The following is a 55,604-nucleotide window of genomic DNA, read 5'->3' as shown; positions in this document are numbered from 1 at the left end:
GCCGATCGTCGCCTCGCTCGCTCCCGCGCCGGCGGGCGACTCCAGCGTCTGCACCGACTCCTGGGCCAGCACAGGCATGGTGAGAAATGAAAGCGCCAGTGCGGCTAGGAGGCGGGCAAGCATCTTCGTTCGGTACCGTGCTGGCGGGAACATCAATCTAGCGGTCGGCGGAACGGCAACATAGTGCCGCTCCAAGCTTTTACCACCTGATCAAAAGCGGATGACTCGCCTTTGCAATTTATGCAATATCGCCGCCAGCGGGGCACGGGTTGTGCCCCCAATCATTGTTGTTTCGGCGACAGATGCCTTCGCCAAAAGAGGGTCGCGCAGGAACGACAACTACAGAGGGACATCATGAACAAATTCAGCATCCTTGGCCTCGCCGCAGCTGCGACCGTGCTCGGTCTCGCCGTTCCGGCGCTCGCCCAAGACGTGAAGGTCGGCATCCTCGGCGACCTGACCGGCCCGATCGAAAGCCTGGCTCCGCCGATCGTTGCCGGCGCCCAGCTCGCCTTCGACCAGGTCAACGCCCAGGGCGGTATCCTCGGCGGCAAGCTCGTCTCGGTTACCGGTGACTCGGCCTGTGACCCGTCGGTTGCCGGCCCGGCCGCCGACAAGCTGGTCAACACCGACCAGGTGACCGCGATCGTCGGCGCCTTCTGCACCGGCGCCACCATCGGCGCCGCGACCGCTGCCGGCATCCCGGGCGGCGTCGTCCAGATCTCGCCGTCGGCTTCGGCCCCGGCGCTGACCACGCTCGAAGACAACGACCTCGTCTTCCGCACCACCCCCTCGGATGCGTTCCAGGGCGTGAAGCTGGCAGACCTCCTGATCCAGAAGGGCATCAAGGACGTTGCCGTCACCTACGTGAACAATGACTACGGCAAGGGCCTCGCCGACGTGTTCGTCGCGACCTTCACCGCAGCCGGCGGCACGGTCTCGGCCAATGTCGCGCACGAAGACGGCAAGGCGGACTATCGCGCCGAGCTCGGCCAGCTCTCCTCGGGCGGCTCGCAGAACCTTGTGATCCTCGCCTACGCTTCGGGTTCGGGTAAGACCATCCTGCAGCAGGCCATCGAAGGCGGCGAGTTCACCGCGTTCGTCGGCGGCGACGGCATGATCGGCGACGACCTCGTCACCGGCCTCCCGCCGGAAGCCGTCAACGGCAAGATCATTGCCACACGCGCCGGCGCCTATGCCGGTGCGTCGGCCGACGCCTACATAAAGCTCGCGACCGAAGCCGGCCAAGACCCGGCGGCGACCTATGCGCCGCAGGCTTATGACGCTGCCTTCCTCCTCGCTCTCGCGATCGAGAAGAACGGCACGGCCGACCGCGCTGGCCTCTCGAAGGCCCTCCGTGACATCGCCACGGCCCCGGGCGAGAAGATCCTCCCGGGCGAGTGGAGCAAGGGTGTCGAACTGATCAAGGCCGGCACCGACATCGACTATGATGGCGCCGGTGGCGCGAACGACTTTGACGCCGCTGGCGACGTCGATGGCGTCATCGTCGAAGTTGGCGTCGTAGACGGCAAGTTCGTCGAAGTCGGCCCGGTGAAGTAAGCATCGGCCGCAGCCGAATTGAACGAGGCCCGGGAGCGATCCCGGGCCTTTTCGTTTGTGCCGAAAGTGCTGCATCTCCCCTCAGGGCGCGAGATTACCAATCCCTTATGCCCGGCGGCCCAAGTATAGATTTGATTAACCATTCCGAATCTAGGGTTAACGCATGGGCCTGGGGAGGCCCTACGGGGCTCGGTGATTCGTGCGGCGCTTCAGCATGGCGCTCATCGTCAATCTTTGCTGGCTTGCCGCCATGATGGTCGCGGCTGGCAGCTTTGCCCTATTCGGGCCCGGCTTGCCGACGCTGGTGATTGGCTGCACGGCGATCGTGGCGGCCGCAACCACGGGCCTTGTCCTCGCCCAGCGCGCCGACCGGCGCCATGAGGCGCGTCTGGCGGCCATCGGCGAGGCGGTCGGCGTGCGCGAGGCGGAAGCGCTCAGCACCGAAGCGATCGTCGCAAATCTCTGCACCCGCCTCGACCGCGCCTACAACTTCAAGTCTGCCTTCGCCGGGCTGCGCCAGCCGGCAGCACTGGTCGGCAGCGACGGCGAAATCCTCGGCGTCAGCAACGGACTCGTGCTCGTCGAGCCCGCCGCCGAAGAGGGCGGCATCATCTCCGATATCCTCGGCGGCAGCGTCCTGCTGGCCGACATGGCTGCCGAGAGCATCGTCACCATCGGCGACCGGCGTTTCGTCGCCGAGCGCCGCATCCTCGGCGGCGGCCGCGAGATGCTCGAATTCACCCCGGCCGGCCATCACATTGCCGACGACGATTTCGATGCCTTCGTCACCGCGCTCGCTGCCGGCCGCACCGGCTTCCGCTTCGACGACTGGGGCATGCAGCACTCGCCGGCGCTGAAGGCTCTGGGCGGGGCGCTCGAAAACTTCGACCGCTCGGTGAAAGCCATCGGCCAGCTGCTGCGTGGCGAACAGGTCGACGCCATGCTGCTGATGGGCGCCGCGGGGCTGGCGCCGGAGTTGCGCGAGTTCGAACAGCAACTGGCTGCGCTGCTCGCCGAGCGCGACGAAGCGCTCAACATGCGTCAGCATCTCGAAGCCAAGATGGAGGCGATCCTGCGCGCTATCGACCGCTATCGCGCCAGCGTCTCGAGCCTTGCCGAACTCGCCGACCAGAGCCGGACGGGCCTCAACGCCGCTTCGTCCTCGATCGAGAAAGGGCGCTCGAAGACCAAGGTGGTCCGCGACCTCGAGCGGCAGGCGGTAGCACTGGCGACCGACGCCGCGCTCGCCGTCCAGCGCACCAGCACCTCGGTTGGCGGTGTCGAGCACTCGGCCAAGGAAATCGACCGCATGGTCAGCTCCATCGAGGATGTGAGCTTCCGCACCAACCTCCTTGCCCTCAACGCCGCGGTCGAGGCGGCGCGGGCCGGCGAGCGTGGCGCCGGCTTTGCCGTGGTCGCCGCCGAGGTGCGGACACTGGCCCAGGCGACACAGAAAGCAGCGCGCGAGATCAAGACGCTGGTGGGTACGTCGCGCCAGCAGGCGAGCGCCTCCGTCGCCGAAACGGCAGGGCTGAAGAAAATACTCTCCGGCCTAGGTGTTCATTTAGAGAATTTAAGCACTGAGACCGACATGATCGCCGGCGCACTGGATGAAGGCAGCGGCGCCATCGCCCGGCTCGACGGCAACGTGACCGCCGTCGGCTCGGAAGCAGCGAAGGCACTCCTCCTCCCCGCGCGCAGACGTACGGCCTAGAACGGGCCTACAGGGGGCGATATGGAACAGGGCGAATTTGCCCTAAGCGACCGCGAGTTCAATCGGGTCAAGGCACGCGTCTACAAGGAAGCCGGTATCGCATTGTCCGAAGCCAAGCGCACGCTGGTCGTGTCGCGGCTGGGCAAGCTCATCCGGACCCTCCGGCTCAATTCCTTCGATGATTATCTCGATCATCTCGAGCGGCAGGGCACGCCCGCCGATGCGCAGGATTTCATCAACGCGCTGACCACGAACCTCACCCGGTTCTGGCGCGAGGATCATCACTTCACGCATCTCGAAACCTATGTCGGCCAGCTGATGCAGCGCCGGCCGCGGGGGGAAAATGGCCGGCCCAAGCTCCGCATCTGGTCGGCCGGCTGCTCGACCGGGCAGGAGCCCTACACCATCGCGCTCCACCTGCTCGCGGCCTTCCCCGAATTGAAGCGCTGGGATTTCCGCATCCTCGCCACCGATATCGACACCAATGTCGTCGCCAAGGCGGCGAGCGGCACCTATCCCGAGACCGAACTGAGCGGGCTCTCCCCGCAGCAGATGGCGCTGTTCGAGCGCGCCGGTGGGGGGCAGGTCCGGATTCCGGCGGCGGCGCGAGAGCTGATCGCCTTCAAGCCGCTAAACCTGATGAACAATCCCTGGCCGATGCGCGGCCCGTTCGACGCCGTGTTCTGTCGCAACGTCGCGATCTATTTCGACAAGCCGACGCAGGGCGAGCTCTTTGCCCGGCTCGGCGCGCTCATCGTGCCCGACGGCTTCCTCTATATCGGACACTCGGAGAATCTCGGGGCCGGCGGAGGCAATTTCAAACTGGTCGGCAAGACCATCTACCAGGCGCGCGCGCAGCAGAAGGCGAGGGACGCGGCATGAACAGGATCAAGGTACTGGTGGTCGACGACTCGGCCCTCATCCGCGAAGTGCTGAGCCGGACGCTCGGCAAGGACGGCGATATCGTCGTGGTCGGCACGGCGGAAGACCCGCTGGACGCACGCACCAAGGTCAAGGACCTCAATCCGGATGTGGTGACGCTCGATATCGAGATGCCCAACATGAACGGGCTGCAGTTCCTCGACAAGCTGATGCGGCTCCATCCGCTGCCGGTGGTCATGGTCTCGACCCTGACGACCAAGGGTGCGAGCGAAACGCTGCTGGCGCTGGAACTGGGCGCTGTGGATTTTGTGGCGAAGCCCAATGCCACGCTCTCCGGCGGGCTCGAGGCCTTCGGCGAGAACCTGCGCCAGAAAGTGAGGGCCGCTGCCAACTCGGACGTGAAGGGCCGCGCCATGCGGGCCCCCGCCGCCAACGTGCCGGTGCGCACCGCCGCCGCTCCCTCGGGCGCGCTCATTGCCATCGGTGCATCGACCGGCGGCGTCGAGGCGATCCGTGTGGTGCTGAGCCAGATGCCGCCAGATTGCCCGCCCATCGTCATCGCCCAGCACATGCCGGCCGGTTTCACCTCGCGCTTCGCCGGACGGCTCGACGAGTTGACCGAACTCAAAGTGGTCGAGGCCGAAGATCGCCTGCCGCTGCTGCCGGGCCATGCCTATGTGGCGCGCGGCGATTTCCACCTGCGGGTCGAGCGCAGCTCGGGCCAGCTAAAGTGCCGGATCACTCAGGACGACCTGACCTCGGGCCACCGGCCCAGCGTCGATGTGCTGTTCGAATCGGTGGCCAAGACCGTCGGCCCCATGGCCGTGGGGGCGATCCTCACCGGCATGGGCCGCGACGGCGCGCGCGGGCTGAAGCTGATGCGCGATGCCGGCGCTTACACTGTCGGCCAGAGCCAGGGCTCGGCGCTGGTCTATGGTATGCCGCGTGTCGCCTTCGAGGAAGGCGCGGTGATCGAGCAGGCGCCGGTCGAAGCCATTGCGGCGCGGCTCGCTTCGGCTTTGACACGGCTCAAATCCGCAGCATAACGCGGGTTTGGATTGATGGTTTGGTAACGGAAAGTGCCTAGGGTTTTTCGATACGCGACCCGTGCGTTTTTCGGGCGGCTAGAAGGCAAAGCGTAACATGCCGAAGGCAAGTGCAATCAGCGTGATGATCGTGGATGACCAGCAGTCGATGCGGGGCATCTGCAAATACATCCTCAATCAGCTGGGTTTCACCAACATCATCGAGGCCAAGTCCGGGCGCGACGCGCTGGGCAAGCTTGAGAAGAGCCCGGTCGATCTGATCATCTCCGACTGGAACATGGACGATATCGACGGGCTGACGCTGCTGCGCGTCATCCGCAAGCACCCCAAGACCCAGGGCATGCCGTTCATCATGGCCACCGGCCGCTCCGACAAGGAGCAGGTGAAGGAAGCCATCTCTTCGGGCGTCAACAATTACATCATCAAGCCATTCGACGCCTCGACGATGAAGAAGCGCATCGAAGCGGTTATTGGCGTTCTGTCCTGATCGAAACCGCAACTGCTGGAAGCTATTGGCCGCCGTCTGTGCGGCCTTTGCTTTTCATCGCAGTTTAGTTTGCATCACAGACAGAATTTGCCCGCTACGCATCGTCGCGTAATCAGAAATTAAGCCCGACTGCCTAATGTCCGGGCAGTTGCTACACAGGGCCCTGGGGGATGGTCGCCGTGTGCGGTGTGCCGATATTGCCGGCCCACCCACGTTGCAGCGCTCCCGCCAAGGCCTCTACTCGTGGGGAGAGTCAGGGCATGGGTTGGCTTCCGAAGTTCAAGATTGCGCAGAAACTGCCGCTGGCACTGGTCGCCTCAGCCCTGCTGGTCAGCGCCGGCGTCGGCATCGGGAGTTATCTGATCGGCTCCTCGATCGTTGCCGACATGAGCGCGAGACAGATGCAGACGGTGGCCTCGGGCCATGCCGATAAGCTCTCGACCTATCTCCAGACGATTCAGGCCGACCTCGTAAAGAGCGCCACTACGGAGAGCGCGATCTCGGCAGTGCGCGATTTTGGTATCGGCTGGAAGAGCTTCGCCAAGGCGACGCCGCCGGCCGACCCGGTCGCCACGCTGCGCCAGGGCTTCATCACGGACAATCCCTACCCCGCCGGCGAGCGTCAGTTGCTCGACGTCAAGCAGACCGGCCGCACCAATTACGACTTCACCCACGACAAAGTGCAGATCGTCTACCGCCAGCAGCTCGAGCTGCTTGGCTATCTCGACCTTTACATGTTCGATATCACCGGCAACCTCGTCTACTCGGTGATGAAGAACGACGACTTCGCGCTGAATTTCGCCGAGGGTGGCGACATGGCCGACACCGGCCTCGGCCGGGCGTTCCGCGCCGCGATGACGCTGACCGAACGCGGGCAGGTCGCCTACGAGCCGACCTCGATCTATCCGGTGAGCGGCATGCCGGCGAGCTTCCTCGCGACGCCCATGCTCGACCAGCGCGGCAAGCTGATGGGCGTGATGGCCGTGCAGATGCCGGTCGCCCCGATCAACCAGATGCTGCAGGACAACACCAACCTCGGCCAGACCGGCGAGAGCTTCATCGTCGGCGCCGACAAGCTGCTGCGCTCGGATTCGCTGTTCTCGGAAGCTGACGACACGCTCGTCACCGCCTATGCCAACCCGCTGGTCGACGCGGCCCTCGCCGGAACGCCGAGCACCGGCGTCACCACGGACTACCGCGGCATGCCGATGATCGCGACGGCGAGCCCGGTCTCCTTCAACGGCACCAACTGGGCGGTGGTGACCACCATCTCCCAGGATGAAGCCTTCGCCCCGGTGGCGCATCTGCGCAATATGATGCTCGGTGTCGGAGCCGTGCTTCTCGCAGTCGCAGCAGCCGTAGGGTTCCTCTTCTCGCGCACCATCACCAAGCCGATCAGCCGGCTGACTGATACGATGAATGCCCTCGCCCAGGGTCAGCTCGAGACGGAAGTGAAGGGCGCCGAGCGCGCCGACGAGATCGGCGCCATGGCGCGCGCCGTGCAGGTCTTCAAGGAGAATGCGCTCAAGGTCAACGAGATGACCGAAGGCGAGCGCCACGCCTCGATCCAGCGCCGCACCGAGCGCACCCAGATGATGCGCGAGCTGCAGCAGGCCTTCGGCGAAGTGGTCGGAGCCGCAACGAGCGGCGATTTCACCAAGCGCGTGGAAGCAGAGTTCCCCGATGAGGAGCTGAATGCCCTCGCCCATGGCGTCAACGACCTCGTGGCGACGGTCGATCGCGGTCTCGGCGAAACCGGCCAGGTGCTGGCGGCGCTTGCCAATACCGACCTGACCCACCGCGTCCACGGCGACTACCAAGGTGCGTTCCTGCAGCTCAAGACCGACACCAATGCGGTGGCCGAGAAGCTGACCGACATCGTCAGCGGCCTGAAGCAGACCTCGCGCGGGCTGAAGACGGCGACCTCGGAGATCCTCTCGGGCGCCAACGACCTCAGCGAGCGCACCACCAAGCAGGCGGCGACGATCGAGGAGACCTCGGCGGCGATGGAGCAGCTTTCGGGCACCGTGCTCGCCAATGCCGAGCGTGCCAAGGATGCATCCAGTGTCGCGGCCACCGTGACCCGCACCGCCGAAGAGGGCGGGCAGGTCATGCATTCCGCCACCAACGCCATGGAGCGGATCACCCAGTCGTCGGGCAAGATCTCCAACATCATCGGCATGATCGACGACATCGCCTTCCAGACCAACCTGCTCGCCTTGAACGCCTCGGTCGAAGCGGCGCGGGCCGGTGACGCGGGCAAGGGCTTTGCCGTCGTCGCCGTCGAAGTCCGCCGGCTGGCCCAGTCGGCAGCTGGCGCTTCGGCCGAAGTGAAGACGCTGATCGAGCAGTCAGGCACCGAAGTGAGGGGCGGCTCGAAGCTCGTCGCCGAAGCGGCCAGCAAGCTCGAAGCCATGCTCGTTGCCGCCCGCTCCTCGAGCGAGCTGATGGACTCGATCGCCCGGGCCAGCCAGGAACAGGCCTCCGCCATCGAGGAGGTCAACGCGGCTGTGCGCCAGATGGACGAGATGACCCAGCACAATGCCGCGCTGGTCGAGGAGACCAACGCCGCGATCGAACAGACCGAAGCCCAGGCGGTCGAACTCGACCGCATCGTCGATGTGTTCACCACCGCCGGCGGCGCACCCTCCCCGGCTCAGGCGCCCGGCGCCGAGCCCGCCCGCGGCATCAGGGCGCTGCAGGAAAAGGTCCGCTCCGCCGCCAAATCCTATCTCACCCAGGGCAACGCCGCCGTCGACAAGGACTGGTCGGAGTTCTGATCCTCGCCAATCCCTGGCCGCAGCTCTTCAAGGCCGGCGCCCCTCGCGCCGGCCTTTTCATCTGCACCGAATGTCGCATCCATAACCGCCGCTTAGTCACCCGATGTTAACGATGGCATGGTGAATTTGGATTCGAACGCAGAAGCATCATCGACTGTCGATACTCCAGAAGGACCCGACACCCCATGCCCGGCAAGCTTAAGCTCAACTTTCCCGCGCTCAAGCTGCGCGGCTCCATCATTCTGGCCGCCGCCGCGATCTTCACGATCGCCATTGGTACTTCGCTTTACTATGTGGTCTCAAGCAACCGCGCGCAGGACCTGGCCGGGGCCGATGAAGTCGTCGGCGGGCTGGCGGAGACCGAAGCCGAGACCGTCAAGACCTTCCTGACCGGGTTCGCCGTCGCCGCCGATTCCACGGCGCGCACCGCCGAGGCGCTGCTCGCCGGCAAGGATACCTCGCCCACGACCTACGGCGCGATCGTTACCAAGCAGCTTACCAGCCTGCCCGGCGCACTTGGCGTCTACATGATGTTCGCGCCCGAATCGGCGCTCTATGCCCGCCCCACCTTTGCCGGATCGCACTTCGTCATCTCGGGCAACCATGTCGGCATCCTCGCCGAGAACAAGGCCGACGGTACCGTCGGCTACGGCTCGCTGGACAGCCCGGCCGGCTTTGACAGCTGGTTCACCCAGCCGCTGAAGGCGGGCGTTCCGGCAATTACCGGCCCGGACAATATCGAAGGCAAGCTCTACACCAGCTTCACCAACATCATCAAAGGCCCGACCGGGCAGCCCGTCGGCATGAGCGGCGTAGCCTTCGACTCCGCCGTGTTGGCAAGCAAGCTCGGCTCCGAGGCTCCGATGGGCACCGGCTTCAAGGGCATCATCAACCAGAACAACGTCTGGGTGCTGAACCCGGACCCGGCCCTGATCGGTACTGAAGTCTCCGAGCCCTGGGCGCTCGAGGCGACTGCCGCCATGGCATCGGCCGAGAGCTTCTCCTCGACCGGCGAGGCCGCCGGCCAGACCTGGAAGATGAACGCCCGCAAGATCGACCTGCCCGGCTCCGAGGCGGCCTGGACCATGATCGTTGCCGTGCCGCAGTCGACCCTGCTTGCCGCCTCCGAAGCGCAGCTCCTCAACCTCCTCATCGGCGGCGTGGTGATCTTCGCCCTCGGCCTGATCGCCTTCGCCTGGCTCGGCAGCGCCATTGCCAAGCCGATCGCGAAAATGACCGGCGTCATGCGCAAGGTCGCCGACGGCGACTACGCGGTCGAAGTTCCGTACGCCAAGATGAAGAACGAGATCGGCGACATGTCGAAGGCGGTGGAAGTGTTCCGCGCCAACGGCCTCAAGGTTGCCGAGATGACCGAGGCGGACGCCGCCCGCATCATCCGAGACCAGGAAGCCCGCACCGCCATGATGGCCGAGCTGCAGAAGGCCTTCGGCCAGGTGGTCGATGCGGCAGTCGCCGGCGACTTCACCCGCCGGGTCGAGACCGAGTTCCCCGATGCCGAGCTCAACGCCATCGCCTCGAGCATCAACAATCTCGTCGCCACCGTCGACCGTGGCCTCGGCGAAACCGGCGAGGTGCTGGCGGCGCTCGCCGATACCGACCTCACCAAGCGCATGCAGGGCCATTACGAGGGCGCCTTTGCCAGCCTGCGCGACAACACCAATGCGGTCGGCGACAAGCTCAGCGACATCGTCGGCAAGCTCAAGGAAACCTCGCGCTCGCTGAAAACCGCGACCGGCGAGATCCTTTCCGGCGCCAATGACCTCTCGGAACGCACCACCAAGCAGGCGGCGACAATCGAGGAGACGTCAGCCGCGATGGAACAGCTGGCGACCACCGTTCTCCAGAACTCCGAGCGGGCCCGCGAGGCTAGCAGCGTCGCCGGCACCGTCACTCGCACCGCCGAAGAAGGTGGCCAGGTGATGGGCGCAGCGACCGAGGCGATGGAGCGGATCACCCAGTCCTCGGCCAAGATCTCCAACATCATCGGGCTCATCGACGATATCGCCTTCCAGACCAACCTTCTCGCGTTGAACGCCTCGGTCGAAGCGGCGCGAGCCGGCGATGCCGGCAAGGGCTTCGCCGTGGTCGCGGTGGAAGTGCGCCGGCTGGCGCAGTCGGCGGCCAGCGCCTCGTCCGAGGTCAAGGCGCTGATCGAGCAGTCGGGTTCGGAAGTGAAGAGCGGCTCCAAGCTCGTCGCCGACGCGGCGGCCCGCCTCGTCACCATGCTGGACGCCGCCCGTTCGAGCAACCTCCTGATGGACGGCATCGCCAAGGACAGCAAGGAACAGGCCTCGGCGATCGAAGAGGTCAACACCGCCGTGCGCCAGCTCGACGAGATGACCCAGCACAACGCCGCGCTGGTCGAGGAGACCAATGCCGCGATCGAGCAGACCGACAATCAGGTGAACGAGCTCGACCGCATCGTCGACATCTTCACCATCTCGGGCGCGCCGGTGCAGCACACGACTGCTCCGTCGATCCAGCCAGCTCGTGGGATCAAGGGCCTGCAGGAGCGGGTCAAGCGCGCCGCGAGCTCCTATCTCAGCCACGGCAACGCCGCCATCGACAAGGATTGGGCCGAGTTCTGAACTCGACCCCTACTTAAACCCTGACAGCCACTGTCAGGGGGACTGTGCGAAACCCTCTCTTCTGCGTCCACAGGAGAGGGTTTCGTTCTTTATGCAGCAGGCACTTGAACTTGTGACCTTCCGGTTGGTCCGCGGGGCCGGGCAACAGTTCGTCGACGCCAATGTGGCCATCAATGGCTGGCTGAAGCGCCAGCCCGGCTTCGTGTCGCGGCACCTCGCCGAGCGGGACGACGGCAGCTTCCTCGACATCGTCTTCTGGCAGAGCCATGAGGCGGCTCTGGCGGCAAGCGGCAAAATGATGGAAGAGATGGCCCAGGACGAGGCCATGACCATGATCGATCCCATGGGCCTCGAGATGAACCATGCAACCATCCGACTCTCGGTCGACTGAGTTGGTCGCCGACCTGCTCCAGATCGTCCGGCCCTTCCCCGAGCCCATCGGCAAGCTGGCCAGCACGCTGGCACTGACCTTGCTCCACCTTCGCCCCGACCTCGAAGCCAAGGCGCGGCTCGGCTGGGGCTCGGTCAACTACCGCCACCCCGACGCCGGCTTCGTCTGCGCCATCTTCCCGATGGAAGATCACGTCTCGCTCGTCTTCGAGCACGGCCGGCAGCTGAGCTCGCCTCTGCTCGAGGGTGACGGCAAGCAGGTGCGCTTCATCCGCTTTGCGCCCGATGCCGCCATTCCCGAGGACGACCTCGCCATCCTCCTCGCCGAGGCCATTGCGCTCCGGGCCTGACTTGGGCAGAACCGATCCATCCCGAATGGAGGTTACCCCATGGCGCGCATCGGCCTCGTGGCGCACGACGACAAGAAGGACGAGCTGGTCGCCTGGTCGCTGAAGAACCGCGACAAGCTCTCCTTGCACGAGTTGTGGGGCACCGGCACCACCGGTGGCCGCATCAACGACGGCACCGGACTTAACGTCACCCGCCTGCTCTCGGGACCGCTCGGCGGCGACGCGCAGCTCGGTGCGATGATCGCCGAGGGCCGGCTCGACGCCCTGATTTTCTTCCAGGATCCGTTGACCGCCATGCCGCACGACGTCGACATCAAGTCGCTGACGCGCCTCGCAACGCTCTACAACATTCTGTTCGCGCCCAATCACAAGACGGCCGACGCGGTACTCGCCGTGCTTTGACCGTCTGGTCAAACGCTCCACAACCCTTTATGAGCCGCCCCCAATCGTAACGCGGTGCTTGGTTGACCGGCATTTGTGCATATGCGCAGATGCCCTGAACCGGGCTTCAAGTCCCGCGGCATAAGAACATTCATCAGGACGGGGGCGGGGTGTCCTTCGACGCAGTCATCGACGTTCAGAACGTCAGTAAGCGCTTTGGCGGTTTGCGCGCAGTCAACGACTGCTCGCTGCGGGTCGAGCGCGGCTCGATCACCGGATTGATCGGGCCGAACGGCGCGGGCAAGTCCACGCTGTTCAACCTCGTCGCCGGCAATATCGTGCCCGACAGCGGCAAGATCATCTTCGACGGCCAGGACGTGACCGGGCTTAAACCGCACCAGCTGTTCCATCGCGGCATGCTGCGCACCTTCCAGATCGCGCACGAATTCTCCAACATGACGGCGCTCGAGAACCTGATGATGGTGCCCTCGGGCCAGCCGGGCGAGAGCCTAATCCGAACCTGGATCATGCCCGGCACGGTCAGGGATGCCGACCGGCACGTTCGCCAGAAGGCGCTCGACGTCATCGACTTCCTGAAGCTCGGACACGTGAAGTACGAGCTCGCCGGCAATCTGTCCGGCGGCCAGAAGAAGCTGCTCGAACTCGGCCGCACCATGATGGTCGACGCCAAGGTCGTGCTGCTCGACGAGGTCGCGGCCGGCGTCAATCGTACCCTGCTGCAGGACCTTGCGGCCAATATCGAACGGATGAACCGGGAACTGGGCTACACCTTCTTCGTCATCGAACACGACATGGATCTCATCGGGCGCCTCTGCGACCCGGTCATCGTCATGGCTCAGGGCGAGAAGATCGCCGAAGGGCCGATGAGCGAGATCCGCGCCAATCCCGAGATCATCGAAGCCTATTTCGGCTCGCCGGTGGAGGCCGTTTGATGCCTCTACTGGAGATCAAGGATGTAGTCGGCGGCTATGGCGGCGCGCCGATCCTCAACGGGGTCAATATCGCCATCGAGCAATCCGATATCGGCGTCATCGTCGGGCCGAATGGCGCCGGCAAGTCGACGACGCTCAAGGCGATCTTCGGCCTGCTCCGCGTCACCGATGGCTCGATCACGTTCCACGGCGAGGAAATCCAGAACTCCCTGCCCGACCGGCTCGTCCCCAAGGGCCTGAGTTTCGTGCCGCAGGAAAAGAACGTCTTCGTCTCGATGAGCGTCGAAGAGAACCTCGAGATGGGCGCCTTCACCCGCACCGACGATTTCAAGCCGACCATGGAATGGGTCTACGGCATGTTTCCGGTGCTGAAAGAGAAGCGCCGCCAGCCGGCGGGTGAGCTATCGGGCGGCCAGCGCCAGATGGTCGCCATGGGCCGGGCACTGATGAGCCAGCCGAAACTCCTGCTCCTCGACGAGCCCTCGGCCGGGCTTTCGCCGCGCTACGTGCTCGAGATCTTCGAGCAGATCGTCAAGGTCAACAAGGCCGGCGTCGCCATCCTGATGGTCGAGCAGAACGCGAGGCAAGCGTTGGCTTTCGCCTCGCGCGGCTTCGTCCTCGCCACCGGCAAGAACCGCTTCACCGGCACGGGCGCCGAGCTCATCGCCGATCCCGAAGTCGCCAAGAGCTTCCTCGGAGGCTGAGGGCAATGAACGAACTCATCTTCTTTTTCAACAACGTGGTCGTGGCGGGCGTCGTGCTCGGCTCGATTTACGCCGTCGGTGCCATCGGCGTCACGCTCATCTTCGGCATCCTGCGCTTCGCGCATTTCGCCCATGGCGACATGATGACGATGGGCGGCTTCATCGCCTTCCTGCTGATGCTGGGCTTCCAGGCCATGGGCATCACGGTACCGTTCCTGCCCACCGGCTTCGTCGTGCTGCCCATTGCCATTGTGCTGACGGCAATCATCGCCCTCGGCCTAGACAAGGGCTTTTACGCCCCGCTTCGGGCGCGTGGCGCGCGGCCGGTGACCCTGCTCATCGCCTCGATCGGCGTGACGCTGATCATCCAGGGCTTGATCCGCCTGTTCTTCGGCTCGGGCACTTGGTCGTTCTTCGAGATCGAGCAGAAGTCGCTGATCCGCATTCCGGTGCCGCTCGAGGGCGTCACCCGCACCATCAACTTCACGCAGCCGCAGGTGCTGATGGTCCTCTCGACCATCGTCGCGGTGATCGCGCTGCAGCTCTTCCTCAGCCGCTCGCGCCTCGGCAAAGCCATGCGCGCCATGGCCGACAATGCCGATCTGGCGCAGGTATCGGGCATCAACACCAAGCTCGTCGTGCGGGTGACCTGGATCATCGCCGGCGGCCTCGCCGCCATGGCCGGGACCATGCTGGCGCTCGACGTGAACCTGAAGCCCGACCTCGCGTTCAACATCGTGCTGCCGATCTTCGCCGCCGCCATCGTCGGCGGCCTCGGTAAGCCCTTCGGCGCCATTGCCGGCGGCTATCTCATTGGCTTCGCCGAGACGGCGGCTATCTTCAACTGGTCGGTGCTGCTGAAGCCGATGGCCGGCGTCCTGCCCTTCGAGGTGCCGGCGACGATGGCGATCGTTCCGACCGAGTACAAGCTGACGGTGGCCTTCGTGATCCTCGTGGTGGTGCTGCTCTGGCGCCCGACCGGTATCTTCAAGGGAGCATCGACATGATCGCGCGGCGCTCCCTCCTTCTGTTCCTGGGGCTGTTCGTCCTCTTCGCAGCCATCGGCTGGGTACTGGGCGCGGCCAATATTTCGCTGCTCCTGGTGCAGAGCTTCGCCTATGCGCTGATCGCGCTCGGGCTCAACATCCAGTGGGGCTATGGCGGCCTGTTCAACTTCGGCATCATGGGCATGCTGATGCTGGGCGGCGCGGCCGTGACCTTCATCTCCTATCCGATGAACGACCAGTTCTGGGGCTCGGACGGTCCGCTGATGCTGGGCAAGGCGCTGATGGCCTTCCTCGCCGGCTTCCTCCTCGTCTGGGGCGTACGACACGCCGACCGCATCGGCATCAAGGGGCGCTGGAAGACCGCCGCGACAGTGGTCGCCTGGATCGTCGCCTACATCGTCTATCGCAGCCAGATCGATCCGGCCGCGGCCTATATCGAAAGCGCCGGCGGCGGCTGGGTCGGCGGGCTCGGCCTCCACCCTGTCCTTGGCTGGGCCTTTGGCGGTGTGCTCGCGGCCGGCGCGGCCTATGTCGTGGGCAAGATCTGCCTCGGGCTCCGCACCGACTACCTCGCCATCGCCACCATCGGCATCTCGGAAATCATCCGGGCGCTGCTCAAGAACATGGACTGGCTAACCCGCGGCACGCTCACCGTGTCGCCGATTCCATGGCCAACTCCGATCCCGCAAGACCTGCAGGCGGAGGGTGTCTCCATCGCGGATTCGTTCATCTTCGCCCGCCTCGGGTTTCTCGCGCTCGTGCTCATCACCCTCGTGGGGGCGTTCTTCCTCGTGCAGCGCGCCTATGGCGGGCCGTGGGGCCGGATGATGCGGGCCATCCGCGACAACCACATCGCCGCCGCTTCGATGGGCAAGAACGTCACCCGCCGCCAGCTCGAGATCTTCGTGCTCGGCTCGGTGCTGATGGGCATCGGCGGCGCCATGCTGGTGAGCTTTCAGCAGATCTACGATCCGGGCTCGTACCAGCCGATCAACCACACCTTCCTGATCTGGGTGATGGTGATCGTCGGCGGCGCCGGCAACAACTGGGGCGCCGTATTTGGGGCCCTGCTCATCTACATCACGTGGATGGTCTCCGACCCTGTCGCGCAGTGGCTGTTCAACGGCATTTCAAGCTGGTCCACCGACATGGGCTGGGGCGCCATTCCCGAAATCCAGTCGCGCGCCAGCCAGATGCGCGTATTCGTCCTCGGCGTGGTGATCACCATCGCGCTGCGCTACGCGCCGCGCGGCCTGATCCCCGAAGTCGTGCGGCGGGAGACCTAGCAAGCCCTCGTCCAGATTTGGACGGCAGCTCTTGTAAGTTGTCCGGATTTAGACTATGTCTTGATCCGGACAAGGAGCGAAAGATGCAGTTCGGTTTCCGTGAGCGGCCCCCGACGGCCTTCGAGCCTGCCGGCACCGGCGCTGAGATCATCGATCTCGGCCGTTTCGCGGCGCCCAACCGGCGGCGGCTGAGCGGGCCGGCGCTGCGCACTTTCCTTGCCATCGCCGATCGCTGGAACCTCACCGAGGAACAGCGCCGGCTGGTGCTCGGTTATCCGTCGCGCTCGACTTACCACAACTGGGCCAAGCTCGCCCGCGAGGGGCAGCCGTTCACGCTCGATGTCGATGCACTGCTGCGCATTTCGGCGGTGTTCGGCATCCATCAGGCGCTCGGCGTCCTGTTCGCCAATGAAGGCGACGGCGTCCGCTGGCTCAGGGGGCCGCATATGGCGCCGGTGTTTGGCGGCCAGCCGCCGCTGGCGCTCGTCACCTCGGGCACGCAGGATGGGCTGATGGCGGTACGGCGTTTCCTCGATGCGGCACGCGGCGGCCTCTACATGGCGCCCAATGCGCTCGATGCCGCCTTCACCCCCTACGAAGACAGCGACATCGTCATCCGCTGATGCGTTCTCCGGCTCCGCAGCCGAGCTATCGGCTGATCCCGTCGCGCTTCCCGCCGGTCGGGCTGTTCGACACAGTCGCCACCGCCGCCGACCTCGAGCAGGTGATGGATCTGGCAGGCTGGACCAATGACCGGCTGGTGAAGGAACGGGTCACTCGGCTGCCGCAGGCGGAGTGGGTATTCGGGCGTCCCAACGCGTCCATCGTCATGGCGGCATTCCTTCATGCCGCGCCGAGTGGCGGTCGCTTCAACGGGCCCGAGCTCGGCGCCTGGTATGCCTCAGCCGCCGTCCCCACCGCCATCGCCGAGGTCGGGCACCACCTGCGGCGCGAGGCTTTGGCGCGCGGGCTTGAAGGCACGACGCGCATCTTTCGCGCCTATGCCGCCCGGCTCGACGGCAGCTATGTCGACATCCGCGGCAGCGAGGCGGCTCTGCACGCGCCCGACGACTACGCACCGGGCCAGGCCTATGGCGAAAAGGTGCGCACCGATGGCGAGGATGGCCTCGTCTACGACAGCGTTCGCCATCGCGGCGGCATCAACGCCTGCGCCTATCGGCCGAGCAAGGTGCTCGACGTGGTGCAGGCCGACCATTTCGAGATTGCCGTGACGGTTGCCGACAGGCGCATCGAGGCGACGCGGCTGTCGAGCTAGAACAATTCGATGTCGTCGACGACCGGCTTGGCGATGATGCTGCGGCGGCTGGCGGCCACGGCCAGTTCTTCCTTGGCGATCGAAGCGTTGACCGCATTGTCGAGCCGCTTGATGAAGGCCCGGCCGGAATGCGGCTTGAACATCACCCGGCGGGCATAGGTGCCCCCGAGATCTTCCTTGACCATGTCGTAGCCTTCGGCAGCGAGGAACTCGCGCACGAAGGCGATATTCTTGAGCCCGATATCGTCGAGCGCGCCGTTGATCTTGCCGCCGCCGAACACCTTGATCTCGAGATTGGCCTTCTTGCCGGTGCCGCGGCTCAGCACCTTGTTGATCAGCTGCTCCATAGCGAATGCACCGTAGCGCGCCGAGGCCCCGTAGCGATCCTGGGCCGAGGCGGACTGCTCGGCGAGGAGGAAGTGATTCATCCCGCCGACATTGGCGACGCGGTCGCGGATGCAGGCCGAGACGCAGCTGCCAAGGACGGTGGAGTAGGTGAGATCGGTTTCATTGGACACCAGGCAATCACCCTGATGTACGGTCGTCACCACGCCGCGATCGAACTCGGGAGGCAGTGAACTCGACATGACCATAGTTGGACGTAACCCGAAATGACTAGCGTTGTCATGGTTACGGCCAATTCGTTAGGGAAGCGCTAACCAAGAACTCGGGGGGCGCCCCAACGAGCAACATGCCGCAAGGAGCAATTTAGGAATGCCGCGCTAAGGTGCAGGCGTACTGTCGGGGGTTAGGTCCTAGATGTCTCTGCAAAGGCTCGCTCGCGAGCTCGATGAAACCGCACGCCAGACCGCCGGCATGGTTGAAGGCGTAACTCAGGCCCTCGAGATCCTCGCCGACACTGCGCTCGATCCCGAGGACGCGCGCCGGCAGGCCACTCGCATGATCGTCAGCGCCCTGCAGGGCCAGGATCGCATCGAGCAGCGCTGCCAGAACATGGCGCTGGCCGTCCGCCAGTTCGCGCTGCTGCCACCGACGACACCGGACTCGGTCTATGACGAGATCTGGTCGAGCCTCGTGCTCGAGGAATTGAGCGTCCCGGCTCTCTCCGGCAGCGCCGCCCGCGGTGTGCACGGCGAAGCCGAGCTGTTCTAAACCACCTTCGCCCGCGCCTTGAACTCCGGCCGATCCCAGGCCCGCTCGCGCATTACCTCGCCCACGATGGTCGCCGCACGCTCGACATCGGCATGGCCTAGATAGAGCGGCGTCAGGCCGAAGCGCAGGATATCCGGCTCTCGGAAATCGCCGATCACGCCACGCGCAATCAGGGCCTGCATGACGGCATAGGCTTCCGGATGGCGCAGGGAAGCCTGCGTTCCGCGCTGCGCCGGATCGGTGGGTGTCAGCAGTTCGAGTTCGGGCGCGATGGACGCCAACGTGCCGGTGAAGATATCGAACAACCGGTCAGCCTTCGCCCGCAGCGCCACGAGATCGACGCCATCGAACACATCGAGCGCCGCATCGAGTGCCGCCATCGAAAGGATCGGCGGCGTGCCGACCCGCATCGCCGCGATGCCTTCGGCCGGGACATAGCTCTCGGCGAAGGTGAACGGCACCGCATGTCCGAGCCACCCGGTTAGCGGCTGCCGGAGCCCGTCGAGGTGCGGCGCGGCGTAGACGAAAGCCGGGGCACCGGGGCCACCGTTGAGATACTTGTAGCCACAGCCCACGGCGAAATCGGCATCCGCGCCGGTCAGGTCAACGGGGAAGGCGCCGGCCGAGTGGCAGAGATCCCAGATCGTCAGCGCACCGGCCGCGTGCGCGGCATGGGTCAACGCGGCCATGTCGAGCCTGGCACCGGTTCGGTAATTCGTCTCGGTGAGCATCAGTACGGCGACATCGGGACCTAGCGCAGCGACCAGTTCGTTCGCTTCGACCTCGCGCAACTCGTGCCCCTGCCCCAGCAGCTCCGCCACACCCGCCGCGATATAGGCATCGGTTGGGAAGTTGCGCTTCTCGGTGAGGATCACCTTGCGCCCAGGCCTGAGGCGCAGCGCCGTGACCAGCACCTTGAACAGATTGATCGAGGTCGAATCCGCTACCGTCACCGTTCCGGCCGGCGCACCGATCAACCTTGCGATCCGATCGCCGACCCGTCCCGGCAGGTCGATCCAGTCATGCGTGTTCCAGCTCCGGATGAGGCCCTCGCCCCATTGCGTTGCGACGACGTCGGCCATCCGGGTCTACACCGCGCTGGGCAACGCACCGAGCGAATTGCCGTCCATGTAGATAACACCCTCGGGCAGCTCGAACAGCGCACGCGTGCGAGCAAAGGGATCGGTGCGGTCGAGGATGGCGATATCGGTCATGGCGGCATCAATAGCGCTGGCTTTGTCGAGCGCAAGCCATCGGCCGAGACGCCTCAGCAGCACACCGCCCCTACTCCGCAGCCGCCACCTCGTCGCCGTGCCGGTGGATCGCCCCCATCACCTTGCGGCTCATCGTCTCGTAGTTGCGGTCGTTGGCGAAGCCGTCGACCAGCGCGAAATCGTGCATCACCAAGATCCGGTCGGCCAGCGCCACCATCTCGGGGAGCTCGGACGAGATAAGGAGGATGGCGAGCCCGTCGTCCGCCAGCTTGCCGATCAGCTCGTGAATATAGGCCTTGGTCTTGATGTCGATGCCGACCGTCGGCTCGTCGATGATCAGCAGATCCACCTCGGCGGCGAGCCACTTGGCCAGCGATACCTTCTGCTGGTTGCCGCCCGAGAGATTGCCCACCGCCTGTTCGAGGCTGGGCGTGCGGATTTCGAGCTGCCTCGCGAATGGTTCGGCTGCCTTGCGCTCGCCGGCCGCGGTCTGGAAGCCGAGCCACCCGGCCAGTCGGTCCCAGATCGTCATCGCCACATTGAAGCGGATCGGGTGCAGCAGTACCACGCCCTCGTATTTCCGGTCCTCGCTGAGATAGCCGATGCGGTGCTTTTTCAGCGCCTGCTCCACCGAGCGGATACTGGTTGGCACGCCATCCACCGCCAGCGAGCCGCCGGTCACCTTGTCCTTGCCGACCAGCGCCCTCGCCAGCTCCGTACGGCCCGCGCCGACAAGGCCATAAAGCCCGAGGATCTCCCCGCGCCGTAGCGTGAACGAGATGTCGCGATGCCCGGCGGCGGTGGCGAGGTTCTTCGCCTCGAGCTTGATCGCCCCCGTCGCCTCGCGCGGCGGTCGCACGACCGCGATCCGCTCGGCGCGCCCGATCATCGCCTCGATCAGCCGACCGCGCGTCATACCGGCCATGGGCTCGCCGACCATCGTGGTCTCGCCGTCGCGCAACACGGTGACGCGGTCCGAAAGGGTCAGCACTTCCTCGAGCTTGTGCGAGACGAAGAGGATCGCCGCACCCTGGGCCTTCAGCCGTTTGACCAGCGCGAACAGCGCCTCGGCCTCCTCGCCGGTGAGCGACGCGGTCGGCTCGTCGAGCAGCAGCACCTTGGCCTCGTGGCTGAGCGCCTTGGCGATCTCGACCATCTGCATCTGCGCGACGCTGAGGTGTCGAACCTCGGTGCGCGTATCGACGTTGAGGCCGATCATATCTAGGTATTTTTTCGCCTCGACATTGGCCCTGGCATAGTCAACCAACCCGGCGCGCCGCGGCAGGTTTTCGAGCAGGATATTCTCGGCCACCGAGAAGCGCGGGATCAGGTTGCGCTCCTGGTGCACGGCGGAAATGCCGAGCCGGATCGCATCGCGGGGCGAGTGCAGTTCGATCGGCTGCCCGTCGAGCAGCAGCCGCCCGCTGTCCGGGCGATGGACGCCGGTGATGATCTTGATGAGCGTCGATTTGCCGGCCCCGTTCTCGCCCATCAGCGCATGCACTTCGCCGGTCCGGAGTTCGAGTGCGGCGTCCTTCAGCGCCCGCACGCCAGGGAAGGATTTGCTGGCGCCTTCGACCACGAGCCCCATCAGCTCTCTCCCATCCGCACGGCGCGGTAGCGGTTGAACCACACCGCGGTGAGGATCAGCGCCCCGAGAAGGAACTGCACCCAGTAGGGGTCGACCTTGACCAATACCATGGCGTTCTGGATCAGGCCGATCAGCACCACCGCGAGCAGCGTGCCGACAATCGAGATCGCGCCACCCGCGAGGCTGGCGCCCCCGATGATCGGCGCGGCGAACGAGATCACCAGCCAGTCCGAGCCGATGCTCGGCTGGGCCGAACCGAGCTGCGCCACCGCAAGAACGCCCGCCGCTGCGGCGAGCAGGCCCGACAGGACATGCGCGGAGATGATGGCACGCGGCACCGACACCCCGCTCAGTTGAGCAGCCGGCGCGTTACCACCCACCGCCAGCATGTGCCGCCCCGGTATGGTGCGGGCAAAGAACACGGCGATCAGCACCGTGACGATCAGCGGCACGATCAGCAGCAGCGGGAAAAGCCCGATGCGGCCGGCACCGAAAGCGACGAAATCAGGCGGCAGGTTGTAGAACGGCACCGCCTTGGTGATCCCCAGGTTGATGCCGGCAAAGGCCGAGGCCGTCGCCAGCGTGACGATGAAGCCGTTGATGCCGGTGCGCACTGTGAGCCAGCCATTGACGAAGCCGGCAAGGCCACCGGCCGCAACGCCGATCAGGATGGCCGGAATGGTCGGCACCCCCAGCGCGTCCATCAGCCCGCCGGTGATCACGGCGACGAGCCCGCCCAGCGCGCCGACCGAAAGGTTCATCTGCCCGACGCCGAGCATCACCATCTGCGAATAGGCGACGAGCAGCGAGACGCAGATTGAGCGCAGCAGCACGAACAGGTTGAACTCGGTGAGAAAGGCGGGCGCCGAGAGCGCCAGCGCGATACTGCCGGCGATGATGCCGACGAGGATGCCCGACCACTGCAGGCGGAAGAAAGCGCCCATCATGCCCTCCGCGCCTGTTCGCGGGCGACATAGGCAGCCCGCCCGCGCTCGATCAGGATAGCGAGCAGCAGGAAAGCGCCGAGGAAGAGCTGCAGCCAGAAATTGCCGATCTCGAGCACGAGGAGACCCGAGCGGATGGTGGAAACCAGCAGCGCGCCGAGCATGGTGCCGATCACCGAGACGATGCCGCCCGCGAGCGCCGTACCGCCGATGACCGGAGCAAGAAAGCTCGGCAGCAGCCAGTCGTCGCCGGCGACGGCCGGCATGGCGGCGGCGAGGCGAGAGGTCAGCATCAGTGCCGCAGCGGCGGCAAGCGCGCCCGACAGCGCATGGACGAAGACGGTGGTGCGATCGACCGGGATGCCGCTCATCTCCGCGGCCCGGGCGTTGGCGCCAACGGCGAGGATCTGGCGGCCCAGCGTCGAGTGCTTGAACAGCCAGTAGAGCAGCCCGCCTATGCCGATGGCGACGAGAGCGAGGCTCGGCACGCCGAACAACGCGCTCTTGCCGAAGGCGCCGAACGCAGGCGGCAAACCGTTGAGCGGCACCGCCTTGGTGAGGATCAGCATGCCGCCTGAAAACAGCGACGCGCTGGCGAGGGTGACGACGAAGCTGTTCACCCCGGTTTTCACGATGGCGATGCCGTTCATCCAGCCGAGCAGTGCGCCCAGCAGCAGCGTGCCCACGATGGCGACCGGGATCGGCAGGCCGAGCACCTGCATCAGATAGCCCGAGAACATCACGGCGCAGACGCCGATGGCGCCGACCGCGAGGTTCATGCCGCCCGTCGCCAGCACCACCATCTGCGAGAAACCGACGACGATGTCGACGGCGACCGAACGGAACAGCGAGTTGAGATTGAATTTCGAGAGAAACCCCGGCGCGAGCGAGGAGAAGGTGATCCACAGCACGACGAGAATCAGCGCCAGCCCGATCTGGGTCGAGCCGCGCAGCAGGAACGAACTGAGCGTCAGGCGGGGAGCCTTGTCCATGCCGGATGCTGATGTTGCGCGGGGCGGAGCGTCAAGCGCGGTCATGGAGATACTCGTATTGCCGAGAGAGACGGCCCCCTCCCGGCCTCCCCCATGAAGGGGGAGGTGAAGAACAGAGCGCTTGGCACGGTCGCAACCCCAAGCACCGGCGGAGCACCTCCCCCTTCATGGGGGAGGATGGGGGGGCCGTCTGCCTCAGTAAGGCACCACTCACGGGCAGCTCAAGAACTTGTCCTTGAAGCTTGCCTGCAACTCGCCCGTCAACTTCTTCAGGTCGTCCTTGTAGCTGTCGATATTGGCCGAGCTGATCAGCAGCGTGCCGGAGTCGATGAACTTGGCCGTCTGCGGCGTGGTGATGAAGGGCGCGTCGGCTTTCACCGTGCAGCCCTCGGCCAGAAGGTCCACGGCGTAGGCGCCGATGTAGCCCTGGCCATAGGGGTTCTGCGCCATGGTGCCAGCGACAAACCCGTCCTTGATGCCATCGAGGACGATCTTGTCGTCATCGATGCCGATCAGCTTGATCTTCTTGTCGCCCAGGTTCTTGAGCGCCGTCGCCGCGACCACCGTCGAGATGTACCCGGTGGCGATCATGCCGCCGATCTGATCCTTCTGGGCGGCGAGCAGCGCGTTGATCTTCTGGTCGCCCTGCTCCTGGTTGTCGGTATCGCCCAGCGTCTGCAGCAACGTCACCGCACCATTGGTCTCGGCCACCGCCTTCTCGACCGCCTGGACGCGCAGCGTCGTGTTGGGGTCGACCAGGAGTCCCGCGAGATGCACCACTGCACCCTTGCCGCCCATGGCTTCGATCAGCGCCTTGGTGCCGAGATAAGCCGAGGCATAGACGTCGGTCGCCATGCAGAAGGCGGTGTCGGTCGGATCCTGCGCGCAGCCACCCAGCGCCACGGCAGGGATGTCGTTGGCCTTAAGTTCGGCAATGGTCGAGTTGACGCCCACTGCGTCGCCCGGGAAATAGCCGAAGCCCGCATAGCCCTGCGCTGCGAGGCTCTCGAACAGCTCGGTCTGCAACTCGAGCTTCCACTCGGCCGGCACTTTGTACTCCACCGAGGCGATGCCGAAATCCTTCTGCGCATCGGCCGCCGCCTGCTCCCACGGCGCGAAATACGGGTGCGGGCCACCCGGCACCAGCGCGATCTTGTTGTCCGAAGCAAGCGCGGCGAGCGGCGACAGGGCCACGGCCGAAGCCAAACCGACGGCGAGCATGCCGCGCATACGGGTTATCTGCATGATCTTCTCCCTCATGGTGGATGCCCCGATCCTCCTCGGGCAGCATGCACTCTGGCGCAAGCGGTAACACCTAATGCATATCGCATGCAATATTCTTTTGTAGCAAAAACGCGTGCGGCCTCACTGTCGAAGGACGATGCTGCCGGCGGACGGGATGTCATCTCGAACGCGATCATTATACTTTCGTACTATCCTTTAGTGCTACTTTAGTCGCATATTGCTGATCTCGCCTTGACCACCCCTTCTCCCTCCCCGATGCTCCCGGCCGACAGTGGGAGACAACTCCCGCGCCAAGGGTGAGGAACTTCATGGCAACCGTGAACATCAACAAGGCCGGTAAGCACTACGGCAATTTCGAAGCGCTGAAGGGCGTTTCGGTCGATATCACCGATGGCGAGTTCGTCGTGCTGGTCGGCCCCTCGGGCTGCGGGAAGTCGACGCTGCTGCGCATGATCGCCGGCCTCGAGGAAATCTCCTCGGGCGAGATCTCGATCGGGCCGCGCGTCGTCAACGACCTGCCGCCGAAAGAGCGCGACATCGCCATGGTGTTCCAGAACTATGCGCTCTACCCGCACATGACGGTGGCGCAGAACATGGGCTTCTCGCTGAAGCTCAAGGGTGTGCCCAAGGCCGAGATCAAGTCCAAGGTCGATCGTGCCGCGCAGATCCTCGGCCTCGAGAAACTGCTCGACCGCCAGCCGCGCCAGCTCTCCGGCGGCCAGCGCCAGCGCGTCGCCATGGGCCGCGCCATCGTGCGCGATCCGCAGGTCTTCCTGTTCGACGAGCCGCTGTCGAACCTCGACGCCAAGCTCCGCGTGCAGATGCGCTCCGAGATCAAGGAGCTGCACCAGCGGCTGAAGACCACCACCATCTACGTGACCCACGACCAGGTCGAAGCCATGACCATGGCCGACAAGATCGTCGTCATGCGCGATGGCGTCATCGAGCAGATGGGTTCGCCCCTCGATCTCTACGATCGTCCGCTCAACACGTTCGTCGCCGGCTTCATCGGCTCGCCGTCGATGAACTTCATCAACGGCGAGACGACCGCCGAAGGCTTCAAGACCACTGACGGCATCCTGCTGCCCACCATTCCGGGCGCCACGGCCGCCGCGATCTATGGCATCCGCCCCGAGCACTTCCAGCTCTCCGACGACGGCGTCGAAATCGAAGTCGTGGTGCTCGAGCCGACCGGCTCGGAGACCCAGGTCATCGGCCGTCTCGGCACCCAGCCGATCACCGGCATCTTCCGCGAGCGCGTCAACGTGGCGCCGGGTTCCAAGATCAAGGTGAAGCCGGACCTGTCGCTGGTCCACCTGTTCGACAAGGACGGTAAGCGCGTCAACTGATCGCGCGATGCACTGAATGACAAAGGCCGCCGTGGGAAACCACGGCGGCCTTTGTGTTTTGAACCAACGCCGGTGCGTGACCCACCCCGCGCCGCTGGGCCGCCATGCGGCCAGCTGCGCTCCCTTCCCCATCGCGGGGGAGGATCAAGGGGCAAGTGCTCGTGTTGCCCCCTCTAGTGCGCCGGCTGGCCGATCAGCCGTGACCGGAGTGCATTCGAGATGTTGTCGAAGACGAACACGACGATAAGGATCAGGATCACCATATAGGCGACGTTCTCCCAGTCCTGGTTGGTCCGCATCGCTTCGATCAGCTTGAGGCCGATGCCGCCGGCGCCGACAGCACCGATGATGGTGGCCGAGCGCGTGTTGCTCTCCCAGAAGTACAGCGCCTGGCTGATGAACACCGGCAGCACCTGCGGCACGACGCCGTAGCGCTGCACATTGGCCGCCGAGGCACCGACCGAGCGGACGCCCTCGCGCTGCTTGTCGTCGATGTTCTCCAGCGCCTCGGTGTTGGTCTTGCCCAGCGTCCCGGTGTCGGTGAAGAAGATCGCCGCGATGCCGGGGATCGGGCCCGGGCCGAAGCCGCGCACGAAGAACAGCGCCCAGATCAGCATGTCGACCGAGCGCAACAGGTCGAAGAAGCGCTTCATGAACCAGTTGCCGATCGGGTTCGGCGTGATGTTGCGGGCGGCGAGGAACGACAGCGGGAACGCGACCATCGCCGCGAACAGCGTGCCGACGAAGGCCATGACGATAGTCTGCAACAGCTTGTTGAACGTATCGAGATGCTGCCACTCGGAGTTGTAGAGGAACTCCACCAGCATCAGCTGCCAGTTCGGCATGCGGGCGTCGATCTGCTCGGCGCTGCTCGCCGACGTCCAGAGCTGCTCCATATCCATGCCGAAGAACGGCGAGTTGGTATCGAAGAAGAAGTTCGGCCAGCCGAGGAAGCGGTGCCGTACGAACACCTGGCTGTTGCGGATCTCGGCGAGGCCGACAAAGCCGTAATCCACTGTGACTCGGCCGTTCTTCAGCGACATGTTTGACGGCGCGTCTGCAGGCAGTTCTGCCCCGGCTTCCGTGATTGGCACGTCGTACGGCCGGCCGTTGACGACCGCGACCACGTGCGTTGCTGTGATCTCGACGCGGTTGCCGGGGTTGCCCAGCGTCACCGTGTAGGAACCATCATCCGCCCGCGCGATCCAGTCGGGATCGGGATTGTCGCCGAGCAGCGAGCGGGTCCACTCGATTTCAACCTGGTCGTCCTTGAAGCGGAAGCGCGGGTTTGCCTCCCAGGAGTACCAGTCGGCAATGTAGGTGCCCGCACGTTCCCAGTTGGCGTCGCTGATGACGCCGGCGATGTTGAAGAAGAAGAAGCAGAACACGAGATACGCCGCGACCGCGACGGCCGCGATCGGCGCCAGCAATTTCTGATGCAACGGTCGATGGAAGACCTGTGGGTACCGGGACTTCAGCGAAACGGCTTCTTCGGCTGTGATGACTGCCATGGCTCAATCCCCGAACTGGAACGCGGCGTTGCCGACCAGCTTCCTGCGCAGGTAACCGGAGATCCAGTCGATGAGGATCACGGTGAGAAACAGCAGGATGATGATTGCGTAGGTCTTGGCGGCATGGTCCTGCCCGATGGATAGCCGGAAGAGCTCGCCGATGCCGCCCCCGCCCACCGCACCGATGATGGTCGAGGCCCGCACGTTTATCTCGGTGCGCAGCAGGGCATAGGAGACAAAGTTCGGCATGACCTGTGGGACAATGGCGTAGCGCACACGCTCGAGCCAGTTTGCGCCGGCAGCTCTCAACCCCTCGTCGGGCTTCATGTCGGCGTTCTCGACCACTTCGAAGAACATCTTGCCGAGAGCGCCAACGGTATGGACTCCCACCGCGACAACAGCGGCCAGCGGACCCAGGGAGAAGATGGCGACGAGGAAGCCGGCAATCACGATTTCCGGAAAGGCCCGCAGCAACTCAAGCATGCGGCGGACACCGAAGCGAACCGCACTGGAGCCCACCAGATTGCTCGCCGCGAAAAAGCAGAGCGCGAAGGCGAGCGCTGCACCGGTCATCGTCGCTAGCACCGCAATGTTGATGGTGACCAGCAGTTGGTAGAAATACTCCGGCAGGTAGAAGTCGCCAAACAGCGGCACCCTCCCTTCCGGATAGTTGTACTTCAGCGAACCATCGTCATAGGGCGACGGCAGATCGAACATGGCCCGGAAAATCTCCATCGGATCTTTGGGCTGGAAATGGATGAAGTAGTCGAAGAAGAACGGCAGCCGCTCGAAGAACCGGCCGGCGTTCGAGGCATCGGCGAACCACAGTGCCGCTGCGAGAAAGACAACGAGCGTGCCGACCGCAATGATCGTGTAAAGGCGCCGTGTCCGCACCAGACTGCGATAGTGCCGGTGGACGACGCTTGCGTCGTTGGGCAGTGGGGCGTGATGCCCGGCCGTGGTGCTGTTCATCCCGCCCCCGTCCTCTCATGAAAAAACGGCGGCGCTTGGGGCGCCGCCGGTTGGAATGGACCTGGTATCAGTCGCCGATGGTGGCTTTGCGAGCGTCGATGATCGGCTGGTAGAACTCGACGGTCGCCGGCGCGTAGCCCTTGAAGTCGCCGTTCTCGACCGAGCGGAAGCACTCGTAGTCGGTGGTCGGAAGCTCGGAATAGAACTTCACGATCTTGTCCTTCATGTCCTGCGGGAGGTCCTTGCGATAGACCAGCGGACCGTTCGGGATCAGCGGCGAACGCCACACCTCGACGACGTCTTCCATGTCGAGCATGCCCTTGTCGACCATCGAGCGGATGTTGCCCGAGGTATAGCCCTCGGAGAACTCGCCGACGCCCGAACCCCAGGTCGTGGCAACGTCGAACTTGCCGTCAAGCAGGGCGAGAACGAGGTTCTCATGGCCGCCGCCGAAGTCCACCGAGCCGAAGAACTCATCGGGCTTGGCGCCGAGCGTGGCGGGCAGCGCGGTCAGCGGCACGAGGTAGCCCGAGGTCGAGTCCGGATCGGCATAGCCGAGGCGCTTGCCCTTGGCCTGGGTGATGTCGGTGATGCCCGAGTCCTTGCGGGCCAGTGCGATCGAGTAGTACCCGGTCGAGCCATCGGTCTGGACGTTGGTCAGGAACGGTTCGACTGCTTCCGGGTCCTGCAGGTAGATGCCGGCATAGGCCGAGGCGCCGAGGCCGGCGATGTCGAGCGTGCCGCCGAGCAGGCCCTGCATCACGCCGTTGTAGTCGGCGGCCGGGAACAGCTTCACTTCCTTGACGCCGAGGGCGGCCGGCAGCTTGTCGATGAGGCACTGGTTATCGGCGAGGCGATCAGCCTCGTTCTCACCGCCGAGCAGGCCGATGCGAATGACATCGAGTTCCTGGGCGAAGGCCGGGGTAGCGAGGGCGGCGACGGCGATGCTTGCCATCAGGACGTTACGGATCGCGGACATGGATGTCTCCTTTGGTGACGCGATTGGCTTTCCGCCACCTGTCGCGCCGCGCAAGCAGGCGGCTGACCGGCAGGAGCGGAAACTCTGGATCTCAGTTGGGGAGGCCAGCCGTTGCGAGCGGAGCCTCGAGGGCGCCCGCCGGCAGCTCGGCATGCTTCTTCTTCTTCCTCTTCGGCACGATGGCCTCGAGACTGGTCGAGGTCATTTCCTCGGAGAACGCTTCCTCGAGGCCGTCGGCCCCGTAAAGTTCGCGTGCCACCTCGGTGGTGAGCTGCTCGGGCGTACCGTCGAACACCACCCGGCCCGCCGCCATGCCGATGATGCGCTCGCAATAGGCGCGGGCGGTATCGAGTGTGTGGAGGTTGGTGATGACGGTGATGCCCTGCTCCTCATTGATGGACGCAAGCGAGTCCATCACGATCTTGGCGTTGCGCGGATCGAGCGAGGCGATCGGCTCGTCGGCAAGGATGACCCTGGGTTCCTGCATCAGCGCCCGGGCAATGGCGACGCGCTGCTGCTGGCCGCCGGAGAGTGTCTGGGCCCACTGGCTGGCGACCGCGGCGATATCGAGCCGCTCGAGCGCCTTCAGCGCCATCAGTTGCTCTTCTTCCGAGAAAATCTGGAGGAGGCTCATGATGGTGTTGCGGCGGTTGAGCCGGCCGAGCATCACGTTGGTGATGACATCGAGGCGCGGCACCAGGTTGAACTGCTGGAAGATCATGGCGCAGTCGCGCTGCCAGTCGCGTAGGGCCTGGCCGCGCAGGGCCGAAACCGGCGCGCCGTGAAACTCGATCCGGCCGTCCGAAACGTCGATCAGCCTGTTGATCATGCGGAGAAGGGTGGATTTGCCGGCGCCCGACCGGCCGATGACGCCGACCATCTGGCCGGCGGGGATTTCCAGGTTGACGCCTTCGACGGCGACTTTCGCCCCGAAGCGCCGCGACACATTGGAAATCTTCAGCATGCAGGCCACCCCGTTCGCACGGGACCGAGACCTAAGCTGGTGAGACGAAATGCAGATGAAGGTTGGGTGACGAACCTGTGACAGTGGAAAAGCCACCGTCAAAAAACGATAAACCGCTGCGTTGACAACGGTTTATCGGCCGGAACCAGGGATGTGCAGACAGCCCGGCTATTCGTATTTCTCGAGGAACGCTTCGATTTCGAGGGTGCGAAAGTCGGAAAGCGCCGCGTGGAGCTTCTCGTGCGGCCAGTCCCACCATTGGAGCGCCAGCAGCCGATCGGCGATCGGGGTGAGGAAGCGCTGGCGGATCGGCTTGGCTGGAACGCCCACGGCAATGGCAAAATCGGCGACGTCCTTGGTCACCACGGCGTTCGAGCCGATGATGGCGCCGTGCCCGACCTTGACGCCCGGCATGATCACCGCGCCATGGCCGATCCAGGTGTCATGGCCGATGGAAATACCGTTCGACGCGCGCCAGTCGAAAAACTCCTGGTCATCGGTCTCGCCCTCGAAAAACCAGCTCGAGCGGTAGGTGAAGTGATGCAGCGACGCCCGCTGCATCGGATGCTTGGATGCATAGATGCGCACATTGGCAGCGATATTGGCGAACTTGCCGATCTCCGCATAGGCGATCTGGGTGCCGTCGACGGCATAGGAATAGTCCCCCAGGCTCGAGCGATAGACGTGACAATTGGCGCCGATCTCGGTGTAGCGGCCAAGGACGGAATCCTTCACCTGCGCCGTGGGATCGATGAGCGGCGTCTCCGAGAGCTTCATGCGGCTTTCCTCACGGCGAAGGCGGTGACGTCGACGATCCGGTCGGCGACCTCAGCCCGCACTTCCTCGTCGTGGAAAATACCGAGCAGGGCGATGCCGGCCAACTTCTTCTCGGCGATCATCTCGACCACCACGGCGCGGTTGACCGCATCGAGCGAGGCGGTCGGCTCATCGAGCAGCAGCACCGGATGATCGGTGATGAAACCGCGCGCGATGTTGACGCGCTGCTGCTCGCCGCCCGAGAAAGTCGCAGGCGGCAGCGACCACAGCCGCTCCGGCAGATTGACGCGCGCGAGGAGATTGCGCGCCTTCGCGGCCGCCTCATCGCGAGAAACACCACGGCTGACCAGCGGTTCGGCGACGACGTCCACCGTGCTGACGCGCGGCACCGTGCGGAGGAACTGGCTGACATAGCCGATGGTATCGCGGCGGAGTTCGAGCACGGTGCGCGGGGAGGCAGTGGCGAGATCGACGGGCGCGCCGTGGTGGATCAGCGAGATCGAACCGGCGTCGACGCCGTAGTTGCCGTAGACCATCTTGAGCAGCGACGACTTGCCGGCGCCCGAGGGGCCCCCGAGGACGACGCACTCGCCGGCATTCACGGTGAAGCCGACACCCGCGACGACGGGCAGGACGATGCCGTCGCGGAGGTGCATCGTGAAGGATTTCGCGACATCGCGGACGGATAGGAGGGCGGTCATTTCGAACCTCGCGTGAGCCTGCCCCCACCCCTCCCGGCCTCCCCCATCAAGGGGGAGGTGAAGAGTGGTCGTGGCAGCATCGTGCCAAATGCACAGAACGGCACCTCCCCCCTTGTGGGGGAGGCTGGGAGGGGGGCGACCAGGTGCACTGCGCTCACCGTCACACCTGCAGAATCGAGCTAACGAGCAGCTGCGTGTACGGCTCACGCGGATCGTCCAGCACGCGATCGGTCAGCCCCTGCTCGATCACATAGCCGTCCTTCATCACCATCATCCGGTGCGAAAGGAGGCGCGCCACGGCAAGATCGTGCGTCACGATGATGGCCGACAGTCCGAGGTCCGACACCAGCCCACGGATCAGATCGAGAAGGCGGGCCTGCACGGAAACGTCGAGGCCGCCGGTCGGCTCGTCCATGAACACCAGCCGCGGATGCGTCACGAGGTTGCGCGCGATCTGCAACCGCTGCCGCATGCCGCCCGAGAAGGCGCGCGGCTCGTCGTCGACGCGATCCTCGGCGATCTCGACGCGGCCGAGCCACTCGATCGCCGTCGAGCGGATCCTGCCGTAGTGCCGGTCGCCGACCGCCATCATGCGCTCGCCGACATTGGCGCCGGCCGAAACCGTCATGCGCAACCCATCGGCTGGGTTCTGGTGGACGAACCCCCAGTCGGTGCGCATCAGGAAACGGCGTTCCGCTTCGCTGAGATCGTAGAGATTGCGCCAGATTTCGTCGCGCATCCGGTATTCGGCGACACCCGATGTGGGCTCCAGCCGGGTCGAGAGGATGTTGAGCAGCGTCGTCTTGCCCGAACCCGACTCGCCGACGATGGCCAGCACTTCGCCGGGCCAGAGCTCGAACGAGACATCGGCGCAGCCGAGGCGGCTGCCATAGTACTTGGTGAGGTTGGAGACCCTGAGGAGTGGTTCGCTCATTCTGCCGCGTCCAACGCGTGTCCGGCGAGCTTGCCGCGATGACCTTCGGCGCGGCGCTCCTCGCAATTGTCGGTGTCGGAACAGACGAACATGTGTCCGCCCCGATCATCGAGGATGACTTCGTCGAGGTAGACGCCAGTCGCGCCGCAGAGCGCGCAGGGCTCCTCGAAATGCTGGATCTCGAACGGATGATCCTCGAAATCGAGGCTCACCACTTCGGTGTAGGGCGGCACGGCGTAGATGCGCTTTTCGCGGCCGGCGCCGAAGAGCTGCAGCGCCTCCGACATGTGCATCTTGGGGTTGTCGAACTTGGGCGTCGGAGAGGGATCCATCACGTAGCGGCCCTCGACCTTGACCGGATAGGCATAGGTCGTGGCGATGCGGCCGTGCTTGGCGATGTCCTCGTAGAGCTTCACATGCATCAGCCCGTATTCCTCGAGCGCATGCATCTTGCGCGTCTCGGTTTCGCGCGGCTCAAGATAGCGCAGCGGCTCGGGGATCGGCACCTGATAGACCAGCACCTGACCCTCGCCGAGGGTCTTTTCCGGGATGCGGTGGCGGGTCTGGATGATCGTTGCGTCGGCCGTGTGCGTGGTCACCGCGACGTTGGCCACCTTGGCGAAGAACGCCCGGATCGACACCGCATTGGTGGTGTCGTCGGCGCCCTGGTCGATGACCTTGAGCACGTCATCCGGCCCGATGATCGAGGCCGTGACCTGCACGCCGCCGGTCCCCCAGCCATAGGGCATGGGCATCTCGCGCGAGGCGAACGGCACCTGGTAACCGGGGATGGCAATGGCCTTGAGGATGGCCCGCCGGATCATCCGCTTGGTCTGCTCGTCGAGATAAGCGAAGTTGTAGCTCGCGATCATGTTCATGCGCGCATATCCTTCAGTTCGTACATCACCGTCGCGGGGGAGTGACGCCGATGCCCATGGAAGACGTCTTGCTTGCCATCGGCGTTATCGTCACCGGTGTGGTCGTGCTTCTCGTTGTGATCTGGCGATCCCGGCGCAAGAGCCCCTATCGTGGGGGTGGCGGCAGTGGTGATGGCAGCGGTGACAGTTGGAGTGCTTCCGATAGCGACGGCGGTGGCGGAGACGGTGGTGGCGGCGGCGACTGAGATCATTCCGCTGCCTCCGGGTAGGCCTCGGCTTCGGCCGTCGCGTGCTCGCCGCGCATCTCGCGGATCAGCCCGAGTTCGCCCTGGAAATCGACATAGTGCGGCAGCTTCAGGTGCTCGACGAAGCCGGTGGATTGCACGTTGTCCGAGTGCGAGATGACGAATTCCTCGTCCTGCGCCGGGTGCTCGACATCCTCGCCGAGCTCGCGAGCGCGCAGCGAGCGGTCGCACAGCGACATCGCCATGGCCTTGCGCTCGGCCTGGCCGAAGACGAGGCCGTAGCCGCGGGTGAACTGCGGCGGCACCTGCGCATTGCCCTTGAACTTGTTGACCATCTGGCACTCGGTGACGCGGATGCGGCCGAGGTTCACGGCAAAGCCGAGTTCGGGGATATCGAGTTCCACCTCGACCTCGCCGATACGGATTTCGCCGACGAACGGGTGCGAGCGGCCATAGCCGCGCTGGGTGGAATAACCGAGGGCGAGGAGGAAACCCTCGTCGCCGCGGGCCAGCGCCTGCAGGCGCCGATCGCGGCTCAGCGGGAACTCCATCGGCTCGCGGGTGAGATCGCCGATCTCGTCCTGGGGTTCGGAAACGTCGTCCTCGATCAGGCCCTCGTAACCGAGAAGATCGGTAACGCGCGGCGCCTGTTCATCGACGCTCGGACGCGTCGTGGCTTGATCGACTTCGGCGCCGGAGGCGATCGTTGGATCGAGCAGGCGGTGCGTGTAGTCGAATGTGGGACCAAGCAGCTGGCCGCCCGGCAGGTCCTTGTAGGTCGCCGAGACGCGCCGCTCGATCTTCATCTCCGCGGTGTCGATGGGCCGCGAATAGCCGAAACGGGGGAGCGTGGTGCGATAGGCGCGGACGAGGAAGATCGCCTCGATCAGATCCCCGCGTGCCTGGATCAGCGCCAGCGCCGCCAGTTCCTTGTCGTAGAGCGAACCCTCGCCCATCGCGCGATCGACCGCGAGACCGAGCTGCTCGATGATCTGGTCGAGACGCAGCGCCGGCACCGAGCGATCGCCGCGACGGCGGTCGGCGAGCAGGCGGTGGGCATTGGCAATGGCGGCCTCGCCGCCCTTTACGGCAACATACATGGCTCAGGCCTCCGAAATGCGGGTGGTGCGCGGCAGGGCCACAAGGGTGCCGTCGCGGACGAGCAACAGATCGATGCCGCGCGGAAAGCGCTCGCGATTGTCCGCCCACTGCGCGAGGAATTCACCGCTGGGGAGAGGGAGCACGCTATCAAGGCGATCCTTGATGCCGGGGCCCTTGAGCGTGACGGCACGCGTCGCATGGCCGGTGGCGAGAACGACGGTCGTCGAGCGATCCGGATACTCGTCCGTCCCCTGCCCGAAGCTCTGAAGCTGCGGCAGCAGGCTTGCATCGGTAACCAGCGCGAACTGCGCCTCGGCGGCTTTCTCCGTGATCGGCGCGCCGCAGTGGAAGGCGAGCCAGGCGCGGACCGCCTCGCTCGCGGCGAGGGCCGGATCGAGCCAGACCGGTGTGTCGTGATCGCAGAGCGTCAGCGCGACAGCGCCGAGTTCCGACGTCAGCGGCGCCGGCGGCGCGGCATCCGAGACGATCGACTGCACCGTGCCCGGCCGGGCGAGCCCATCCATGATGGCCCGAAACACCGACTGGGCCCCGAACACGACATCGGCGAAGCCACCTTCGATCGAAGTGTCCATCAATCGTCTCCCCGCACCATGGTGAAGAAGTCGACGCGGGTCGCGGCGGTCTCGTCGCGCAGCTTGGCATCAGCAGCGACCTGCTCGTTCCGGAGTGGCGTCAGCACCTGAGTTTCGATGGCAGCCGGGTCGCGCTGGAACAGCGCATCGAACAGCGCCGAGGTCACAGCCTTGTCGCCATCGCGGCCGAGGCAATAGGCATGGCCGATCTCGCCGGTTTCGAGCCGCACCGTGGCGCGCGTGACCGTCGCTTCGCCGAGGTTGAACGGATTGCCGCCGCCACCGGCGCGGGCCCGCACCATGACCAGCCCCGTCTCGGGTCCGCGCACCTTGTGATAGGCGGGCTTGCTCGCCCAGGCGGCCCAGAGTTCGGCGATGCGGGTGGGCGTCGCGTGGCTCAGCACCGCCATCGCCGCCTGCCGGGGATTTGCCGCTGCATCTTGCATCAGGCTTGCTCCAACTTGTATAGGCGAATAGACAAGTAAGTCCGTTTCGTCTCCTCATATTCGTCCCGTGTGAAAGTGCAATGACAATCTTGAGCCGCACCGAAGTCGAGCCCGCCGGCGGCGTCGCGCTATGGCGCCAGATCGCCGACGCCATCCGCCTCGACATCGTCGGCGGCAAGCTCGAGACCGGCGACAAGCTCGCTGGCGAGCTGCCGCTGGCCGAGCGCTTCGGGGTCAACCGGCACACCGTGCGGCGGGCCATCGCCGTGCTGATCGAGGAAGGCGTGCTCCGCGCCGAGCACGGCCGCGGCACCTTCGTCGCCGAAGCGCGACGGCTGAGCTATCCGATCGGGCGGCGGACGCGGTTCAGCGAGGGCCTCGCGGGACAGGTGCGCGAGCGGCGCAGCCAGTTGCTGGCGAGCCGGATCGAGCGCGCCACGTCGCGACTGGCGCAGTTGCTGGAGGTGAAGCCGGGCACTCGCCTTATCCGGCAGGAGACGGCATCGTTTGCGGACGGTCGCCCCATGGCGCGTGCCACCGGCTGGCTGCCCGAGGCGCGCTTTGCCGGTTTCGATGCGGCCTATCTCGAGGCCGGGTCCGTCACCGCCGCACTCAGGCGTTACGGCATCGACGACTATTCACGCGGCTCGACCCGCATCTCGGCCCGCCACGCCACCGCCGACGAGGCGCAGGTGCTGAAGCTGGCGCCGGGGTCGGTAGTGCTGGTGTCGGACGCGGTGGATCTCGATGCCGACGGGGTGCCGATCCATGCCATGCTGACGCGGTTTCCAGCGGATCGGATGGAGTTGGTGGTTTAGGGGTGCGTCGCTGAAGCACCTACCGACCCAGCGTAATCCCCGCCTCCGCCAGCATCCGGTCCACATCCACGGTCTGCCCGCTCGCGATCGAGGCGTTCGCGGCGATCCCGGTGAGGATCGACCACGCGCCCTCCTTGTGCGTCGAGGCGCGGTTGTATTTGTCCGGTGTCATGCTGTCGGGCTCGAACAGATAGCCCAGCATCACTGGATCGGCGCCGCCATGGTCGCCGTGCCCGGCCCAGACATCGAGCTGTTCCGGCCGCTGGCCATGGAGATGGAGGGTCGTGGTCATCGCGTCTTCCTCCGACTTGTCGCGCTCGCCGCCGAACACGCCGTGCACCTCGACATGCCGGTGCGTCAGCTCCCCCTTGGTGCCGTGGAACTTGATCTCGAGCCCCTCCCAGGGGGAGTATGCGCAGAGCGTATAGTTGAGGAATACGTCGTTGGCGTATTTCACCTGCACCTGCATCGTGTCCTCGATGGTGATGTCGTCGGCGAACACGCACCTGTCGCGGAAATAGCCGTCATCCCCCTCGGCATCGAGATAGAGCTCGCGCAGCGCCGGATCGTTCGCGAGATCGAGCCGGTACTCGCATTTGTCGAACACCGGGCAGGTGTGGCAGCGCTCGCCGTGGTCGCCGAGGCCAAGCTCCACCGCCATCTCCGGCGTGTAGAACACGCGCTTGCCCAGCGCGTTGACGGTCTTGGGGGTGGACGCCACCCACCAGTTCATCAGGTCGAAATGGTGCGTGGATTTGTGCACCAGCAGCCCGCCCGATTTCTCCTTGTAGCGATGCCAGCGGCGGAAATAGTCGGCGCCGTGGACGCGATCGAGATACCAGCGGAAATCCACCGCCGTGATCTCGCCGATGGCGCCCGACATCAACAGGTCCTTGAGCTGCGTGCGTGCCGGCGTGTAGCGATAGTTGAAGGTGACGGTGACCTGCTTGCCGCTCTCCGCCTGCGCCTCGAGGATCTCGCGGAGCTTCTTGAGATCGACCGTCATCGGCTTCTCGGTCATCACGTTGCGCCCGGCCTTGAGCGCCGAGACGATGTACTCGTGATGCAGGTAGTCCGGCGTCGTGACGATGACCGTGTCCGGCTCCTGCTCGGCGATCATCCTGCCGAACTCGGCCGCGTCGTAGGTGGCGACGCCATTGCCCTTCTTCGGCACCTTGCCGGCAGATAGCGCCAGCCGGCTTTCGTTCACGTCGCAGAGTGCGACCAGATCGTTCCCCTCCGCATGCGTCTCGGTGATCGCCTTGCGGAACATGGCATGGCGCCCGCCGACGCCGACTATCGCGAATTTCAACTGGGGGTTCCTCGTCCGGTCTGCGCCGCCCGGCATCTTCGATCCGGGCGCAGCCAAACTAATTCACCACCTGGTTACTTAGTCAACCCGACCTTGGGACGAAGGCAAGGCGTTGCTGTGGTGAAGCCACGGCTCCCGATCCACGCTCGGTGTCATCCCAGCGTAGGCTGGGATCCAACGCGCAGCTGGAGCCAGCGGAGAAATGGATCCCTGCCTCCGCAGGGATGACAAGCTGCGGAGGTTCGGACAAACCGTGAAGAACTGCAGCTAGTAAGTCGCCCGACCGCCCGACAAATCGAACACCGAAGCGGTGGTGAAGGAGTTTTCCTTGCTGACCAGCCAGCTGACCATGTTGGCGGCTTCCTCGACTTCGAGGAAACGGCCGCGCGGGATGCGGCTCAGCATGTACTCGATGAATTCGGGCTTCAGCTCATCGAGGATGCGCGTCTTGGCCGTCGCCGGGGTGATGACGTTGATGGCAATGTCGTATTTCGCGCATTCCTTGCCGACGGCCTTGCTCATGCCGATGACGCCGGCCTTGGCTGCAGCATAGGCCGAGGCGTTCGGGTTGCCTTCCTTGCCGGCGATCGAGGCGATGTTGACGATGCGGCCGTAGTTGCGGGCCTTCATGCCCGGCAGCACGGCACGGTTGACGTAAAAGGCGCCGTTGAGATCGATGTCGATGACCCGCCGCCATTCGTCGAGATCGTACTCGTCGAGCGGCGCGTTCTTGCCGGCGATGCCGGCCGAGTGAACGAGAATGTCGAGCTTGCCGAGTTTGCCTTCGACTTCGGCGACCGCCGCGGCCACCGCGTCATAGTTGGTGATGTTGACCGTGACGGTCGACGCGGCATCGCCGAGTTCGGCCTTGGCCGAGGCCAAGAGGTCCGCGTTCATGTCCCACAGGCTGACCTTGGCGCCGGAGGCCACGAGCCGGCGGGCGATGGCAAAGCCGATGCCCTGCGCGCCACCGGTGATAACGGCGACCTGGCCGTTCAAGTCGATCTGGTTCATCTCGCTCCCCGCGGGAATATTCTTATACGATGGGCTTTAGCAGCGCCCTGTCCGCTAATTCCATACCGAAGCCGGCGCCGCCAGTGACCTTTAGTCGGCCCTGTTGCGGAAGTACCTCGCCATGGAACAGCTTGCCGAAGATCGGCCGGATCGAGCGCCCGTCCGGGCTCGCCGCCACATACTCGCAGAGCGGCGCGCCGGGCTGGCTGACAACGAAGTGATATGAATACGGCCCCGAGCCATGCGGGATCACCGGGATATCGTAGGCCGCGGCCTGGCTGGCGATCTGCAGCAGCGCGGTGAGGCCGCCCACCCACATCACGTCCGGCTGCAGCACGTCGATGGTGCGTTCCTCGATGAGGCGGCGGAAGCCGTAGCGGGTGTATTCGTGCTCGCCGGTAGTCCACTTGAGCGTCGGATGCGCCTGCTTCAGCAGCCTAAAACCCTCGACATCGTCGGGGTGGAGCACCTCTTCCCACCAGTAGATGTCGAGCCCCTTGGCCTTATCGGCCAGCCGGATGGCATAGGGCACGGTCAGCGACATGTAGCAGTCGACCATCAGCGGATAGCCCGGCCCGACGGCCTCGCGATGCGCGGCGAGAAATTGCAGGTTCTTCTCGAGCCCCTCCTCGCCGTCGAAAGGACTGTGCGGCAGCGGTACCTTGGCGCCCCAGAAGCCGTGCTCCTTCACCGCGTCCGGTGCCGGGCCGGTGCAATAGAAGCCGATCTCGTCGTGGCATTTGCCGCCGATGAGGTTGTAGACCGGCTCGTCGCGCAGCTTGCCCACGAGATCCCACAGCGCCAGGTCGATCACCGAGATCACCGCGATCGGCATGCCCTTGCGGCCATAGGGCATCGAGGCGCGGAACATCTGGTCCCAGATCTTCGAAATGTTGCGCGCGTCCTCGCCGACGAGGAAGCGGGCAAAGTGGTTGACCACCAGCCAGGCCCCCGGTGGACCGCCGAAGCCGGTGGCAACGCCGGTCGCCCCGCTTTCGGTTTCGATCTCGACCACGATCGAGCCCATGACGCCGATGCCCCAAGATTGGCGCGAGGCCTTCCAGCGCTCATAGCCCGACATCGGGTTGGAGATCAGCGTGTCGATCAGCCAGTGGCCGCGGTTCTGCTGGAAATAATCGCCGCCGTCGCCCTCGCTTTCGACGAGATAGGCATGCACGGCCTTGATCGTAAACCTCACGAACTCCCCTCCCAGGAAATCACTCAGCCCGCCAGATCTCCGATCCGGCTTGCCCGCATGCCGACGCCGATCACCACCTTCATTGTCTCCCGAGCGCTTTCCGGGTCGCGCGCCGCGATGGCATCGGCGATGCGGCGATGGTCCTCGACCGACGAGCCGAGCCGGCCGGCATCCTCGGCCGGCGAGCTGATCTTCAGGAGCCCCATCAGTGCCACCTCGATAAGCGCCGCGGCCGAACGCAGGAATGGATTGTGCGCACCAATGACGATGGCGAGGTGGAAATCGAGATCGGCCTTGGCGAACTCCTCGCGGCTGATTTCGGGCGCCGCCATGCGATCGAAGCAGTGAAAGATCGACTCGAGATCGTGGTTGGTCCGCCGCAGCGCGGCGAGCGCCGCCGCTTCCGGCTCAAGGGCCAGACGCATCTCGGACAAGTGGGTGACGAACTGCGAGTCGAACCCCTCGCGGGCCTGCCAGGCGAGGAGATCGCGATCAAAGAGGTTCCAGGTCGAGCGCGGCAGGACGCGCGTGCCGACCCGAGCCTTGGCCTCGATCAGCCCCTTACCCGCCAGCGTCCGCAGCGCCTCGCGCAGCACCGTGCGCGACACGCCGAATTGCTGCATCAGCTCGGCATCGCCCGGCAACAGGCTGCGTTCCGGGTAAGCGCCGGAGACGATGGCGCGCCCGATCTCGGCCGCTACTCTCGCGGTTCGGGAACGCCCGGGCAGTGCCGGGTCGCGATCTGGCTGGCCTTTGCTGATGGCGACCCTCGTCTATGCTTGAGCATCCATGGACTGGCTAGCCCGATTGAGGCGCGCCCTCAAGCGCGCCTCTAGTCGCATGACCACCCTAGTCACGGGCCCGCATCTGGCGGACGCGCTCGAACGCAACCGCGATGATGATGAAGCTGCCGATGAAGGTACCCTGCCAGAAGGCGTTGATGCCGAGCAGGCCCAGGCTGTTGCGGATCACTTCGATCAGCGCCGCACCGACCAGCGCCCCGAGCGCCGTGCCAACGCCGCCCACGAGGCTCGCCCCGCCGATGACCGCCGCCGCGATCACCTGCAGCTCGAGGCCGGAGCCGAGGTTGGTGGTCACCGCTCCGAGCCAGCCGGTCATGATGATGCCGCAGATGCCGGCCGAAAGCGACGAGATGATGTAGACGGCAACCTTGATCGGCTTCACCGGCACGCCGCTGAGTTCGGCCGCGTGCTCATTGCCGCCGATGGCAAAGATGTGCCGCCCGAAGCGGGTCCAGCGCAGCATGAAGCCAGTGATCGCCGCGAGGATGAGCGTATAGACCACCGGGTTGGAGATGCCGAACACCCAGGCTCCACCGCCGAGCGCCAGGAGCTTGTCGTGGTCGGGCCCGAACTGGAACACCACCGTATTGTTCGAGGCGACCATGGCGAGGCTGCGCGCGATCGACATCATGCCCAGCGTCACGACGAAGGGCGGAAAGCCCAGATAGGCGACCAGCACTCCGTTGATGCTGCCGACGGCAATGGCGACAATGAGCGTGACGAGGATGCCGACCTCGATCGAGAATCCGGCATGCATGGTGACGGCGAGCACCATGCTGCAAAGGCAGAGCACCGAGCCGACGCTGAGATCGATGCCGCCGGTGATGATCACAATGGTCATCCCGAGCGCGATGATGGCGGTGAAGGTGAAGTTGCGGGTGATGTTGTAGAGGTTCGACGGCGTCATGAACGCCTGAGTGGCAAAACTCAGGAACACGCAGGCGATGAGGATGGCGACCAGCACCCAGAAGGCCTGGCTGTTGATCAGCGTTGTGAACCAGTTGTCCTGGCGTTTCGCGATGGTCTGTTCGAGCGTGATGGACATCATGACACCTGTTCGATCGCGCCGGTGATGAGCCCGGTCACTTCCTCGGGCGAGCTCGAGGCAATGCGTTTGTCGGCGACCTTGCGGCCACGCCGCATGACGATGACGCGGTCGGCGACGGTGAAGACGTCGGGCATGCGGTGGCTGATCAGCACCACCGCAATGCCCTGGTCGCGCAGCTGCCGGATATGGTTCAGCACCTCGGCCACCTGCCGCACCGAAATGGCGGCGGTCGGCTCATCCATCAGCACGACCTTGGCGTCGGCCAGCATGGTGCGGGCAATGGCGACGGCCTGGCGCTGCCCGCCCGACATCTGCCGGATCAGGTCGCGCGAGCGCGTCTCGGACTTGAGTTCGGCAAACAGCTCGCCCGCCCGCCTGTACATCGCGCCGTAGTCGAGAATCTTGATCGGCCCGAAGCCGCGCCTGAGTTCCCGGCCGAGATAGACATTGGCGGCGGCGGTGAGGTTGTTGCAGAGCGCCAGATCCTGGTGGACGATCTCGATGCCGTGCTGGCGCGCATCCATCGGCGACGAGAGATGCACCTCCTTGCCGTCGAGGCGGATGGCGCCGCCGGTCGGCGGAAAGTTGCCGGCGATCATCTTGACCACCGTCGACTTGCCCGCCCCGTTATCCCCCATCAATCCGACGACTTCGCCCGGCTCGAGCTTGAACGAAACGTCGTTGACGGCGTGGATGGCGCCAAAGTGCTTGGTTATGTTCTCTAGTTCCAGAACGGCCACGGCCGGCGATCCTCCTTCGCGCAAAACCGGACGGCGCCCACGTCGTGGGCGTCGCCAGATCGCTGTTGCTATCGGCTTCCCCTCCCAGGCGATGCCAAGCCCTGAGCTTATCGACTTGGCTGGAACGACGTCAACGGACGAGTGCTCGAATAGTACGACTTTTTAGCATAACCACGTTGACGAACGACGCTTCAACAGACTAGCTTTGCGTCTTGGGAGGATGAGGCACGCTACCGCCACGGTGAGGGACCGTAGGTGTTAGTAATTCATTCTCCCAGCTCAATGGGAGGACTTAATGAAAGCATGGACTCTACTCGCGGTCGCGGGGCTCGTTGCCCTGTCCGCCAGCCCGGCCTTTGCGCAGAAGAAGCAGCTCGTGATCGTGGTCAAGGGCCTCGACAACGCCTTCTTCGAATCGATCAACCAAGGCTGCCAGAAGTGGAACAGCGAGAACGCCAGTTCCGAATACGAATGCTTCTACACCGGCCCCGCCTCCACCTCTGACGAGGCGGGCGAGGCTCAGATCGTGCAGGATATGCTGAGCAAGCCGACGACGGCCGCGATCGCGATCTCGCCGTCCAATGCCCCGCTCATCGCCAATGCCATCAAGAGCGCCAACCCGACCATTCCGGTGATGACGCTCGACGCCGACCTCGCCAAGGAAGACGCCGGGCTGCGCAAGACCTATCTCGGTACCGACAACTACCTGATGGGCAAGCGTATCGGTGACTACGTGAAGGCCGCGGCGCCGGAAGGCGGCAAGGTCTGCACCATCCAAGGCAACCCGGCGGCGGACAATATCCTGCGTCGTGCCCAGGGCTTCCGTGACTCCTTGTCCGGTCAGGAAGGTCTTGCGACTCTCGCCGGCGAAGGCGGCTGGACCGAAGTGGCCGGCTGCCCGGTGTTCACCAACGACGACGGCGTTAAGGGCGTCCAGGCGATGAGCGATATCCTCGCCGCCAACCCCGACCTTCGCGCCTTCGGCATCATGGGCGGCTGGCCGCTGTTCATGGCACCGCAGCCCTACCGTGACCTGTTCCGTCCGCTGGCCGACAAGATCGCCAGCAACGCTCTGGTCATCGGCGCCGCCGACACCATCGGCGACGAAGTCGCGATCGCCAAGGAAGGCCTCGTCACCGCACTCGTCGGCCAGCGGCCGTTCGAGATGGGCTATCTCGCCCCCAAGACGATGATCAGCCTGATCAACGGCGAAGCCGTCCCCGATCCGGTCTTCACCGGCCTGGACGAATGCACCAAGGACACCGTCGACACCTGCATCCAGAAGTAGGCGGACCTCAGTTGAGGGCAGAGGGGGCGTCCGGCAACGGGCGCCTCCTTTGATTTTGGGGGGCACTACTTCGGTGGGGCGACAGGCGCGCCTACGCCGCGACAATCCCCAGCGTCCCCATCAACTCCGCCGCCGCCGCGCTCCCGGCCCGGTTCGCCCCAACCGTCGACGCCGACGGGCCGTACCCAACCAGATGCACCCGCGGCTCCTTCACCACTTGCGTCGCCAGCCGCCCGCCCATGACGATCCCGCCGGTAGGCTCCCGCAGCATCAGCGGTGCGAGATGGTCGAGCGAAGACCGAAAGCCCGTACACCAGAGGATCACGTCGGCTTGGCTCTCGCGGCCATCGGCCCAGCGCACGCCGGTCTCGGTGATCTCACTGAACATCTCCTCGCGCTTCAGCACGCCGCGCGCCTCCATCGCCTCGATCAGCGGCGAGCGCGGCAGGCCGGTGACCGAGACGACCGAATTCGGCGGCAGGCCGGCCCGCACCCGCTCCTCGACCAGCTTCACGGCCGCGCGCCCGGCTTCTTCGTTGAACGGCCCCTCGCGGAACTGCGGCGGGCGCCGGGTCACCCAGGTCGTGCTGGTGACTTCCGAGATTTCGTTGAGCAGCTGAATGGCCGAGATGCCGCCCCCGACGATCACCACATGCTGCCCGGCAAACTCGGCAGCGGTGCGATAGTCGCGCGTATGGAGCTGCCGTCCCCTGAAGCGCTCCCTGCCCGGATAGTCGGGAATGTAGGGCGTTTCCCAGGTGCCGGTGGCATTGATGATGCCGCGTGCGGAGAACGTCTGCCGGTCGGTCTCGACGCGAAAACGCTCGCCCCGCTGGCAGACGACGCTGACCTTCACCGGCCGATAGACGTTGAGCCCGAAACGCTCCTCGTAGGCGGCGAAATAGCGTGGCACGGCGACTGCCGCCTCGACCGAGGTCGCGCTGGTATCGACCGCCTCGGAAAACGCCATGCCCGGCAGGTCATGGACGCGATTGACCGTCGACAGCGTCAGCGACGGCCAGCGGAACTGCCACGCGCCACCCGCCCGCGGCGACCGGTCGAGAACGACGAAGCCGCGTCCCGCCTCGAGCCCGCGCTGCCTCAGGTGATAGGCTGAGGACAGACCGGCCTGGCCGGCCCCGATGACCACAATCTCGGTCTTGATGGCGACGCCGGCGGGCGGCGCGCTGGAGCGGGGGAGGGTTTCGGCGTCCATAACCTGGTCCTTGGATATATGGACCAACAGGTAGGGCGCGCAGCCGGCAGGCGCAACGGCGCGTGGCGCCGCCCCCTCCACCAGCTTCGCTGGTCCCCCTCCCCCGCTGCGCAGGGAAGGATCGAGGAGAGATCGTGCCCCACGCGTATCCTCCCCCATTCACGGGGGAGGGGGACCGCCATAGGCGGTGGGGGTGGCCCCCACGCTCGGACCGTTGACTACTCGGCCGCCATCGCCCGCGGGGCGTTCATGGCCGCCAGCTCACGGGCGCGCACGAGGCTTGCCGGCTGCTCGCGGCGGTAGCGGTGGCCGATTTCCATCATCAGCACCGTCTCGGGCAGGAACGAGAGCTCGGTGAAGATGCGATCCCAGTCGATGTCGCCCCAGCCGAGCGGCATGTGCAGGTCGCCGATGCCGAGCGCGGTGTTCTCCTGCAGATGGAACGCCTTGAAGAAGCCCTGCGGACGACCGAAGGAGTCGTGCACATGCAGGTGCCCGGTGACTGGCGCCATGGCCGAAATCTCGGCGAAGAAGTCGAGGCCCTTGAAGGTCGATTCGATATAGGCGTGGCTGAAGTCGATCAGCGCCACGACGTTCGGATGGTTCACCGCCTTGACCGTCGCGGCGACCTCGGACGGGGTCTGGCGATACTGGCCCGGCTCGGTGGTGAAGATGTTCTCGAGCGCGATGCGGACGCCATGCGGACGGGCGAAATCGGCCACTTCGGTAAGCGCCTCGCGCTCGCGCTCATCGGCTCCGGCCCAGTCGGCGATGGCATCGGCGCGCAGGCTCCCGCCGTGCTGGACGAGGATGCCGGCGCCGATCGAGTTGCAGACTTCGATCAGGGCCTTCGTGGCATCGATCTGATAGCGCCGGGTGATCGGATCCATGAAGTTGGACGAGACCAGCCCGTGCACGGTGTAGCGGAAACCGAACTGCCTGGTGAGAGCGACCAGCGCCTTGTGCCGCTCGGCAATGATCTTGCCGCCGGCGACGAGGTCGAGGCTCGTGACACCGATCTCGACCGTGTCGGCGCCGATCTCGGCGAGGGCGTGGAGGTCGGCTTCGAGGGCGGCGAACTCGCCATTATCCGAGCCGGCATTGAAGCCGGTGCCAATGATGTGGGTCATGAAATGTCTCCTGGTTTCAGGGTGAAGAACACGTTGGCTGGTGCTCCACACACGCACTCAACTTTCAGTCGTCATCCGCGGGCTTGGCCCGCGGACCCATGGGATGCCTCACCATCGCTGGGTCCCCGGGTCTGCGCCCGGGGATGACGGTGATGAGCGGCAAGGAAAGGGCACGCCGACAGGGGCCCTCTCCCGCTGGGGAGAGGGGCCGCGCGACTAGTGCGAAATGCGGCGGCCGTCTTCGACCGAAAACAGGTGTAGGGCGCTGTCGGCGAGGCTGAGATGCACCGGCGTGCCGGTCTTGATCTCGCTGCTGTCGGTATCGAGCGCCACGATGCGGCTGCCATTGGCGTCGGCGTGGATGAGGCGGGACGCGCCCAGCTCCTCGACATAGTCGACCACCGCCGAAATGGCGCCATGCGTATCGGCGGAGGTACGGCGCACCCCTTCCGGACGAACGCCGAGCACGACCTTGCGCCCGGCCACCCGCACGCCGTTGAGCTGCTCGACATTGAGCTTGCCGCCCTGGCCGTGGACGAACTTGCCCTCGGCATCGAACTCGCCTTCGAAGAGGTTCATCGCCGGCGAGCCGATGAAATCGGCGACGAAGCGGCTGGCCGGGTTGTTGTAGACCTCGGTTGGCTTGCCGATCTGCTCGACATTGCCGGCATTCATTATGATCAGCTTGTCGGCGAGTGTCATCGCCTCGGTCTGGTCGTGGGTGACGAACACCGAGGTAACCCCGAGATCGCGGTGGAGGCGCCGGACTTCGGCGCGCATGGCGACGCGGAGCTTGGCGTCGAGGTTCGAGAACGGCTCGTCGAACAGGAATACTTTCGGCTCGCGCACCATGGCCCGGGCCATGGCGACACGCTGGCGCTGGCCGCCGGACAATTCGCCCGGACGGCGATCGAGGAAGGGCACCAGCGATACCGACTCGGCCGCCGCCATCACCCGCGCTTCGCGCTCAGCCTTGGGCACCTTGGCGACCTTGAGCGCGTAGCCGATGTTCTGCTTGACGCTCATATGCGGGTAGAGCGCGTAGTTCTGGAACACCATGGCGCAGCCGCGCTCGCGCGGCTCGAGCTGGTTGACCACCGTGCCGCCGATTGCGATCTCGCCGGCCGAGATATCCTCGAGGCCTGCGATCATGCGCAGCAACGTGGATTTGCCGCAGCCCGACGGCCCGAGGATGACGACGAACTCGCCGTGCTCGATCTCGACGTCGACGCCGTGGATCACTTCGGTCTTCTGGTAGACCTTCTTCACGCCCTTGATGGATATCTGGGACATTGGCGTTCTCCGATCACTTGTCGCGGGAAATGAGGCCACGCACGAACCAGCGCTGCATGAAGGCAACGACGAGGAGCGGCGGCAGCATGATGATGAGTGCGCCGGCCATGGTGACGTTCCAGTCGGGCGTGCCGTTCTGTGCAGGAATGAGAGCCTTGAGCTGCATCACCACGGTACCGAAATTTGCCCGGTCGGTGGTGACCAGCAGTGGCCACAGGTACTGGTTCCAGCTTGAGACGAACATGATGGTGGCAAGCGCCAGCATGTTGGTGCGGCTCAATGGGATCAGCACGTCCCAGAAGAACTGCAGCGGCCCCGAGCCATCCATCTTCGATGCCTCGACCAGCTCGTCCGGAATGGTCATGAAGAACTGCCGGTAGAGGAACGTGCCGGTTGCTGTGGCGACGAGCGGCAGGATCAGGCCGGGATAGGAGTTCAGAAGGTTCCAGTTGAGCGACAGCTGGAACCCGCTCACCGCCTGGTACAGCCAGTTGATCCCGAGCGTGTCGAGGATGACCTGGAACGGCAGCAGCGCGTTGGCGGCGATGGCGTAAGTCGGCACGATGCGCACTTCGAGCGGCAGCATCAGCGTGATGAAGATCGCCCAGAAGCAGATCATCCGCGCCTTGAAGTTGAAGAAGACGATGGCGAAGGCCGAGAGCGAAGCCAGTGTGATCTTGCCAATTGTCACGCCGACGGCCACGATCAGGCTGTTCATCAGCTTGGGGCCGAGATCGCCACGTGTCCAAGCGGCCTGGAGGTTCTCCCACAGGTGGCTGGAAGGCAGCAGGCTGATCGGCACCTGGCTCACTTCCTGCAGCGACTGGCTGCCGGCAACCAGCGTGATCCAGAACGGGATGATGACGAGGACGGCACCCACCGCCATGGCGAAGTAGGTGAGAAAGTCGAAGACGGGTGAACGCTCGATCATGGCGTGCCTCAGTTATAGTGGACGCGACGTTCGACCCATTTGAACTGGATGAACGTGAGGCCGATGACGAGGAGCATCAGGACGATCGACTGGGCGGCGGCGCCGGAGTAGTCGAGGCCTTTGAAGCCGTCGAAGTAGATCTTGTAGACCATCACCTCGGTCTGCCCGATCGGGCCGCCTTCGGTCATGGTGTCGATGAGCCCGAAGCTGTCGGTGAAACTCGAGATGATGTTCATGACGAACAGGAAGAACGCAGTCGGCGCGATCAGCGGCAGCTGCAGGTCGATCATGCGCCGGAATGGACGTGCCCCGTCCATCGCACCCGCTTCCGAGATCGAGCGCGGGATCATCTGCAGTGCGGCGAGGAAGAAGATGAAGTTGTAGCCGATGCCGAGCCAGGCATGGCAGACCATCACCATCAGCAGCGCCTGGAGCCCGTTGGTCGAGGGATCCCAGATGCCGGGCCAGATGTCGTTGATCGAGCCGACGAGGCCGGATTCCGGCGCGAAGATGAAGCGGAAGGCGACACCCGCGGCCGGCGCCGCAATGGCATAGGGCCACACATAGATCGACTGGAAGATCTTGGTGCCCTTGAGCGAGCGGTCGACGAATGCGGCGAGCGTCAGCGCTACAGCCATGGAGAGGCCGGTGGTGACCAGCGCGTAAAAGCCCGAGCGCAGCACCGTAGCCCAGTAGTCGCGGTCACGGAAAATGGCGATGAAGTTATCGAGCCAGACCCAGCTGTTGCCGCCACCCCATGGCTGCTCGAGCGTGAACGCCCAGTAGAGGGCCTGCGACGTCGGCCAGTAGAAGAAAACGAGAACAAGCAGCAGTTGCGGCGCGAGCAGCAGCCAGGGCAAAAGCGGCTTCTTGTAATAGGCACGACGTTCCATGGACCTCACCGCAAAATAGGAGGCACGGACGGCAAGGGCCGCCCGTGCGGATCATGCGGAAATCAGAGCAGGCTCTTGCCGGCGTAGGTGGCCTCGAAGCGGCGCAGGATTTCGTTGCCCTTGGCATCGAACTCTTCGAGGGCCTGCTGGACCGGCACGTTGTTGAACAACACCGACTGCATGATCTTGACCATTTCGGCACGGATCGAAGCGTAGCTGCCGAGGCGGATGCCGCGGGTGTTCTCGCCGGCCGGCATTGTCAGCGAGGTGATCGCCAGTTCGCGGCCCTTGTAGGGAGCGGCATCGTAGAAGCCGGCGGCCTTCATCGACTCAAAGCCCGAGTTGGTGACGGGGATGTAGCCGGTGACCGTCGACCACCACTGGGTCTGCTCGGGCGTGGCGAGGAAGTTGAAGAACGCGGCGGCGCCCTTGTATTCTTCGGCCGACTTGCCCTTCAGCGTCCACAGCGAAGCGCCGCCGACGAAGGAGTTGTGACGCTCGAAGCCATCGAGCATCGGCAGCATGGCATTTGTCCAGTGCACGCCTTCCTTGGCCTGCTTGGAGAAGGTGCCGTGGTCGGCCACCGACGACGAGGTGATCTGGCACTTGCCGTTGACGAAGGCGTCGTTGGCGGTCTCGCCGGCGTCCTTGGACTTATGGACGAAGAGACCTTCGTCATACATCTTCTTGATCCAGGTCAGCTGGTCGACGAACTTGCCCTTCGACACGACCATCTCGGCATTGAGGCCGCCAAAGCCGTTGCCGAGCGTGGCGATCGGCTGGTTGTGGATGGCTTCGAACTGCTCGAACCACTGCCAGGCACCGGCCGGGTCGAACGCGACCGGGCAATCGTAGCCGGCGGCCTTCATCTTGCGGGCAACGTCTTCAACCTGGCTCCAGGTCTCGGGAATGCCTTCGAAGCCGACCTTCGCCAGCGCGTCGGTGTTGTAGTAGATCTGCGCGGTCGAGGAGTTGAACGGCATCGACAGCAGCTCGCCCGTCGAGGTCGAGTAGTACGAGCCGACACCGGCGAAATAGTTGGCCCAGTCGATCTGGTAGCCATTCTCTTCCATCAGCTGGCGCACCGGAACGTAGGCGTCCGACAGCATCAGGTCGAGCGTGCCGGCGTCGAAGATCTGGGTTACGGTCGGCTGCTTGTTGGCGCGGAACGCGGCGATCGTGTTCTGCAGGTTGTTGTCGTAGTTGTCCTGCGACACGCAGACGATCTCGTAGTCGCTCTGCGACTCGTTGAAGGTCTTGCACATGTCCTGGATGCGCTCGGAAAGATCGCCCGAGAGGCCATACCAGAATTCGAACTTGGTGGCGGCGACGGCCGGGGAGCCTGCGACGGTGAGGGCAGTCGCGGCGAGAGCCGCGCTGAGCAGCCAGTTGGTTTTCATCTCAAAGGTCTCCGAGGAAAGGGAATTGCCGGTCGATTACTCGAGCGGCGGCACACCTAGTCGGTCACCTTGACGATTGGATTTCAGCGCGATGAAGCTCCCGTGACGGGGGGATGAAGGATATGTGTCAGCACCCCCGCCGCGCCCGAAAGCCGTGGGAAACAAATGGCTTGGCCGGCCGCAGGCGCAGCCTCGGCCGGTAGATCAGCTGTGCAAAACTTCACCGGCTGGGTATTCGCCCGCGATTAGCCCCGGCGATGCCGTCGCGATCAGTACGGGCAGCGGCGCGGCAGGCCGTTGACGATGATGGTGTCGCTGATCATGTCGTAACTCGCGAACCGGGCCAGGCAGGCCTCCTGCCGCTCGGTCCACGAACCGCGATGACTGGCGAGATCGCCGGCGAGGCTGATGTTCACCGGAAAGCTGCGCGAGCGGCGCGGGAACGACTGGTTCAGAGCGTTGATGGCCGCTGCCGCCGGGTCGAAATTGTTCCCGTTGGCATTGTTCGGCCAGCCATAATTGTAGTCGTCGCCATACCAGAGCGGGCTGGGCAGCGTGTAGGGAGTGCCGCCGCGCACGATGATCTCGATGGGTTGCGCCGATACCGGGACAGCGGTTGCGATGGTGAGGCATACGATCGACAAGGCGAGAAGGCGCTTCATGTGATACCTCCGAGGATGACCCGGACACTGCAACGCGCGAGGGGCGCTTCGGGTGCCACGGGAGCGCGGCAAACCGTGAATGGGCGAAGCGGCGGCTGCCAATTCGACCTAGCAGACGCGATGGCCGGTTGCGGCTAGTGTCGGTGCACACGACATATGGGGTGGCATGTTCCTCTCGGTGTTTGACGTCTTCAAGATCGGCATCGGCCCATCGAGTTCGCACACGATGGGGCCGATGACGGCGGCCAACCGCTTCCTCGATGAAATCCGCTCCGGCGACTGGCCGCGACCGCGCGGCGCCACGGTCAGCGCACTCAAGGTGAGCCTGCATGGCTCGCTCGCCTTCACCGGCATCGGTCATGGCACCGGACGGGCCGTGATCCTCGGCCTCTGCGGGCTGGCCCCCGACAGCGTCGATCCCGACAAGATGGATACGGTGATCGCGGCAGTGGAAGCCGAGGGCATGGTGCATCCCGCCGGACACCCGGCCTATCGCTTCCGCCCGGCGCAGGACCTCGTCTTCGACAAGACCAACCGCCTCCCGGGCCACACCAACGGGCTGCAGTTCTTCGCCTACGATTCCGACGGCACTCTGTTGCTCCGCCGCGTCTACTATTCGATCGGCGGCGGCTTCGTCGTCAGCGAGGCCGAACTCGACCGCGGTCCGGCCAAGGCCGAGGCGGTGGCGGTCCCCTACCCGTTCGACAACGCGGCGCAGATGCTGGAGATGGCAACCAGTTCCGGCCTCTCGATCGCGCAGATGAAGCGCGCCAACGAGGAGGCCCGGATCGGCCGCAAGGCGCTCGATGCCGGCCTCGATCGCCTCTGGGACGCCATGAGCGGCTGCATCGACCGGGGATTGCGGACCGATGGAATCATGCCCGGCGGGCTCAACGTGAAGAGGCGGGCAAGCGCCATCCACGGGCAGCTCAAAGAGCAGTGGCAGCGCAACGAGCTCGGCCCGCTCGCCGGCAATGACTGGCTCAGCGTCTTCGCCATGGCTGTGAACGAGGAGAATGCCGCCGGCAGCCGGGTCGTCACCGCCCCCACCAATGGTGCGGCGGGCGTCATCCCTGCCGTACTGAAGTACCACGAGACCTTCGATGCCGGTGCCTCCCGCACCTCGCTCCATGACATGCTGCTGACCGCCGCCGCCGTCGGCGGCATCATCAAGCACAATGCCTCGATCTCGGGCGCCGAAGTTGGCTGCCAGGGCGAAGTCGGCTCCGCATCGGCGATGGCGGCCGCTGCCCTCTGTGCCGCCATGGGCGGCACACCGGCGCAGGTGGAGAACGCCGCCGAGATCGCGCTCGAGCATCACCTCGGGATGACCTGCGACCCCGTCGCCGGGCTCGTGCAGATTCCCTGCATCGAGCGCAACGCCTTCGGCGCGGTCAAGGCGGTAACCGCCGCCTCGCTGGCGATGAAGGGCGACGGCACCCACAAGGTCTCGCTTGATGTCTGCGTCGAAACCATGCGCCAGACCGGCCGCGACATGAGCGAGCGCTACAAGGAGACGAGCCTGGGCGGACTCGCCGTCAACGTCGTGGAGTGCTGACTAGGCCTTCGGCCCGGCCACCGAGCTGCGCTCGACCAGCGTGCATTCCAGTTCCACGGGCGCGATTGCTGCCCCCTTCGGGCGTCCCTGCGACAGCTGCTCGACCGCCCATTGGCCCATCTGCCGATGCGGCAGCACCACCGTGGTGAGTTGCGGATGCAGGTGTCGCGAGATTTCCTCGTCGTCATAGCCGACGACGCTCATGTCGTCGGGGATCGACAGCCCGGCTTCTTTCAGCGCCTCGTAGCAGCCGATGGCGGTGCGATCGTTCTGGCAGAAGATCGCCGTCGGTCGCTCGGCGAGTGCGAGCAGCTTCACCGTGTTGGCGTAGCCGGCGCTGGCCGACCAGTCGCCGGTCAGTACCAGTTCTGCATCGAACGGAATGTGTGCCGCGGTCAGCGCCCGCCGATAGCCCTTGAGGCGATCCTTCGCCGCATCCATCCAGGGTTCGCCGGTGATCGTGGCGATGCGGCGATGGCCCTGTGCGATGAGGTGGCGCGTCGCCGTCTCGCCGCCGGCCATCTCGGCCGGGACGACTGATGGGAAGGCCCCCTCGGCCGTGTAGCAGTTGAGCAGCACCACCGGGATGTCGAGCTCGCTGAGATAACGCGGCGGCTCGAGCTGGCGGGTGAAGATCGCCATGTAGATGAGCCCCGTCGTGCCGCGCCCGGTCAGGGCACGCAGCGTGCGCAGCTCCATCTGCGGGTCCGACAGCGTCTGGGCCGCGACGACGACATTGCCCGAACTCCAGGAGGCCTGCCGCGCCCCCTCGATCGCCACCACCGCCTCCGGGCTCGTCGCCAGTTGGTCGACGACGAAGGAGATAACCCCCTCACCGTCGCGCACCACCTCGACCGCTCCGCCCGGCAGCACGTAGCCGAGCTCGCGGGCCGTCGTGAACACCTTTTCGCGCAGCGCCTGCGAAAGCTTGATGCCGGTCACCCGGTTGAGCGCCAGCGACACCGTCGCCTGCGAGCAGCCCACGGCCCGCGCCACGTCCGTCATGGTGACGCGGCGCTTCCCTGCCGATCGGCTCACGCGCCCACGGGAATGACTGAGTTCGTCCATCACCTCGAATTCCGGGCACCGGGGCCGGCGCCAATGACCACGTTAACACGGGGGCGGTCGGTTGCGCCCGACCCGGCTGCATCGGAAAACCAAATGACCCGACAGGCGCAAACCCCCGTGATGCAAGCGTTTTCCCACCTTTGCCGGGCGAATGCCAGAGGCTTGACTAATATTAGCTATGTGCAAGGATATCGGCTCGTACCGGATCCGGAGAGGGGATTTCCGGCAGCTTGGGAGGCTGTCTGAGGTACGTACACCACAGACTATCTATGAAAACGCCGCTCGAGGAGCGGCCAGGGAGGAACATATGAAGTCTCTTATCAGCCTGGCGGCCGTGCTGGCCGCGGGCCTCGTGCTGTCGACCGGCACCATCGCCCAGGACAAGCAGCAGCTGGCATTCGTCGTGAACGCATCCTCGGACTTCTGGAAGCTGGCCGAAGCCGGAGTGAAGAAGGCCCAGGCCGAATTGCCGAACTACGAACTCCAGTTCAAGTACCCGGCCCAGGGCACCGCGGCGCTGCAGAACGCGCTGATGGACGACCTTGTCGCCGCCGGCACCGACGCGATCATGATCTCGTCGGCCGACCCCAAGAACTCGATCGATGCCTTCAACCGCATCGCGGCCCAGGTACCGCTCTTCACCACCGACTCCGATGCCCCGGCCTCCAACCGCATTGCCTATCTTGGCTCGTCCAACACCCTGGCCGGCGTCCAGGCCGGCGAGGAAATGGTCAAGGCCATGGCCGGCAAGGAAGGCAAATGCATGGGCTTTGTCGGCTTCCTCGGCGCCGATAACGCCGTCGAACGCATCGCCGGCTTCCGGCAGGCGATCGAAGGCAAGGGCATCGAGCTGGTCGACGTCCGCGGCGATGACGTCGATTTCACCAAGGCCCGCACCAATGTCGATGACGTGCTGGTCGCCAATCCCGAGATCAACTGCATGGTCGGGTTCTATTCCTACAACCCGCCCAAGATCTACGAGGCCCTGCAGGCCGCGGGCAAGCTCGGCGCCATCACCGTCGTCGCCTTCGACGAAGATCCGGTGACGCTCGGTGCCGTCAAGGAAGGCTCCTTCGCCTCCACCGTGGTGCAGCAGCCGTTCGAGTGGGGCTACCAGGGCATGAAGCTGATGGCCGCCTATCTCGAAGGCGACAAGTCGGGCATTCCCGCCGACGGGCTGATCATCGTGCCGACCAAGGTGATCAACAAGGACAATGTCGACGAGTTCTCGGCCGACCTGAAGGCCAAGATCGCCGGC

54 protein-coding genes and 1 pseudogene (2 of these 55 only partly in view) are annotated in these 55,604 nt (G+C 65.0%); 22 read left to right on the top strand and 33 right to left on the bottom strand.

Features of this window, described 5'->3' with window-relative positions:
• Nucleotides 1-123, bottom strand: partial view of a glycine betaine ABC transporter substrate-binding protein gene (locus ACOYW5_RS18365; RefSeq protein WP_423066335.1) — the start only. 936 nt of this gene lie to the left of the window's left edge; 123 of the gene's 1,059 nt are visible here — the first part of the coding sequence; the start codon lies at nucleotides 121-123; its stop codon lies beyond the left edge, outside the window.
• Between the two features lie 231 nt (nucleotides 124-354).
• Between ACOYW5_RS18365 and ACOYW5_RS18360 the strand changes: the two genes are divergently transcribed.
• The 16 genes from ACOYW5_RS18360 to ACOYW5_RS18285 all read left to right on the top strand — a co-directional run bounded on the left by ACOYW5_RS18360 (nucleotide 355) and on the right by ACOYW5_RS18285 (nucleotide 17,425).
• On the top strand, nucleotides 355-1,560 hold the full coding sequence (locus ACOYW5_RS18360; protein ID WP_423066334.1) for an ABC transporter substrate-binding protein: 1,206 nt from the start codon (nucleotides 355-357) through the stop codon (nucleotides 1,558-1,560).
• A gap of 214 nt (nucleotides 1,561-1,774) precedes the next feature.
• Nucleotides 1,775-3,274, top strand: coding sequence for a methyl-accepting chemotaxis protein (locus ACOYW5_RS18355; RefSeq protein ID WP_423066333.1), 1,500 nt, complete (start codon nucleotides 1,775-1,777; stop codon nucleotides 3,272-3,274).
• 21 nt (nucleotides 3,275-3,295) lie between these two features.
• Nucleotides 3,296-4,156 carry a CheR family methyltransferase gene (locus ACOYW5_RS18350; protein ID WP_423066332.1) on the top strand — a complete coding sequence of 287 codons (861 nt, stop codon included), beginning with the start codon at nucleotides 3,296-3,298 and terminating at the stop codon, nucleotides 4,154-4,156.
• A complete protein-coding gene (locus tag ACOYW5_RS18345) occupies nucleotides 4,153-5,202 on the top strand; it encodes a protein-glutamate methylesterase/protein-glutamine glutaminase (RefSeq protein ID WP_423066331.1) in 1,050 nt (349 codons plus the stop codon). Before ACOYW5_RS18350 ends, ACOYW5_RS18345 begins: the two co-directional genes overlap by 4 nt.
• 97 nt (nucleotides 5,203-5,299) lie before the next feature.
• Nucleotides 5,300-5,689, top strand: a complete 390-nt coding sequence (locus ACOYW5_RS18340) for a response regulator (protein ID WP_423066330.1) — start codon at nucleotides 5,300-5,302, stop codon at nucleotides 5,687-5,689.
• Nucleotides 5,690-5,949: 260 nt separating this feature from the next.
• Nucleotides 5,950-8,469, top strand: a complete 2,520-nt coding sequence (locus ACOYW5_RS18335) for a methyl-accepting chemotaxis protein (protein ID WP_423066329.1) — start codon at nucleotides 5,950-5,952, stop codon at nucleotides 8,467-8,469.
• Between the two features lie 185 nt (nucleotides 8,470-8,654).
• On the top strand, nucleotides 8,655-11,078 hold the full coding sequence (locus ACOYW5_RS18330) for a methyl-accepting chemotaxis protein (RefSeq protein ID WP_423066328.1): 2,424 nt from the start codon (nucleotides 8,655-8,657) through the stop codon (nucleotides 11,076-11,078).
• A 91-nt stretch (nucleotides 11,079-11,169) separates the two neighbouring features.
• Nucleotides 11,170-11,469, top strand: coding sequence for an antibiotic biosynthesis monooxygenase family protein (locus tag ACOYW5_RS18325; RefSeq protein WP_423066327.1), 300 nt, complete (start codon nucleotides 11,170-11,172; stop codon nucleotides 11,467-11,469).
• Nucleotides 11,441-11,818 carry a DUF1801 domain-containing protein gene (locus tag ACOYW5_RS18320; protein ID WP_423066326.1) on the top strand — a complete coding sequence of 126 codons (378 nt, stop codon included), beginning with the start codon at nucleotides 11,441-11,443 and terminating at the stop codon, nucleotides 11,816-11,818. Before ACOYW5_RS18325 ends, ACOYW5_RS18320 begins: the two co-directional genes overlap by 29 nt.
• A gap of 39 nt (nucleotides 11,819-11,857) precedes the next feature.
• On the top strand, nucleotides 11,858-12,220 hold the full coding sequence (locus ACOYW5_RS18315) for a methylglyoxal synthase (protein ID WP_423066325.1): 363 nt from the start codon (nucleotides 11,858-11,860) through the stop codon (nucleotides 12,218-12,220).
• 149 nt (nucleotides 12,221-12,369) lie between these two features.
• Nucleotides 12,370-13,152 carry an ABC transporter ATP-binding protein gene (locus ACOYW5_RS18310; protein WP_423066324.1) on the top strand — a complete coding sequence of 261 codons (783 nt, stop codon included), beginning with the start codon at nucleotides 12,370-12,372 and terminating at the stop codon, nucleotides 13,150-13,152.
• Nucleotides 13,152-13,856, top strand: a complete 705-nt coding sequence (locus tag ACOYW5_RS18305; protein ID WP_423066323.1) for an ABC transporter ATP-binding protein — start codon at nucleotides 13,152-13,154, stop codon at nucleotides 13,854-13,856. Before ACOYW5_RS18310 ends, ACOYW5_RS18305 begins: the two co-directional genes overlap by 1 nt.
• A gap of 5 nt (nucleotides 13,857-13,861) precedes the next feature.
• Nucleotides 13,862-14,863: a branched-chain amino acid ABC transporter permease gene (locus ACOYW5_RS18300; RefSeq protein ID WP_423066322.1), complete on the top strand. Its 1,002-nt coding sequence runs from the start codon at nucleotides 13,862-13,864 to the stop codon at nucleotides 14,861-14,863.
• Nucleotides 14,860-16,149, top strand: coding sequence for a branched-chain amino acid ABC transporter permease (locus ACOYW5_RS18295; protein ID WP_423066321.1), 1,290 nt, complete (start codon nucleotides 14,860-14,862; stop codon nucleotides 16,147-16,149). The genes ACOYW5_RS18300 and ACOYW5_RS18295 overlap by 4 nt, the downstream gene beginning before the upstream one ends.
• Nucleotides 16,150-16,232: 83 nt before the next feature.
• Complete coding sequence (locus ACOYW5_RS18290; RefSeq protein ID WP_423066320.1) at nucleotides 16,233-16,772, top strand: MbcA/ParS/Xre antitoxin family protein; 540 nt, start codon at nucleotides 16,233-16,235, stop codon at nucleotides 16,770-16,772.
• A complete protein-coding gene (locus tag ACOYW5_RS18285) occupies nucleotides 16,769-17,425 on the top strand; it encodes an RES family NAD+ phosphorylase (protein ID WP_423069497.1) in 657 nt (218 codons plus the stop codon). The genes ACOYW5_RS18290 and ACOYW5_RS18285 overlap by 4 nt, the downstream gene beginning before the upstream one ends.
• Here the strand turns inward: ACOYW5_RS18285 and ACOYW5_RS18280 are convergent.
• A complete protein-coding gene (locus ACOYW5_RS18280; protein ID WP_423066319.1) occupies nucleotides 17,422-17,943 on the bottom strand; it encodes a hypothetical protein in 522 nt (173 codons plus the stop codon). The two genes, ACOYW5_RS18285 and ACOYW5_RS18280, sit on opposite strands and share 4 nt — an antisense overlap.
• Nucleotides 17,944-18,184: 241 nt before the next feature.
• On the opposite strand from ACOYW5_RS18280, the gene ACOYW5_RS18275 reads away from it, so the two are divergent.
• Nucleotides 18,185-18,538, top strand: a complete 354-nt coding sequence (locus tag ACOYW5_RS18275; RefSeq protein WP_423066318.1) for a hypothetical protein — start codon at nucleotides 18,185-18,187, stop codon at nucleotides 18,536-18,538.
• Here the strand turns inward: ACOYW5_RS18275 and kynU are convergent.
• From kynU to ACOYW5_RS18250, 5 genes and pseudogenes are all read right to left on the bottom strand, one after another.
• Nucleotides 18,535-19,752 (bottom strand): annotated as a pseudogene (kynU, locus tag ACOYW5_RS18270) (kynureninase). The gene ACOYW5_RS18275 and the pseudogene kynU sit on opposite strands and share 4 nt — an antisense overlap.
• Before the next feature lie 70 nt (nucleotides 19,753-19,822).
• The gene (locus tag ACOYW5_RS18265) at nucleotides 19,823-21,343 is read right to left on the bottom strand and encodes a sugar ABC transporter ATP-binding protein (RefSeq protein ID WP_423066317.1); all 1,521 of its coding nucleotides are present in this window, start codon (nucleotides 21,341-21,343) and stop codon (nucleotides 19,823-19,825) included.
• Nucleotides 21,343-22,287, bottom strand: coding sequence for an ABC transporter permease (locus tag ACOYW5_RS18260; protein WP_423066316.1), 945 nt, complete (start codon nucleotides 22,285-22,287; stop codon nucleotides 21,343-21,345). Before ACOYW5_RS18260 ends, ACOYW5_RS18265 begins: the two co-directional genes overlap by 1 nt.
• Nucleotides 22,287-23,279 carry an ABC transporter permease gene (locus ACOYW5_RS18255; protein ID WP_423066315.1) on the bottom strand — a complete coding sequence of 331 codons (993 nt, stop codon included), beginning with the start codon at nucleotides 23,277-23,279 and terminating at the stop codon, nucleotides 22,287-22,289. The genes ACOYW5_RS18260 and ACOYW5_RS18255 overlap by 1 nt, the downstream gene beginning before the upstream one ends.
• 210 nt (nucleotides 23,280-23,489) lie before the next feature.
• A complete protein-coding gene (locus tag ACOYW5_RS18250) occupies nucleotides 23,490-24,524 on the bottom strand; it encodes a sugar ABC transporter substrate-binding protein (RefSeq protein WP_423066314.1) in 1,035 nt (344 codons plus the stop codon).
• Nucleotides 24,525-24,832: 308 nt separating this feature from the next.
• On the opposite strand from ACOYW5_RS18250, the gene ACOYW5_RS18245 reads away from it, so the two are divergent.
• Nucleotides 24,833-25,873 carry an ABC transporter ATP-binding protein gene (locus ACOYW5_RS18245; protein ID WP_423066313.1) on the top strand — a complete coding sequence of 347 codons (1,041 nt, stop codon included), beginning with the start codon at nucleotides 24,833-24,835 and terminating at the stop codon, nucleotides 25,871-25,873.
• Between the two features lie 173 nt (nucleotides 25,874-26,046).
• On the opposite strand, the gene phnE (ACOYW5_RS18240) is transcribed toward ACOYW5_RS18245, so the two are convergent.
• The 12 genes from phnE (ACOYW5_RS18240) to phnG form a co-directional block, all read right to left on the bottom strand.
• Nucleotides 26,047-27,384 carry a phosphonate ABC transporter, permease protein PhnE gene (gene phnE, locus ACOYW5_RS18240; RefSeq protein WP_423066312.1) on the bottom strand — a complete coding sequence of 446 codons (1,338 nt, stop codon included), beginning with the start codon at nucleotides 27,382-27,384 and terminating at the stop codon, nucleotides 26,047-26,049.
• 3 nt (nucleotides 27,385-27,387) lie between these two features.
• Nucleotides 27,388-28,356: a phosphonate ABC transporter, permease protein PhnE gene (gene phnE / locus ACOYW5_RS18235; protein ID WP_423066311.1), complete on the bottom strand. Its 969-nt coding sequence runs from the start codon at nucleotides 28,354-28,356 to the stop codon at nucleotides 27,388-27,390.
• Nucleotides 28,357-28,423: 67 nt separating this feature from the next.
• Nucleotides 28,424-29,335 (bottom strand): phosphonate ABC transporter substrate-binding protein, encoded by a 912-nt coding sequence (gene phnD, locus ACOYW5_RS18230; protein ID WP_423066310.1) that lies wholly within the window; start codon nucleotides 29,333-29,335, stop codon nucleotides 28,424-28,426.
• A 91-nt stretch (nucleotides 29,336-29,426) separates the two neighbouring features.
• Nucleotides 29,427-30,299, bottom strand: coding sequence for a phosphonate ABC transporter ATP-binding protein (gene phnC / locus ACOYW5_RS18225; protein WP_423066309.1), 873 nt, complete (start codon nucleotides 30,297-30,299; stop codon nucleotides 29,427-29,429).
• A 168-nt stretch (nucleotides 30,300-30,467) separates the two neighbouring features.
• Nucleotides 30,468-31,076 carry a DapH/DapD/GlmU-related protein gene (locus ACOYW5_RS18220; protein ID WP_423066308.1) on the bottom strand — a complete coding sequence of 203 codons (609 nt, stop codon included), beginning with the start codon at nucleotides 31,074-31,076 and terminating at the stop codon, nucleotides 30,468-30,470.
• On the bottom strand, nucleotides 31,073-31,777 hold the full coding sequence (phnL, locus tag ACOYW5_RS18215; protein WP_423066307.1) for a phosphonate C-P lyase system protein PhnL: 705 nt from the start codon (nucleotides 31,775-31,777) through the stop codon (nucleotides 31,073-31,075). The genes ACOYW5_RS18220 and phnL overlap by 4 nt, the downstream gene beginning before the upstream one ends.
• A 160-nt stretch (nucleotides 31,778-31,937) precedes the next feature.
• Nucleotides 31,938-32,711, bottom strand: coding sequence for a phosphonate C-P lyase system protein PhnK (phnK, locus tag ACOYW5_RS18210; RefSeq protein WP_423066306.1), 774 nt, complete (start codon nucleotides 32,709-32,711; stop codon nucleotides 31,938-31,940).
• Complete coding sequence (locus tag ACOYW5_RS18205) at nucleotides 32,708-33,589, bottom strand: alpha-D-ribose 1-methylphosphonate 5-phosphate C-P-lyase PhnJ (RefSeq protein WP_423066305.1); 882 nt, start codon at nucleotides 33,587-33,589, stop codon at nucleotides 32,708-32,710. The genes phnK and ACOYW5_RS18205 overlap by 4 nt, the downstream gene beginning before the upstream one ends.
• Nucleotides 33,586-33,840 carry a hypothetical protein gene (locus ACOYW5_RS18200; RefSeq protein WP_423066304.1) on the bottom strand — a complete coding sequence of 85 codons (255 nt, stop codon included), beginning with the start codon at nucleotides 33,838-33,840 and terminating at the stop codon, nucleotides 33,586-33,588. Before ACOYW5_RS18200 ends, ACOYW5_RS18205 begins: the two co-directional genes overlap by 4 nt.
• Nucleotides 33,837-34,934, bottom strand: coding sequence for a carbon-phosphorus lyase complex subunit PhnI (locus tag ACOYW5_RS18195; RefSeq protein WP_423066303.1), 1,098 nt, complete (start codon nucleotides 34,932-34,934; stop codon nucleotides 33,837-33,839). Before ACOYW5_RS18195 ends, ACOYW5_RS18200 begins: the two co-directional genes overlap by 4 nt.
• Before the next feature lie 3 nt (nucleotides 34,935-34,937).
• Nucleotides 34,938-35,528: a phosphonate C-P lyase system protein PhnH gene (gene phnH / locus ACOYW5_RS18190; RefSeq protein ID WP_423066302.1), complete on the bottom strand. Its 591-nt coding sequence runs from the start codon at nucleotides 35,526-35,528 to the stop codon at nucleotides 34,938-34,940.
• Nucleotides 35,528-35,938, bottom strand: a complete 411-nt coding sequence (gene phnG, locus ACOYW5_RS18185; RefSeq protein WP_423069496.1) for a phosphonate C-P lyase system protein PhnG — start codon at nucleotides 35,936-35,938, stop codon at nucleotides 35,528-35,530. The genes phnH and phnG overlap by 1 nt, the downstream gene beginning before the upstream one ends.
• 116 nt (nucleotides 35,939-36,054) lie before the next feature.
• Between phnG and phnF the strand changes: the two genes are divergently transcribed.
• A complete protein-coding gene (phnF, locus tag ACOYW5_RS18180) occupies nucleotides 36,055-36,792 on the top strand; it encodes a phosphonate metabolism transcriptional regulator PhnF (RefSeq protein WP_423066301.1) in 738 nt (245 codons plus the stop codon).
• 19 nt (nucleotides 36,793-36,811) lie between these two features.
• On the opposite strand, the gene ACOYW5_RS18175 is transcribed toward phnF, so the two are convergent.
• From ACOYW5_RS18175 to ACOYW5_RS18150, 6 genes are all read right to left on the bottom strand, one after another.
• Nucleotides 36,812-38,104, bottom strand: coding sequence for a Gfo/Idh/MocA family protein (locus tag ACOYW5_RS18175; protein ID WP_423066300.1), 1,293 nt, complete (start codon nucleotides 38,102-38,104; stop codon nucleotides 36,812-36,814).
• Nucleotides 38,105-38,371: 267 nt separating this feature from the next.
• A complete protein-coding gene (locus ACOYW5_RS18170; protein WP_423066299.1) occupies nucleotides 38,372-39,118 on the bottom strand; it encodes an SDR family NAD(P)-dependent oxidoreductase in 747 nt (248 codons plus the stop codon).
• Nucleotides 39,119-39,140: 22 nt separating this feature from the next.
• A complete protein-coding gene (rhmD, locus tag ACOYW5_RS18165; protein WP_423066298.1) occupies nucleotides 39,141-40,316 on the bottom strand; it encodes an L-rhamnonate dehydratase in 1,176 nt (391 codons plus the stop codon).
• 23 nt (nucleotides 40,317-40,339) lie between these two features.
• Nucleotides 40,340-41,077: a FadR/GntR family transcriptional regulator gene (locus ACOYW5_RS18160; RefSeq protein WP_423069495.1), complete on the bottom strand. Its 738-nt coding sequence runs from the start codon at nucleotides 41,075-41,077 to the stop codon at nucleotides 40,340-40,342.
• Between the two features lie 88 nt (nucleotides 41,078-41,165).
• Nucleotides 41,166-42,164: an ABC transporter permease gene (locus ACOYW5_RS18155; RefSeq protein WP_423066297.1), complete on the bottom strand. Its 999-nt coding sequence runs from the start codon at nucleotides 42,162-42,164 to the stop codon at nucleotides 41,166-41,168.
• Nucleotides 42,164-42,907, bottom strand: a complete 744-nt coding sequence (locus tag ACOYW5_RS18150; RefSeq protein WP_423066296.1) for an ATP-binding cassette domain-containing protein — start codon at nucleotides 42,905-42,907, stop codon at nucleotides 42,164-42,166. The genes ACOYW5_RS18155 and ACOYW5_RS18150 overlap by 1 nt, the downstream gene beginning before the upstream one ends.
• Nucleotides 42,908-43,202: 295 nt before the next feature.
• On the opposite strand from ACOYW5_RS18150, the gene ACOYW5_RS18145 reads away from it, so the two are divergent.
• Nucleotides 43,203-44,195, top strand: coding sequence for a substrate-binding domain-containing protein (locus ACOYW5_RS18145; RefSeq protein WP_423066295.1), 993 nt, complete (start codon nucleotides 43,203-43,205; stop codon nucleotides 44,193-44,195).
• A 91-nt stretch (nucleotides 44,196-44,286) separates the two neighbouring features.
• Here ACOYW5_RS18145 and ACOYW5_RS18140 read toward each other — a convergent pair whose 3' ends face one another.
• From ACOYW5_RS18140 to ACOYW5_RS18110, 7 genes are all read right to left on the bottom strand, one after another.
• Nucleotides 44,287-45,411, bottom strand: coding sequence for an NAD(P)-binding domain-containing protein (locus tag ACOYW5_RS18140; RefSeq protein WP_423066294.1), 1,125 nt, complete (start codon nucleotides 45,409-45,411; stop codon nucleotides 44,287-44,289).
• Between the two features lie 218 nt (nucleotides 45,412-45,629).
• Nucleotides 45,630-46,541 (bottom strand): TIM barrel protein, encoded by a 912-nt coding sequence (locus ACOYW5_RS18135; protein ID WP_423066293.1) that lies wholly within the window; start codon nucleotides 46,539-46,541, stop codon nucleotides 45,630-45,632.
• A gap of 216 nt (nucleotides 46,542-46,757) precedes the next feature.
• Entirely contained in the window at nucleotides 46,758-47,834 is a 1,077-nt protein-coding gene (locus tag ACOYW5_RS18130) for an ABC transporter ATP-binding protein (protein ID WP_423066292.1), read from the bottom strand.
• Nucleotides 47,835-47,847: 13 nt separating this feature from the next.
• The gene (locus ACOYW5_RS18125) at nucleotides 47,848-48,765 is read right to left on the bottom strand and encodes an ABC transporter permease subunit (protein WP_423066291.1); all 918 of its coding nucleotides are present in this window, start codon (nucleotides 48,763-48,765) and stop codon (nucleotides 47,848-47,850) included.
• Between the two features lie 8 nt (nucleotides 48,766-48,773).
• A complete protein-coding gene (locus ACOYW5_RS18120; RefSeq protein WP_423066290.1) occupies nucleotides 48,774-49,658 on the bottom strand; it encodes an ABC transporter permease subunit in 885 nt (294 codons plus the stop codon).
• A 62-nt stretch (nucleotides 49,659-49,720) separates the two neighbouring features.
• On the bottom strand, nucleotides 49,721-51,058 hold the full coding sequence (locus tag ACOYW5_RS18115; RefSeq protein ID WP_423066289.1) for an extracellular solute-binding protein: 1,338 nt from the start codon (nucleotides 51,056-51,058) through the stop codon (nucleotides 49,721-49,723).
• 269 nt (nucleotides 51,059-51,327) lie between these two features.
• The gene (locus ACOYW5_RS18110; protein ID WP_423066288.1) at nucleotides 51,328-51,720 is read right to left on the bottom strand and encodes a hypothetical protein; all 393 of its coding nucleotides are present in this window, start codon (nucleotides 51,718-51,720) and stop codon (nucleotides 51,328-51,330) included.
• A 166-nt stretch (nucleotides 51,721-51,886) separates the two neighbouring features.
• Here ACOYW5_RS18110 and ACOYW5_RS18105 point away from each other — a divergent pair, with 166 nt between their 5' ends.
• Nucleotides 51,887-53,278, top strand: coding sequence for an L-serine ammonia-lyase (locus ACOYW5_RS18105; protein ID WP_423066287.1), 1,392 nt, complete (start codon nucleotides 51,887-51,889; stop codon nucleotides 53,276-53,278).
• Here ACOYW5_RS18105 and ACOYW5_RS18100 read toward each other — a convergent pair whose 3' ends face one another.
• Nucleotides 53,279-54,346, bottom strand: coding sequence for a LacI family DNA-binding transcriptional regulator (locus ACOYW5_RS18100; RefSeq protein WP_423066286.1), 1,068 nt, complete (start codon nucleotides 54,344-54,346; stop codon nucleotides 53,279-53,281).
• 307 nt (nucleotides 54,347-54,653) lie between these two features.
• Between ACOYW5_RS18100 and ACOYW5_RS18095 the strand changes: the two genes are divergently transcribed.
• Nucleotides 54,654-55,604, top strand: the 5' portion of a protein-coding gene (locus tag ACOYW5_RS18095) for a sugar-binding protein (protein WP_423066285.1). The gene runs 3 nt beyond the window's last position; only the first 951 of its 954 coding nucleotides appear in the window; its start codon is at nucleotides 54,654-54,656; its stop codon lies beyond the right edge, outside the window.

Source organism: Devosia sp. CN2-171, assembly GCF_049354815.1.
Lineage (GTDB): Bacteria > Pseudomonadota > Alphaproteobacteria > Rhizobiales > Devosiaceae > Devosia_A.
Note: the sequence above shows the minus strand (reverse complement) of the source record. Positions and strands in the feature narration are given on the sequence as shown.

What these genes read in the sequence shown, in the direction of transcription:
- ACOYW5_RS18265 (WP_423066317.1), bottom strand. Translation starts at nt 21,343, where the DNA reads ATGGGGCTCGTGGTCGAAGGCGCCAGCAAATCCTTCCCTGGCGTGCGG.
- ACOYW5_RS18220 (WP_423066308.1), bottom strand. Translation starts at nt 31,076, where the DNA reads ATGAAGCTCTCGGAGACGCCGCTCATCGATCCCACGGCGCAGGTGAAG.
- ACOYW5_RS18340 (WP_423066330.1), top strand. Translation starts at nt 5,300, where the DNA reads ATGCCGAAGGCAAGTGCAATCAGCGTGATGATCGTGGATGACCAGCAG.
- phnE (WP_423066312.1), bottom strand. Translation starts at nt 27,384, where the DNA reads ATGGCAGTCATCACAGCCGAAGAAGCCGTTTCGCTGAAGTCCCGGTAC.
- ACOYW5_RS18125 (WP_423066291.1), bottom strand. Translation starts at nt 48,765, where the DNA reads ATGATCGAGCGTTCACCCGTCTTCGACTTTCTCACCTACTTCGCCATG.
- ACOYW5_RS18205 (WP_423066305.1), bottom strand. Translation starts at nt 33,589, where the DNA reads ATGAACATGATCGCGAGCTACAACTTCGCTTATCTCGACGAGCAGACC.
- ACOYW5_RS18195 (WP_423066303.1), bottom strand. Translation starts at nt 34,934, where the DNA reads ATGTATGTTGCCGTAAAGGGCGGCGAGGCCGCCATTGCCAATGCCCAC.
- ACOYW5_RS18245 (WP_423066313.1), top strand. Translation starts at nt 24,833, where the DNA reads ATGGCAACCGTGAACATCAACAAGGCCGGTAAGCACTACGGCAATTTC.
- ACOYW5_RS18315 (WP_423066325.1), top strand. Translation starts at nt 11,858, where the DNA reads ATGGCGCGCATCGGCCTCGTGGCGCACGACGACAAGAAGGACGAGCTG.
- ACOYW5_RS18305 (WP_423066323.1), top strand. Translation starts at nt 13,152, where the DNA reads ATGCCTCTACTGGAGATCAAGGATGTAGTCGGCGGCTATGGCGGCGCG.
- ACOYW5_RS18120 (WP_423066290.1), bottom strand. Translation starts at nt 49,658, where the DNA reads ATGGAACGTCGTGCCTATTACAAGAAGCCGCTTTTGCCCTGGCTGCTG.
- ACOYW5_RS18250 (WP_423066314.1), bottom strand. Translation starts at nt 24,524, where the DNA reads ATGCAGATAACCCGTATGCGCGGCATGCTCGCCGTCGGTTTGGCTTCG.
- phnL (WP_423066307.1), bottom strand. Translation starts at nt 31,777, where the DNA reads ATGACCGCCCTCCTATCCGTCCGCGATGTCGCGAAATCCTTCACGATG.
- ACOYW5_RS18345 (WP_423066331.1), top strand. Translation starts at nt 4,153, where the DNA reads ATGAACAGGATCAAGGTACTGGTGGTCGACGACTCGGCCCTCATCCGC.
- ACOYW5_RS18350 (WP_423066332.1), top strand. Translation starts at nt 3,296, where the DNA reads ATGGAACAGGGCGAATTTGCCCTAAGCGACCGCGAGTTCAATCGGGTC.
- phnF (WP_423066301.1), top strand. Translation starts at nt 36,055, where the DNA reads ATGACAATCTTGAGCCGCACCGAAGTCGAGCCCGCCGGCGGCGTCGCG.
- ACOYW5_RS18290 (WP_423066320.1), top strand. Translation starts at nt 16,233, where the DNA reads ATGCAGTTCGGTTTCCGTGAGCGGCCCCCGACGGCCTTCGAGCCTGCC.
- ACOYW5_RS18335 (WP_423066329.1), top strand. Translation starts at nt 5,950, where the DNA reads ATGGGTTGGCTTCCGAAGTTCAAGATTGCGCAGAAACTGCCGCTGGCA.
- ACOYW5_RS18105 (WP_423066287.1), top strand. Translation starts at nt 51,887, where the DNA reads ATGTTCCTCTCGGTGTTTGACGTCTTCAAGATCGGCATCGGCCCATCG.
- ACOYW5_RS18145 (WP_423066295.1), top strand. Translation starts at nt 43,203, where the DNA reads ATGAAAGCATGGACTCTACTCGCGGTCGCGGGGCTCGTTGCCCTGTCC.
- ACOYW5_RS18255 (WP_423066315.1), bottom strand. Translation starts at nt 23,279, where the DNA reads ATGGACAAGGCTCCCCGCCTGACGCTCAGTTCGTTCCTGCTGCGCGGC.
- phnH (WP_423066302.1), bottom strand. Translation starts at nt 35,528, where the DNA reads ATGGACACTTCGATCGAAGGTGGCTTCGCCGATGTCGTGTTCGGGGCC.
- ACOYW5_RS18135 (WP_423066293.1), bottom strand. Translation starts at nt 46,541, where the DNA reads ATGACCCACATCATTGGCACCGGCTTCAATGCCGGCTCGGATAATGGC.
- ACOYW5_RS18295 (WP_423066321.1), top strand. Translation starts at nt 14,860, where the DNA reads ATGATCGCGCGGCGCTCCCTCCTTCTGTTCCTGGGGCTGTTCGTCCTC.
- ACOYW5_RS18140 (WP_423066294.1), bottom strand. Translation starts at nt 45,411, where the DNA reads ATGGACGCCGAAACCCTCCCCCGCTCCAGCGCGCCGCCCGCCGGCGTC.
- ACOYW5_RS18170 (WP_423066299.1), bottom strand. Translation starts at nt 39,118, where the DNA reads ATGAACCAGATCGACTTGAACGGCCAGGTCGCCGTTATCACCGGTGGC.
- phnC (WP_423066309.1), bottom strand. Translation starts at nt 30,299, where the DNA reads ATGCTGAAGATTTCCAATGTGTCGCGGCGCTTCGGGGCGAAAGTCGCC.
- ACOYW5_RS18330 (WP_423066328.1), top strand. Translation starts at nt 8,655, where the DNA reads ATGCCCGGCAAGCTTAAGCTCAACTTTCCCGCGCTCAAGCTGCGCGGC.
- ACOYW5_RS18325 (WP_423066327.1), top strand. Translation starts at nt 11,170, where the DNA reads ATGCAGCAGGCACTTGAACTTGTGACCTTCCGGTTGGTCCGCGGGGCC.
- ACOYW5_RS18100 (WP_423066286.1), bottom strand. Translation starts at nt 54,346, where the DNA reads ATGGACGAACTCAGTCATTCCCGTGGGCGCGTGAGCCGATCGGCAGGG.
- ACOYW5_RS18260 (WP_423066316.1), bottom strand. Translation starts at nt 22,287, where the DNA reads ATGGGCGCTTTCTTCCGCCTGCAGTGGTCGGGCATCCTCGTCGGCATC.
- phnK (WP_423066306.1), bottom strand. Translation starts at nt 32,711, where the DNA reads ATGAGCGAACCACTCCTCAGGGTCTCCAACCTCACCAAGTACTATGGC.
- ACOYW5_RS18355 (WP_423066333.1), top strand. Translation starts at nt 1,775, where the DNA reads ATGGCGCTCATCGTCAATCTTTGCTGGCTTGCCGCCATGATGGTCGCG.
- phnG (WP_423069496.1), bottom strand. Translation starts at nt 35,938, where the DNA reads ATGGCGGTGCTGAGCCACGCGACGCCCACCCGCATCGCCGAACTCTGG.
- phnE (WP_423066311.1), bottom strand. Translation starts at nt 28,356, where the DNA reads ATGAACAGCACCACGGCCGGGCATCACGCCCCACTGCCCAACGACGCA.
- ACOYW5_RS18110 (WP_423066288.1), bottom strand. Translation starts at nt 51,720, where the DNA reads ATGAAGCGCCTTCTCGCCTTGTCGATCGTATGCCTCACCATCGCAACC.
- ACOYW5_RS18115 (WP_423066289.1), bottom strand. Translation starts at nt 51,058, where the DNA reads ATGAAAACCAACTGGCTGCTCAGCGCGGCTCTCGCCGCGACTGCCCTC.
- ACOYW5_RS18300 (WP_423066322.1), top strand. Translation starts at nt 13,862, where the DNA reads ATGAACGAACTCATCTTCTTTTTCAACAACGTGGTCGTGGCGGGCGTC.
- ACOYW5_RS18275 (WP_423066318.1), top strand. Translation starts at nt 18,185, where the DNA reads ATGTCTCTGCAAAGGCTCGCTCGCGAGCTCGATGAAACCGCACGCCAG.
- ACOYW5_RS18320 (WP_423066326.1), top strand. Translation starts at nt 11,441, where the DNA reads ATGCAACCATCCGACTCTCGGTCGACTGAGTTGGTCGCCGACCTGCTC.
- ACOYW5_RS18360 (WP_423066334.1), top strand. Translation starts at nt 355, where the DNA reads ATGAACAAATTCAGCATCCTTGGCCTCGCCGCAGCTGCGACCGTGCTC.
- ACOYW5_RS18130 (WP_423066292.1), bottom strand. Translation starts at nt 47,834, where the DNA reads ATGTCCCAGATATCCATCAAGGGCGTGAAGAAGGTCTACCAGAAGACC.
- phnD (WP_423066310.1), bottom strand. Translation starts at nt 29,335, where the DNA reads ATGTCCGCGATCCGTAACGTCCTGATGGCAAGCATCGCCGTCGCCGCC.
- ACOYW5_RS18155 (WP_423066297.1), bottom strand. Translation starts at nt 42,164, where the DNA reads ATGTCCATCACGCTCGAACAGACCATCGCGAAACGCCAGGACAACTGG.
- ACOYW5_RS18200 (WP_423066304.1), bottom strand. Translation starts at nt 33,840, where the DNA reads ATGATCTCAGTCGCCGCCGCCACCACCGTCTCCGCCACCGCCGTCGCT.